This window comes from Rhizobium sophoriradicis, from assembly GCF_025200795.1.
Classification (GTDB): domain Bacteria; phylum Pseudomonadota; class Alphaproteobacteria; order Rhizobiales; family Rhizobiaceae; genus Rhizobium; species Rhizobium sophoriradicis.
Genome location: NZ_CP104152.1, coordinates 453,738 through 509,220 on the forward strand (window position 1 = coordinate 453,738; position 55,483 = coordinate 509,220).

Sequence of the window (55,483 nt, forward strand, 5' to 3'; positions counted from 1 at the left end):
GGCTGGACGAAATTCGGCAACAGCCATGTCTACACGCTGCCGGTACGCGCCGGCCAGCACATCAAGATCAGCTTCGCCACCAAGAGCAAGTTCGCCTTCCTGGCGATTTTCGACCTGTCGAAGCCCGATGACGAGGCCTTCTTCGGCACCGACGAGGACGGCATGGATTTTCAGACGACGGTCAAGGAAAACACCACCTGGCTGCTGCGTCCCTATTATTCCAAGGTCTCGCCGCGCCGCGGCCTTGGCGCGCCCTTCAGCATCCTGATCGAGCCTTTGGCTGCCGCCCCGCCGCAGCCGAAACCGCCGGCCGAGCCCGAGCCGCCGTCGCTGTTTCCGAAGGCGCCGCCCAAGCCGCAATAGGGCAGGGCCCGGCTATGCTAGCCGGTCGATCAGCTCGCGCAACTCGCCGAGATGGCCGATCTTGCGGAAACGCGGCGCTTCCGTCGGTTCGTCCACATGTTCCAGCACCCAGGTGAGTTCATGCGGCACGAAGACGCCGTAGCTGCCGGCGGCGATCGCCGGCACGATATCCGACTTCAGTGAATTGCCGACCATCATCGCCCGCTCCGGTCCGTCGCCGACCTTGGCGAAGATGCGCCGATAGGTGACGGCTGTCTTGTCGGAAACGATCTCGACGGCATCGAAGAAGTCGCCGAGGCCGGATTGGGCAAGCTTGCGCTCCTGGTCGAAGAGATCGCCCTTGGTGATCATCACGAGCAGATATTTGCCGGCAAGCGCCTCCAGCGTGTCGCGCGCATGCGGCATGGTCTCGACCGGATGGGAAAGCAGGTCGCGGCCGGTATCGAGGATCTTGGCGATGACGCTCGAGGGAACCTTGCCCTCGGTGATTTCGATCGCCGTCTCGATCATCGAGAGCGTAAAGCCCTTGATGCCGAAGCCGTAATGGCGAAGGTTGCGCTTCTCGGCCTCCAGCAGCCGCTCCGAAATCTTCGGCCCTTCGGCGAAATCGGCAAGAAGCTCGGTAAATTGGGCTTCCGTCAGTCGGTAATATTGTTCGTTCTGCCAAAGCGTGTCGTCGGCATCGAAGCCGATCGTTGTCAGTCCTCGCGTCGTCACATGCGCACCTCTTGAACTATGGCAGGCAATTTATCGGCCGCCTGTGTCGAGACAAGGGCTGCAGCCAGAGAAGGGCGTTCGCTTCCGATGCGGCAGGCTGCCGCGTTGAAAAGCGCTGCCGTCGCACTACATCGAATTGGCCTCACCCTGCAGCCAGCCACGGCTGTGCCTGTCGCGCGCAGGCCAATAATCAAAAAATGAAGTTCTGAAGTTCGCAAGCCCCCTTGCGGCAGACACAAAGGATTTTTTCGACCATGCGTTACAATCAACTCGGAAATACCGGACTTTTTGTCTCGGAAATCTGCTTGGGCACGATGACCTTCGGCGAGGCCCAACAGGGCAGCATGTGGGGCGCCATCGCCGATGTCGACCAGAAGGCCGCCGACCGGATTGTCGAGCGCTCGCTGGCGTCAGGGGTCAATTTCATCGACACGGCTGACGTCTATTCATCCGGCGAATCCGAAAGGCTGCTCGGCCAGGCGCTGAAGAACCTCGACGTACCGCGCAAGGATGTCGTCATCGCCACCAAGGTCTACGGCGTCATGGGCGACAAGCCGAACGACCGAGGCGCCTCGCGCGGCCATATCATGGATTCCGTCGAGGCGAGCCTCAAGCGGCTGCAGACGGATCACATCGATCTCTATCAGATCCATGCGACCGATACGGTGACGCCGATCGAGGAGACGCTGCGTGCGCTCGACGATCTCGTTTCCCGCGGCCTCGTGCGCTATATCGGGGTCTCCAACTGGCAGGCCTGGCGCATTTCCAAGGCGCTCGGCCTCTCCGAACGCCGCGGCTTTGCCCGCTTCGAGACCGTGCAGGCCTATTATTCCATCGCCGGCCGCGATCTCGAGCGTGACATCGTGCCGATGATGCAGGAGGAAAAACTTGGCCTGATGGTCTGGTCGCCGCTGGCTGGCGGTCTCTTGTCCGGCAAATATGGCCCCGGCGCGCCAGGCAACGGCGAAGGCCGTCGCGCTAGCTTCGATTTCCCGCCGGTTGACAGGGACAGGGCCTGGGCCTGCGTCGCCGTCATGCGCGAGATCGCCGAAAAGCACGGCGCCGGCGTCGCCACCGTCGCGCTCGCCTATATTCTCGCCAAGCCTTTCGTCACCTCAGTCATCATCGGCGCCAAGCGTGTCGATCAGCTCGACCAGAATCTCGCCGCCGTCAAGCTGAAGCTCGACGACGACGATATGAAAAGGCTCGACGAGGTGAGCGCTCTTGCCCCCGAATATCCGGGCTGGATGCTGTCGCGACAAGGCGCCGGCCGCCGCCCGGCCGATTTCGAGCCGAAGGACTGAGATCGCCGGTGCAGCGCCACTGCTGTCCGGGCCCGGAAACCTGCCCCTCAGCCTAACCCTTGCCGGGGTCGAGCCACTGGTCTCGACCCCGGTTGGTGGCGGCAGCCGGTTGAGGGGCTGCTGGTCGAGCACCGGTCATATCTAGATCACCAGGCCGCAATGACCTTGTGCTCGATCCGGTAATCCCGGCTCTCCTCGCCGAGCGGCGCGACCGGCCATGTCCAGGTGGCTTTCGCCGGCGGCGGCGGAACGCCGTGCAGCAGGTCGGCCTGCTCATGCGTCTTGCCGTTGCGGTCGATGATGGCATAGCCGATGTCGGTCACCAGGCAATGGCGGCAGGCTAGACCCGAAAGGCCTGCCAGATGCGCCGAGATCAGCCTTTCCACTGTATCGGCAGGCATTCCGGCCGCCTCGGCTTCGTAGCGCCGTTTCACGCCGCGGCCGATCTGCGACAGGAGATTGGCCGAAACCACGAAATCGAGATAGGGCACCGTGCGCAGGAAGCCGAGCGGTTCCGGCTCAACGCCTGCGGCGAGCGCGTCATAGCCGGAAAGATCGCGTTCGATCAGCCGGATATTGCGATGGGCCTTGGCCGATAGCCGCACCGAGGCGAGATGGACGAGATCGACCAGAACGACCGTGTCGAACGCTCGCGCCAGTTCCTCGATCGGCACGTCGCGCAGCAGGCCGGAGCCGAGCACGACGGCGGTCCGCTTCTGCCTGAGATCGGCCGCCGCCGAACGGATCGCATTGCGGCTCATCTCTTCATGTTCGGCCCAGTCGCGAGCGCAACGCCCGGCCCGCGACCAGAGATTGACGGAATAACGGACGAACTTTCGATGCCGCTTGCCGGTCAGCGGCCATGTCGCGGCATAGAGAAGCGCTTCAGCGATCATGATGCATATCCCCGCGTTTCGGATGGCTACCCTCGTTCCATCGATTCTGGCAGCGACATCAAGACCCCTGCGCCCTTGCCGCTCCCCGCCCAATCCGCTAGGACACCGCCACTGTCACAGTCAGCGGAATTCCCGGAAATGAACGACAAGCAGAAGAAACCGCAAAAGCTCAAGGCCCGCCTGCCGCGCGGCTTCGTCGACCGGACGGCCGGCGATATCCGCGCCGTCAACGAGATGACGGCAAAGATCCGGGAAGTCTATGAGCATTACGGTTTCGACCCCGTGGAAACGCCGCTGTTCGAATATACCGATGCGCTCGGCAAGTTCCTGCCCGACAGCGACCGGCCGAACGAGGGCGTCTTCTCGCTGCAGGACGACGACGAGCAGTGGATGTCGCTGCGTTACGACCTGACGGCGCCGCTCGCCCGCCATGTCGCCGAGAATTTCAACGAGATCCAGCTGCCCTATCGCACCTATCGCGCCGGTTACGTCTTCCGCAACGAGAAGCCGGGCCCGGGCCGCTTCCGCCAATTCATGCAGTTCGATGCCGATACCGTCGGCGCGCCGGGCGTCCAGGCCGACGCGGAAATGTGCATGATGATGGCCGATACGCTTGAAGCCCTCGGCATCAAGCGCGGCGACTACGTCATCCGCGTCAACAACCGCAAGGTCCTGGACGGTGTGCTCGAGGCGATCGGCCTCGGCGGCGACGACAAGGCCGGCCAGCGGCTGAACGTCCTGCGCGCCATCGACAAGCTCGACAAGTTCGGCCCGGAAGGTGTGGCACTGCTGCTCGGCCCCGGTCGCAAGGATGAATCCGGCGACTTCACCAAGGGCGCCGGCCTCGACCAGGCGCAGATCGACAAGGTGCTGTTCTTCGTCGGCATCAAGGACTATGCCGAAAGTGCTGCGCGCCTCGGCGAGCTGGTTGCCGGAACCTCGAAGGGCGGCGAAGGTGTCGAGGAGCTGAATTTCATCGGCGCGCTGGTCAAGAGCGCCGGCTACCAGTCCGACCGTATCAAAATCGATCCCTCCGTCGTTCGCGGTCTCGAATACTACACTGGCCCGGTCTATGAGGCCGAACTGAGCTTCGACGTCACCAACGAAAAGGGCGAAAAGGTCGTCTTCGGTTCGGTCGGCGGCGGCGGTCGTTATGATGGCCTCGTCTCCCGCTTCATGGGCCAGCCGGTTCCGGCGACGGGCTTTTCGATCGGCGTCTCCAGGCTGATGACGGCGCTGAAGAACCTCGGCAAGCTCGGCGCCAGCGAAGTGATCGAGCCGGTGCTGGTGACCGTCATGGACGGCGATGTCGAGGCGATGGGGCGTTATCAGAGGATGACGCAGCAGCTGCGCGCCGCCGGCATCCGCGCCGAGATGTTCCAGGGCAACTGGAAGAAATTCGGCAACCAGCTGAAATATGCCGATCGCCGCGGCTGCCCCGTCGCCATCATCCAGGGCGGCGACGAACGCGCAACCGGCGTCGTGCAGATCAAGGATCTGATCGAGGGCAAGCGGCTGTCCGGCGAGATCGAGGACAATGCCAGCTGGCGCGAAGCCCGCGTGGCGCAGGAAACGGTGTCAGAGGCCGACCTTGTCGCCAAGGTGAAGGAGATCCTTGCCGCGCAGGCGGAGGATCGGAAGAGGGCGGGCGATGCGCAATAAACCCCTCCCCAACCCCTCCCCACAGGGGGGAGGGGCTTTACTTGGCGCCGGTGTGCCCAACTCAACATTTGCTTCATCGGAGGTCCTCTCGATTTCGTTCGACGACCGCCGCGAGTTAGTCCCTCCCCCTTGTGGGGAGGGGTTGGGGAGGGGACTTTTCCCAGGAGCGACACCATGCCCCTGATCAACCTCCCCGAATTCGCGAGCGACCTGCTTTCCGAATTTGACGCCCGCAAGGCCGAGCGCATCGATACGCCGGTCATTCAGCCGGCCGAGCCGTTCCTCGACATTGCCGGCGAGGATCTGCGTCGCCGCATCTTCATGACCGAGAGCGAAACCGGCGCCAGTCTCTGCCTGCGTCCCGAATTCACCATCCCCGTCTGTCTGCGCCACATCGAAACGGCGACCGGCACGCCGAAGCGTTACGCCTATCTCGGCGAGGTCTTCCGCCAGCGCCGCGACGGCGCCAATGAATTTTATCAGGCCGGCATCGAGGATCTCGGCGATATCAACATACCAAGCGCCGATGCCCGCGCCATCGGCGATGCCACCGGCATTCTTGCCCGCCTGCTGCCGGGCCGGCGCCTGTCGGTGACATTAGGCGACCAGGCGGTTTTTGAGGCGGTCGTTCAGGCGCTCGGCCTGCCGCTCGGCTGGCAGAAGCGGCTGATCCATGCCTTCGGCAACATGACACAGCTGGAGGCGCTGCTGGCCGGCCTCGTCAGCCCGCAATTCGTTACCGGGCTGGACGACGATATCGCAAGGCTTATCGCATCAGGCGACGAACAGGCACTGATCGCCCATCTCGAGCAGGAAATGCAGGCGACGGGCTATTCGACCAATGCCAGCCGCTCGCCGCTGGAGATCGCCCGGCGGCTCAAGGAAAAGCTTATCCTGTCCGAAACGCGTCTCGACGATGCGGCCTTCCATGTGCTGGAAGAGTTCCTGTCGCTGCAGGTGCCGCTCGTCAATGCGTCGGCGGCGCTGGCCGGTTTTGCCGATGCCGCCGGCTTGAAGCTCGGCAATGCGCTCTCCCGTTTCAATGGTCGCGTCGGCGCCCTTGGCGATGCCGGCGTCGATCTGTCCTGCCTCGACTATCGCGCCGCTTTCGGGCGGCCGCTCGATTACTACACCGGTCTCGTCTTTGAGGTGACGGTAGAGGGATCGACGTCGGTTCTGGCAGGCGGCGGCCGCTTCGATAAACTCCTGACCTTCCTCGGCGCGACGGACCGCATTCCGGCCGTCGGCTTCTCCTTCTGGCTCGACCGCATCGAAACCGAAAGGGCAGCCGCATGACCATCACCATCGCGCTTCCCTCCAAGGGCCGGATGAAGGACGATGCCTCGGCGATCTTCGAGCGGGCCGGCATGACGATTACGGCTGTCGGCAACGACCGCTCCTATCGCGGCCGTGTCGAAGGCTGGGACAATGTCGAAGTGGCCTTCCTTTCGGCCTCCGAAATCTCCCGCGAACTCGGCAACGGCACCGTCGATTTCGGTGTCACCGGCGAGGATCTGATGCGGGAGGGTTTTGCCGAGATCGACAAGCGCGTCGAATTCTGCGCCCGCCTCGGCTTCGGTCACGCCGATGTCGTCGTTGCGGTGCCGGAGATCTGGCTGGATGTCGAGACCATGGCCGATCTCGGCGATGTCGCGGCCGATTTCCGCGCCCGCCATGGCCGGCGCCTGGCGATTGCCACTAAATACTGGCGGCTGACCCAGCAGTTCTTCTCGAGCCAGCACGGCATCCAGCTTTACCGCATCGTCGAAAGCCTCGGCGCCACCGAAGGGGCGCCTGCCTCCGGCTCGGCCGATATCATCGTCGATATCACCTCCACCGGCTCGACGCTGCGCGCCAACCACCTGAAGGTGCTCCAGGACGGCGTCATACTGCATTCGCAGGCCTGCCTGGTGCGCGCCCGCAAGGATAGCCATGCAGATGACCCGGTCGTGCAGGCGATCGTCGACGCGGTGCGCGCCGCGCTCTGATCTCCGCCGTCAATGCATAAGAGAACCCGCCGTCAATTCAATGACGGCGGGTTTTGCATGCTTGGGAGGATTCGTTCTATCAGGCAGGCGCATAGGCGCCGCGGCGGGCGTCAATCGAATAGGCACCGGCACCGACGGTGGCGAGCAATATATACGCGCCGGCAAGCGTGATGTTCTTCATGACCATGATCTGGTTGAGAATATTCACGAGTTCCGCGCCACTTGCGTAGGGCAGATGGAAGGCAACGGCCGTGAAGACACAGAAGCCCGCGAGCAGCCAGCCGGCAATGCGGACCTGGAAGCCTGTGAGAACCGCAAGGCCGGCGAGCAGTTCGAAAAGGCCTGCGACATAGGCCAGGAGAGTTGCTGCCGGCAGGCCGGCACCGGCGATCATGCCAGCAGTACCGGCAGGATCGCTTAGCTTCATGAAGCCGGAAAGGACGAACATGAAAGACAGAAGAATGCGGGCAATCAGGATAAAGGCGTTCGACATGGATGTTGCTCCGTTGAATGGCTTCTCAAGATCTTGGTGCCCCCGGGCACGCTGTGGATCTCTGATATCCCTATCTCGCCTATTTCCTTCGTTATGCAAAGATAGACGGAAGGGGACACTTCGTTCAATAATATGAAACGACGACCTCGCTTGCTTTTCGAGAGCCTCGTCTCCTATGGTCGGCGCCCAACATGGAGACTCCGATGGCAGATCTTTCCGCATTTCCGATCACGACCCGCTGGCCGGCGAAAAATCCCGACATCATCCAGCTCTATTCGCTGCAGACGCCGAACGGCGTGAAAGTGTCCGTCGCCCTCGAAGAGCTCGGTCTCGCCTATGAGCCGCATTATGTTTCCTTCGACGCCAACGAACAGAAGTCACCGGAATTCGAATCTCTCAATCCGAACGGCCGCATTCCGGCGATCATCGATCCGAAGGGGCCTGGGGGAAAGCCGATCGGCCTTTTCGAATCCGGCGCCATCCTGCTTTATCTCGCGGAAAAGACCGGCAAGCTCATCCCTGAGGATGGCGCCGGTCGCTACGAATGCATTCAGTGGGTGTTTTTCCAGATGGCCGGCATCGGCCCGATGTTCGGTCAGTTCGGCCATTTCTACAAATCCGCCGCCGATAAGGTCGCCAACAATTCCTATCCGGTGGAGCGCTATCGCGATGAATCCAAACGGCTGCTCGGCGTGCTCGAAGGCCGGTTGAAGGGCCGTCAGTGGATCATGGGCGATCAGTATACGATCGCCGATATCACCACCTTCACCTGGGTCCGCGGCGCCGACATCTTCTATGGCGGCCGCGAGGTCCTCGACTATGCGAGTTTCCCCGCCGTTTCGGATTGGCTGGAACGCTGCATCGCCCGTCCAGCAAGCGCCCGGGGCCTCAATATCCCGGTCAAGCCGGAGTAGTTGACGGCAAGAGATCGCCGCCTGCCCCTCATCCGCCTGCCGGCACCTTCTCCCCGCACGCGGGGCGAAGGGGATATGCCGCTACCTCTCCGTACCTACTTACCTCGCGCAGGGCGCGTCCCCTCTCCCCGTTTTTACGGGGAGAGGGTTAGGGTGAGGGGCAGCCATTCCCGCCGGATACTATTGCCGGTTAGTGATCTGCCTTGCGCCTTCGAGCTTGAAACGCGGAAAGACGAAGACGCCAGCCAGGCTGCCGCTGTATTTCTCCTCGAGCCCGTTTGACTCGCCCATGCAGAATAGCGGCTGGCGCAAGCCGTTCGGCATGATGATCGTCGTCGAAAAGCAGAAGGAGGAGCAGTGTGTTGCCGCCTGTTCGAACAGTTCCAGCACGTGACTGCGATCTCCGGAATCGTAGCATCGTATCAGGTTCAGCAATCCGCATTCCTCTGCGGAGAGGCCGTGCAGCATGGCGCTCCACTTGCCGAGACGAAGCACGCCGCTCGACAGATCGCAGGTCCAGCTTTCGGATACGGAATACTGCGCCAGCATCTCGTGCTGTTGATCGTTGTCGTTCATCGAGCCGGGTAGCAACGGCACGGCTGCATTGGCTTTGGCAATCTTAAACACGCGCGTTCCCTCGTTCGCATGCGGCTTCTCCGCCGCACGCTCGGCAAACACAAGAAACAGGTTTATGCAGCAGCGGGCATAATGCCCGCGCCCATACCGGCGATCATTGCCGCGGCCATCCGGACCTCCGAACCGGAGCCCTTCGAACCGACTGTTGTGGCATCGCCGTCCGCGCTCGTCTGACAGCGAAAATGATCGCCGGGCGCACTTCAATTGCAGCGCGGATTTATAGGAGCTTTTGCACAAACGGCAACGGCTTTTTAAGGGGTGTTCGGATCGAGATCCTGTCGGCCTATAGGCACTTTTGGACAGAACAGAGCCCAAATTTCAGCGCTTTTCCCACGTTTCACCCCACTTGGCGGGAGATATATCGCCGTAAGGCGGCGACCGCGCGCATCTTGCGTGGAGAGAAAAACAAGCAGCGGCGCAAGCCTCGGGAAAGCTTGGCCGTCCGGCAAATGCGCTGCACGACACAAAATAGCGCGCAACGGATCGAATCGCTCGAAGGAAGTTCGTGGCAAAAGAAAAAGGGCGACCCGAGGGCCGCCCTTCCTGTTCCGGATGCCGGAATGAGTGCAGGCTTTCGCCTATCACATCATGTCCATACCGCCAGTTCAGCGCGCTCGATGCGCTGAACCATCTTAGATGATGGGCGGATTCATGGACGATGCTGTGAAAGGCCGTTGGCCTATCACATCATGTCCATACCGCCCATGCCGCCCATGCCGCCCGGCATAGCCGGAGCGTCCTTCTTCGGCAGCTCGGCGATCATGGCTTCGGTAGTGATCAGCAGCGATGCAACGGAAGCGGCATCCTGCAGGGCGGTGCGAACGACCTTGACCGGGTCGATGATGCCCATGCCGATCATGTCGCCATATTCGCCGGTCTGGGCGTTGTAACCCCAGTTGTCCTGATCCTTGTCGAGGATCTTGCCGACAACGATCGAGGCTTCGTCGCCTGCGTTCTCAGCGATCTGGCGGGCCGGAGCCTGCAGCGCGCGGCGAACGATGTTGACGCCGGCTTCCTGGTCGTCGTTGATGCCCTTGGAGGTGATCTTGACGGAGGAGCGCAGCAGGGCAACGCCGCCGCCCGGTACGATGCCTTCCTGAACGGCAGCGCGCGTCGCGTTGAGGGCGTCGTCGATGCGGTCCTTCTTTTCCTTGACTTCGACTTCGGTCGAACCGCCGACGCGGATGACGGCAACGCCGCCGGCGAGCTTGGCAAGGCGTTCCTGCAGCTTCTCGCGATCGTAGTCGGAGGTGGTCTCTTCGATCTGCGCCTTGATCTGGGCAACACGGCCTTCGATGTCGGACTTGGCACCCGAACCATCGACGATCGTGGTGTTTTCCTTGGAGATCGAAACCTTCTTGGCGCGGCCGAGCATGTCGAGCGTGACGGATTCGAGCTTGATGCCGAGATCTTCGGAGATGACAGTGCCGCCCGTCAGGATGGCGATGTCTTCGAGCATGGCCTTGCGGCGGTCGCCGAAGCCAGGGGCCTTGACGGCAGCGATCTTCAGGCCGCCGCGCAGCTTGTTGACGACGAGCGTTGCAAGGGCTTCGCCTTCGACATCTTCAGCAATGATGAGGAGCGGCTTGCCGGTCTGGACGACGGCTTCGAGAACCGGGAGCATCGACTGCAGGTTCGAGAGCTTCTTCTCGTGGAGGAGAATGAAGACGTCTTCGAGGTCGGCAACCATCTTTTCCGGGTTGGTGACGAAGTAGGGGCTGAGGTAGCCGCGGTCGAACTGCATGCCTTCGACGACTTCGAGTTCGGTTTCGGCGGTCTTGGCTTCTTCAACCGTGATGACGCCTTCGTTGCCGACCTTCTGCATGGCTTCGGCAATGTCGAGGCCAACCTGGCGCTCGCCGTTTGCCGAGATCGTGCCGACCTGGGCGACTTCTTCCGACGTGTTGATCTTCTTGGCCTTGGCCTGGAGATCCTTGACGACTTCGGCGACGGCGAGATCGATGCCGCGCTTCAGGTCCATCGGGTTCATGCCGGCGGCAACGGCCTTGGCGCCTTCGCGAACGATCGCCTGGGCAAGAACGGTTGCAGTCGTGGTGCCGTCGCCGGCGATGTCGTTGGTCTTCGAAGCAACTTCGCGGACCATCTGGGCGCCCATGTTTTCGAACTTGTCTTCGAGTTCGATTTCCTTGGCGACGGAAACGCCGTCCTTGGTGATGCGCGGCGCGCCGAAGGACTTGTCGATGATGACGTTACGACCCTTCGGGCCGAGCGTGACCTTGACTGCATCGGCGAGAATGTCGACGCCGCGCAGCATCTTTTCGCGCGCGGTGCGGCCAAACTTGATTTCTTTAGCTGCCATGTTTGTGACTCCTGAATTCGATTTGTTCGGGCAAAAGCCCGTCAGTCATTTCGGGAAAGCGGATCGGCCAATCAGCCGATGATGCCCATGATGTCGGCTTCCTTCATGATCAGAAGGTCTTCGCCGTTGATCTTGACTTCGGTGCCGGACCACTTGCCGAACAGCACGCGGTCGCCAGCCTTGACGTCGAGTGCGACGACCTTGCCGGACTCGTCACGAGCGCCGGAACCGACGGCGACGATTTCGCCTTCCTGCGGCTTTTCCTTGGCGGTGTCAGGAATGATGATCCCGCCCTTGGTCTTCTCTTCGGACTCGACGCGACGAACGACGACGCGGTCGTGAAGCGGACGGAAATTGGTGCTTGCCATTGTCTAATCCCTCGATCGAATGACATTCGCGGGCCGGAGTGGCCCACATGGATAGGTGTTAGCACTCCCTTGCGGTGAGTGCTAGCGACGTGCATTTAGGGATGGCTCCGAAAGGAGTCAATGATAGCAATCACGAATTTTTGTGCCGGAATTGTGAAGAGGCCGGAGAAATGCCGGAGATTTCGGCCGAACTCTCTGTCGCGGCCGAGCCTTGCCGATCACGCGCCGGATTGTCGCGACTGAGCTTTGTGGTGGCTGATGGCGAAGAAAATGCCTTGCCATCGTCCTGCGCCTTTGCAATGTCACCGGTGACTGCAGCAACTCGGGATATTGGAATGGCCAAGCGGATAGAAACCTTCTCTGAGATCACGGATCGCTATGATGTGGTGCTCTGTGATGTCTGGGGCGTCGTTCACAACGGCGTCGATCCGTTCCCCAAGGCTGCCGCGGCCCTTCAGGCCGCCCGCGAGAGAGGCCTCGCCGTCGTCCTCATCACCAATTCGCCGCGCCTTTCCTGGCAGGTCGTCGAGCAGTTGCTTCATATCGGCGTGCCTGACATCGCCTTCGACAGGATCGTCACCTCGGGCGACGTCACGCGCGGGCTGATTTCCGAGGGACCGAAGACGGTCTTTCTGCTCGGCCCCGAGCGTGACAAAGCGCTTCTCGAAGGCATCGGCGTCGAGCGGGTGCCGGCAGGCGAAGCGCGATCGCTCGTCTGCACCGGCTTTTTCGACGATGAGACCGAGAAGCCGGAAGATTACACCGACATGCTTCTGGATTTTCAGGCGCGCGAAGTGCCGATGATCTGCGCCAATCCCGACCTCGTCGTCGAGCGCGGCCACCGCATCATTCCCTGCGCCGGCGCCATGGCCGCCTATTACGAGCAGCTCGGCGGCAAAACCCGCATCGCCGGTAAGCCGCACCGGCCGATCTACGAGGCGACGCTGGCCGCTGCCCGCGAACTTCGCGGCGATGTCCCCACTGAGCGCGTGCTGGCGATCGGCGACGGCATGCCGACCGATGTCCGCGGCGCCTTGAATTTTGGCCTCGACCTTCTCTACATCAGCGGCGGGATCCACGCCAAGGAATACACCTTGAACGGCGAAACCGACGAGGCAATCCTCAACGCCTACCTCGAACGGGAAAACGCCGCGCCGAAGTGGTGGATGCCGCGCCTTGCATGAAGAGAAGCCAGCCGATGACCGTCTTCCACCGCAATGAAACCCGCGATCCCTTGCCCGCCCATCTCAAGGGCGGGGTGATCGCCATCGGCAATTTCGACGGTGTGCATCGCGGTCATCAGTCGGTGCTGAACCGCGCGCTTGAGATCGCCAGGGCGCGCGGCGTCCCCGCTCTAGTGCTGACCTTCGAGCCGCATCCGCGCACCGTCTTCCGGCCGCAGACGCCGGTGTTCCGCCTCACACCCGCGCCGCTCAAGGCCCGCATCCTGGAAACGCTGGGGTTCAACGCCGTCATCGAATATCCCTTCGACTACGAATTCTCGCAGCGCTCGGCCGATGATTTCATCCATTCGATCCTGAAGGATTGGCTCGGCGCCTCCGAAGTCGTCACCGGCTTCGATTTCCACTTCGGCCGCGGCCGCGAAGGCGGTCCGGCCTTCCTGATGAATGCCGGCCAGACCTACGGCTTCGGCGTCACTCTGATCGATGCCTTCCGCGACGAAAACGCCGATGTCGTCTCGTCGAGCCATATCCGCGCGTTGCTGAAGGATGGCAATGTCAGCGAAGTCGCCGGCATGCTCGGTTACCGCTATACCGTCGAGGCGGAGGTGATCGACGGCGAAAAACTCGGCCGGCAGCTTGGCTTTCCCACCGCCAACATGCGCCTGCCGCCGGAGGCCGAGCTTGCCGCCGGCATCTACGCCGTCCGCTTCCGCCGCCAGGACGGAACGCTCCACGACGCGGTCGCAAGCTACGGCCGCCGCCCGACGGTGACGGAAAATGGCGCGCCGCTGCTCGAAACCTTTCTTTTCGATTTCAGCGGCGATCTCTACGGCCAGCTCTGCGCCGTCTCCTTCTTCGGCTATATTAGACCGGAGCTGAAATTCGACGGCCTCGATCCGCTCGTCGCTCAGATCAGGCGCGACGAAGAGGAGGCGAGGGCGCTGCTGGCGGGTGTCAAGCCGCTCGGAGACCTCGACCGGAAGCTTTGCTTTTCCTGAGCCACGGTAAAATGTGCTTGTCTTCGATTATTTCCGGCTCAATGGAAATTGATCCGGATCGTTTGTCCACGGATCGAAAACTGCCGCGCCGGAGAAGCGCGTATCCTTTACGTTCCGCGTCACCAGATAGAGATTGTGCTCGATGGCGGTGGCGGCCAGCATCGTGTCGATGACCGGCGGCGTATGTCCGGTTCGCAGTTTTGTGCGCCCTGAAATAGCACCCCAATGCCTGACGCCCGCGTCGCTCAGCGAGAGAGTACGCTGTGAGAACCGCTCCTGCAGAGCGTCGCGCGCCGCTATATAGCGATAGCGGTTCCGGTCGTCTTCAGGCAGGTTTTCGATGCATTTGTCATATTCTGCGAGGGTGAGCACGCTGATGAACATCTGGTTCTCGTCCTGCGCGGCAGCCCAGGACTTCACGGAGGGCGCGCCGTTCGGATTGATCAGCGCCGCAATGACGTTGGTGTCGAGCAGCCATCCGATCACAGTTCGACGTCCCGCCCGTAATCGGGCTCCCGCTCCAGATCGAGCTCTTTCAGAGCGAGGCTCTCCATGAAGTCGACCAGGGGCTTTTTAGGCTCGGCCTTCGTCAACCGTTCGAGTTCTTCGACGCTGATGATGACGACGCTGTCTTTGCCGCGCACTGTGACGCGCTGTGGCCCTTCGCTGCGGGCACGGCGCACGACTTCGCTGAAGCGTGCTTTGGCGTCCTCGAGCTTCCAGCTTTGCTTAATGACTTTTCTCATGTGCCAACGCCCGCAATCGAATCTGGTCAGATAGTCAGATTATATCGCAGGCTGCCGGCGGTTTCCAGCCGGTCTGTTCTTCTGGAGACTAATAGGTTGGCAGTTGCAGTTAGTGATGCCGATTGCTTGGCTGCGAATTCTTCTCTTCCTTTTCCCGGCAAAAACGCCTATGAACCGGCCCGATGAGAAAATTTCGGCTGGCGATCACGATACGAATTATCGGCCCGGCCTTCCGCGCGCGCTAAGCGGCCGGGAGGTCCGGGTTTTCGGCGCTTGGATACAAGCGCTTCCGTCACCAGCTTTTTCACGCCGTTGCGCCCCCTTCCTGGGCCGCCAGAAACGATTGTCCCGATATGACCGACACAGCCGAAAAAATCGATTACTCGAAGACCCTCTATTTGCCCGAAACCGATTTCCCGATGCGCGCCGGCCTGCCGCAGAAGGAGCCGGAGCTCGTCAAGCGCTGGCAGGAGATGGATCTCTACAAGAAACTGCGGGCGTCTGCCGCCGGCCGCGAAAAATTCGTCCTGCATGACGGCCCGCCCTATGCCAACGGCAACATCCATATCGGCCACGCGCTGAACAAGATCCTCAAGGACGTCATCAACCGTTCGTTCCAGATGCGAGGCTTTGACGCCAACTACGTGCCCGGCTGGGATTGCCACGGCCTGCCGATCGAATGGAAGATCGAGGAGGAGAACTATCGCGCCAAGGGCAAGGCCAAGCCGGATCTCAAGGAGCCGGCGGCGATGATCGAGTTCCGCCGCGAGTGCCGCGCCTATGCCGAAAAATGGATCAAGGTCCAGGGCGACGAGTTCCAGCGTCTTGGCATCGTCGGCGATTTCGACAACCCGTATCTGACGATGAATTTTGACGCGGAAAGCCGCATCGCCGGCGAGCTGTTGAAGATCGCCGCAAGCGGCCAGCTCTATCGCGGCTCCAAGCCGATCATGTGGTCGGTGGTGGAACGCACCGCGCTTGCCGAAGCCGAAGTCGAGTACCACGACTATGAGAGTGACACGATCTGGGTGAAGTTCCCGGTCGGGAAAGGTTCCGATGGCGTGAAGGATGCCTCCGTCGTCATCTGGACCACCACGCCCTGGACGATCCCCGGCAACCGGGCGATCGCCTATTCCTCGCGAGTTGCCTACGGCCTCTATGAAGTCACGGCTGCCGAGAATGATTTTGGCCCGCGCCCGGGCGAGAAGCTGATCTTCGCTGACAAGCTGGCTGAGGAATCCTTCGCCAAGGCGAAGCTTCAGTACAAGCGTCTTGGTGACGTTACGGCTGGCGACCTTGCCGGGATCACTTGCGCCCATCCGCTCAACGGTCTCGGCGGCGGCTATGAATTTGCCGTTCCGCTGCTCGAGGGCGACCATGTCACCGACGATGCCGGTACCGGCTTCGTGCATACGGCGCCCAGCCACGGCCGCGAAGACTTCGACGTCTGGATGGCGCATGCCCGCGAGATCGAGGCGCGCGGCATCGAGACCAAGATCCCGTTCCCGGTCGACGACGGCGGCTTCTACACATCGGATGCGCCGGGCCTCGAAGGCGGACGTGTCATCGACGACAACGGCAAGAAGGGCGATGCCAACGACCGCGTCATCAAGGCGCTGATCGAGCGTAGCGCGCTCTTTGCCCGTGGCCGCCTGAAGCACCAGTATCCGCATTCCTGGCGCTCCAAGAAGCCGGTCATCTTCCGCAACACGCCGCAGTGGTTCGTCTATATGGACAAGACGCTGCCGGATGGAACGACGCTGCGCAGCCGTGCGCTCACCGCGATCGACGATACCCGTTTCGTGCCGGCTGCCGGCCAGAACCGCCTGCGCGCCATGATCGAGCAGCGGCCGGACTGGGTGCTTTCCCGTCAGCGCGCCTGGGGCGTGCCGATCTGCGTCTTCGTCGACGAGCATGGCGCCGTGCTGCAGGATGAGGCCGTCAACGCCCGCATCCTTGAGTCTTTCGACGCCGAGGGCGCCGACGCTTGGTTTGCCGAAGGCGCCAAGGAACGCTTCCTCGGCAACGAGCATGACCCGGCCAAGTGGTCGCAGGTCATGGATATCCTCGATGTCTGGTTCGATTCGGGATCGACGCACACCTTCACGCTGGAAGACCGCCCCGACCTGAAATGGCCGGCCGATCTCTATCTCGAGGGCTCCGACCAGCATCGCGGCTGGTTCCATTCCTCGCTCCTGGAATCGGCTGCCACCCGCGGCCGCGCGCCTTACGACGCCGTCCTTACCCATGGTTTCACCATGGACGAGAAGGGCGAGAAGATGTCGAAGTCGAAGGGCAACGTCACCGCTCCGCAGGAGGTGATGAAGGACGCCGGCGCCGACATCCTGCGCCTCTGGGTGATGACCTCGGACTATGCCGACGACCTGCGCGTCGGCAAGACGATCATTCAGACCAATGTCGACGCCTATCGCAAGCTGCGCAACACCATCCGCTGGATGCTCGGCACGCTGGCGCACGACAAGGGCGAGGAGATCGCGCTTGCCGATCTGCCGGAGCTGGAGCAGCTGATGCTGCATCGGCTGGCCGAGCTCGATCAGCTGGTGCGCGAAAACTACGACGCGTTCGATTTCAAGAAGATCGCCCGCGCGTTGATCGATTTCGCCAATGTCGAGCTTTCGGCCTTCTATTTCGATGTCCGCAAGGATGCGCTTTATTGCGACGCGCCGTCGAGCCTGCGCCGGCGCGCCAGCCTGCACGTCATCCGCCAGATCTTCGATTGCATGGTGACCTGGCTCGCCCCGATGCTGCCCTTCACCACTGAGGAGGCCTGGCTGTCGCGCAATCCGTCCGCCGTTTCCGTGCATCTGGAGCAGTTCGCTCCTGTTGCAAAGGAATGGCGCAACGATGCCCTGGCCGAGAAGTGGAAGAAGATCCGCGCCGTGCGTTCGGTGGTGACCGGCGCGCTGGAAATCGAGCGCAAGGACAAGCGCATCGGCTCCTCGCTGGAAGCGGCTCCCGTCGTCCACATCGCCGATGCCGAGCTTCGCAAGGCGATCGAGGGTCAGGACTTCAGTGAAGTCTGCATCACCTCGGGCATCACAATCAAGGCGGACGCCGGTCCGGCGGAAGCCTTCCGCCTTGCCGAAGTGCCTGATGTCGCGGTCGTGCCGAAGCTCGCCGAGGGTGTCAAATGCGCGCGTTCCTGGCGCATCACCACCGATGTCGGCTCCGATCCTGATTATCCCGACGTCTCGGCGCGTGACGCTGCGGCATTGCGCGAACTCGGCATCCGCGCCTGAAGATATTTGCCGGGTGAATTGCCTTTGTGGCGTTCATCCGGTAAAAGCTGCCTGAAAATGGCCGGATTTTTGCGTCAGGGGGACGGTTGTCCGGTTGGGCAACGATTGCACCGGTGGCTGGAAGGGTTTTCATGTTCGCAACGCATTGGTTCCGTATGGGCGCCTGCCTGTCTGTTGTGGTGGCGGGATGCTCCCTGGTTTCCAGCTGCGCCAGCAGCCCGACCTACGGCACCGACAAGACCGCCATGGAGCAGTTGACTGACGATCTCGGCCAGTCCGTGTCTTTGACCGGGCCGGATCCGAAGAACAAAGGCGTCAAGTACACGCCGCGCCCGACGCTGGTGCTGCCGGCTGAGGGGCAGAGGGAGACCCTCGTTCAACCGCAGCAGACGGTTGCGAACAAGGACAATCCGCAATGGCTTGAATCGCCGGAGGAAACCCGCGCCCGCCTCGTTTCCGAGGCGGACGCGAACTCCGACAATCCGAACTACCGGTCACCGCTCGCCAGCTCGGCCATCGAAGGCGGCCGGCGCACGACGGAAGCCCAGACCCAGGCCTATCGCGAGGCCCGCGCCCTGCAGAAGGGCTCCTACGTCGATCAGCGCCGCTATATTTCCGATCCGCCGCCCGGCTACCGCACCGTCGACGACCCGGCAAAGCTCGACGATGTCGGCGAGCCCGAGCTCAAGAAGCAGAAAAAGCGCAAGAAGGACGCGGCGATCGCCAACAGCGGCAAGCAGTGGTGGAACTTCCTGCAATAGCGGCCTGTCCCAGGGTTTAGCGCCGTCCCAGGTCTTCGGCGAGAGCAGCCCCTCATCCGGCTGCCGCCACCTTCTCCCCGCGCGCGGGGCGAAGGGACCATGCCGCAACCTCTCCGTTCCCCACCCCCTCGCCGGGCACGTCCCCTCGCCCCGCAAGCGGGGGTCCGCAGGACGGGTCGAGACCAGTGGCTCGACCCCGGTAAGGGTTAGGGTGAGGGGCAGCCATTCGCACCAACCGGACGGTCGCGGCACGCGGCCGAAGATGACCGCGTCGCGCCCTGGAGAGCTACGGCGCCTCTCTCTTTTGCGAAAAGAACTTCCGCAATATCTCGGCCGACTGGACCTCGTTGAGGCCGGAATAGACCTCCGGGGCGTGGTGGCAGGTCGGCTGCGCATAGAATCGCACGCCATTGTCGACGGCGCCGCCCTTCGGGTCCTCGGCGCCGTAATAGAGCCTGCGGACACGCGCAAACGAGATGGCTGCCGCGCACATGGTGCAAGGCTCCAGCGTCACATAGAGATCGGCGCCGGCAAGCCGTTCCTGCCCGAGCGCTTCGCAAGCGAGCCGGATTGCGGCGATTTCGGCATGGGCGGTGACGTCATTGAGTTCGCGCGTTCGGTTTCCCGAGCGTGAAACCGCAATATCGTCGATGACGACGACGGCGCCGATCGGTACCTCGCCGCGTTCACCGGCGGCGCGCGCCTCTTCGAGCGCCATCTCCATGAAACGATTTGTCTTCACGATCGCAAGAATTTCCACTTAACCGCAGATGCGTGACCTGATAGACAGGCCCAAAAGGCAGGCAAACAACAAATGACATCCAAAGACAAGCCAAAACGCCCGGGCGCAAAGCCCTTTTCACGCGACGCCAGGACCAAGGCCGGTCCGAAAGCGGGTGGCGCGAAGCCGGCAAAGGCTGCAGCCGCGCGCCCGACTGCGCCCGAAACCGAGAGCGAGGCCAAGGCCGAACGCATTTCCAAAGTGATGGCGCGCGCCGGCGTCGCCTCTCGCCGCGACATCGAACGCATGATCATGGAAGGCCGGGTGACGCTGAACGGCAGGGTTCTCGAAACTCCCGTCGTCAACGTCACGCTTGCCGACCGCATCGAGGTCGACGGTGTGCCGATCCGCGGCATCGAGCGCACCAGGCTGTGGCTCTATCATAAGCCGGCCGGGCTGGTGACCACCAATGCCGATCCGGAAGGCCGCGCGACCGTCTTCGACAACCTGCCGGAAGAACTGCCGCGCGTCATGTCGATCGGCCGTCTCGATATCAACACCGAAGGCCTGCTGCTGCTGACCAATGATGGTGGTCTTGCCCGCGCGCTCGAGCTGCCGGCGACCGGCTGGTTGCGCCGCTACCGCGTCCGCGCCCATGGCGAGATCGATCAGGAGGCGCTCGACAAGCTGAAGGACGGTATTGCCGTCGACGGCGTGCTCTATGGCTCGATCGAGGCGACGCTCGACCGCACGCAAGGCTCGAATGTCTGGATCACCATGGGCCTGCGCGAAGGCAAGAACCGCGAAATCAAGAACGTGATGGGCGCGCTCGGCCTCGACGTCAACCGCCTGATCCGCATTTCCTATGGTCCGTTCCAGCTCGGCGACTTGCCGGAAGGCCATGTCATCGAAGTACGTGGCCGCACGCTGCGCGATCAGCTCGGCCCGCGCCTGATCGAGGAAGCCAAGGCGAATTTCGATGCACCGATCTACAATGCGCCGGCCGTTGCCGCCGAGGAAGAGGCGCAAGCCCCAGTACCGGAAAAACGCGAGCGGCCGCGCCGCGATGAGGACAAGCGCGAACGAGCGCTGAGCCGCCTCGACACCAAGCGCGACGATCGCCGCGGCGGCGGACGCAGAGATGACGACCGCCGCGATGGCGGCCGCTTCGACGACGACAAGCCGAAGCGTCCCCAGCCGCTCGGCCAGCGCCGCAGCGCCAATGTCTGGATGGCGCCTGGCGCCCGGCCGCTCGGCGAAAAGGCGGCCGCGAAAGCCGCTAAGAACGCGCAGACCGCGCGCCGGCGCGGCGAAGAGCGGCCGGCAAAGGGCACCGGTTCCCACCATATCGAGGATCGTCCGCGCACACAGATCAATCGCGTGCGCGAAGAGGACGGCGAATGGATCCGCTCGAGCGAGCAGCCTCACCGCAAGGATGAGGGCGAAGGCTCCGGCCGCAAGCGCTCTTTCGGGGATCGCCCGGCGCGCGAGGATCGCGGCTTTGGCGACCGCCCGGCGCGCGGTGAACGCCGCCCGCGCGACGCGGGTGACGAACGTCCGCGTGCCAGAAGCTCTGCCGGCGAAAGCCGGCCGGAACGTCCGCGTGGCGACCGGCCTTTCGGCGATCGTCCGTCGCGTGGTGACCGGCCCTTCGGCGACAAGCCGCGCGGTGACCGCAAGCCGCGTGCGGATGGCGACGAGCGTCCTCGTGCCGCCAGAGCCTCCACCGGCGAAGCCCGTTCGGAGCGTCCGCGCGGCGACCGGCCTTTCGGCGATCGTCCTTCGCGTGGCGACCGCCCCTTCGGCGACAAGCCGCGTGGCGACCGCAGACCGCGCGAGGACGGTGATGAGCGCCCGCGGGCAGCCAGAAGTTTTGCCGGTGAGGGCCGCTCAGAGCGTCCGCGCGGCGAAAGATCGTTCGGCGATAAGCCTTCGGGGGACAAGCCCCGTGGCAAGAGCTTTGGCGCCAAGCCGGGTGGATCTAAGAGTTTCTCCGGCAAGCCGAAGGGCAAGCCAGGCAGTGACAGGCCGGGCGGCGACAGGCCTGCGGGCGGCCCGTCCAGAGGTGGTGCAAAAGGAAAGGGCATGACGCGCGGTGCGGATCGTCGGCGGTGAGTTTCGCGGACGGCCTCTCGCCGTGCCAAAGTCCAACGATATCCGGCCGACTGCCGACCGGACACGCGAGAGCCTGTTCAATATATTGAGCCATGCCTATCCGGAATGCGTCGACGGCACCCGGATCCTCGACCTTTTCGCCGGCACCGGCGCCGTCGGCCTCGAAGCCGTGTCGCGCGGCTGTCGCCATGCGCTCTTCGTCGAAAACAGCGTCGAGGGCAGGGCGCTGCTTTGGGAAAACATCGATGCGCTCGGCCTGCACGGCCGCACGCGCATCCTGCGCCGCGATGCCACCGATCTCGGCAGCGTCGGCAATCTCGAAGCCTTCGACGTGCTGTTTGCCGATCCGCCCTATGGCAAGGGTCTCGGGGAGAAGGCGATGGCGGCGGCGGCGCAAGGCGGCTGGCTCAGGCCAGGCGCGATCGCGGTGCTCGAAGAACGCGCCGATATTGTCGTTTCCGTGCATCCTTCCTATGTCTTCCTCGAAAACCGCATCTTTGGCGATACGAGGGTGCATTTCTTCCGGTATCAGCCGCAATAAGCGGGGGCGGGGCGTGCAGCAGGCAGAGATCATCAGCCCGAAACTGCCGGCGATCAGCGATCTTCCGACGGTCGCTGTCGCTTTCGGCGGCGGCGGCGCGCGGGGACTTGCCCATATCCATATCATCGAGACGCTCGACGAACTCGGCATTCGCCCGGTGGCGATATCGGGCTCGTCGATGGGCGCGATCATGGGGGCCGGCATGGCCGCCGGCATGTCGGGAGCCGAAATCCGCGAACATGCGCTGACGACCGTCGGCAACAAGACGGCCGTCGTCGCCCGCATCTGGGGGCTGAGGCCGGCGACGGTGCGTGATGCGGTGGCCAAGGGCATCCGCATCGGCCAGTTCAATCTGGAGCGGATCTTGAAAGCCTTTCTGCCGGCCGAGTTGCCGGCCCGCTTTGAGGATCTGCTGGTGCCGATGAAAGTCATCACCACGGATTATTACGGACAGAACGAAGTCATCATCGAAGAGGGCGAGCTGTTTCCGGCACTCGCCGCCTCGTCCGCCATACCCGCCGTCTTCATGCCAGTGCGCCTGCGCGGCCGGGTGATGATCGACGGCGGCATCAGCAATCCGGTGCCCTATGAACCGCTGATGGATCTTGCCGACATCGTCGTCGGCATCGATGTCGTCGGCGCGCCGGAAGGCGACGGCACCCATATTCCGAACCGCATGGAAAGCATCTTCGGCTCGGGCCAGCTGATGATGCAGACGGCGATAACGCTGAAGCTGAAGCTCCGCGCGCCGCACATCTTCCTGCGCCCAGCCGTCGGCCGCACCGGCGTTATGGATTTCTTGAAGGCGCGCGACGTGCTCGCCATGTCCGTCGGCGTCAAGGACGACCTGAAATTCGCCCTCGACCGGGAAATCGAAGCGCGGCTGAAGCGCTAGAACACAGTATTATTGGGCATGGCCCTCATGGCCGCCGCCGGCGCCGTTCGATGCCTCGTTCATCATCATGACCGTGCCTTCGAAGCTTGAGAACAGCGCCAGCGCGGAGGGATCGAGGCCGGCTTCGGCATCTTTCAGTTTCGCAGCCAGCTCAGTGGCATCATTTGCCGAGAGCCCGATCTTCTCCAGCGTCCCCGCATCCTTCAGGCTGTCGCCGCTGCTGAGATAGATGCTCCAGCCATGATGCGTCTTTTTCAAGAGGGCGCGTCCACCGCGCCCGTCCTGTCGCCAGCCGGCGATCGCCCAATCGGCCTCGACGACGACCGGGGCGATGTCCAATGGCTTATCAGGCGTTTCGAACAGCAGCTTCAGCCTTGCCGGGATCGCCTGCAGTGGATCGTCATCCGCTGATGCCATGGATGCGAAGAGCATGCAGGCAAGAAGTGCAATGATCGTCTTCATCGAATGGTCTCCCTCAAGCGAGAGCGCGTTTCAACACGGGTACGAAGCGCACGACGATCTGGTCGAAGGCGATCATGGCAACAATGGCGAGCCCGCTCATCGGGAAGGCGACTGCGAAGATGGTGGTAATCACCCACAGGCCGTAATAGACCGAGCGCTTCGGCGGCATGGGCGGCACGCCGAGTCGGCCGGCCGGGCGCCGTTTCCACCACATGATGACACCAGTCACGCAGCTGAGCACGATTGCCAGGCAGGTTGCGAGCATCAGCGACTGGTTGAAACGCCCCCATTCCTGTCCCTGGTGGACATTGATGCCCCATTCGATCATCTTTCCGAGGAACGGATATTGGTTGAAGCCGATATCGATCAGCGGTTTGCCGGAATACTGGTCGATATGGATGGTGCGTTCGTCGGCGAGATCGTCGGGAAAGAGCGAGGCGGTATAGACACCGGTCTCGTCGGAGGGGATCGCCATGTCGAAGCCCGGCGCCATGCCCAGGCGCCTGGCGATCTCCACGGCTTTGTCGAGACCGATTGGCTTGGCCGATTGCGCTCTGGCAATATCGGAAAGCGGAACCGGCGCCTTCTCGATGATCCAGCCGCTTTTCGGCAGGATGTCCTCGGTGACCTTCAGCGATTTCGGCACGTCATCCCAGAGCTGGACGGGATAGCCGAGGCCGTGTTCGGTCAGCCAGGCATTGGCGTTCGCGCCCCAGTAGCCCGACCACGGCATGCCTGTGATCGCCAGGAAGAAGATCAGCACACCGGCGAAGGCGCCCGTCACCGCATGCAGGTCGCGCCAGAAAACCCGGCGGCCCGGCGTTCCCCGCACACTGACGACACCACCCGTCTGGCGGCGCGGCCACCAGAGATAGATGCCGGTGACGACGAGCACCATGGCAAAGCCGCCGGTGATCTCAATCAGCCGGTTCGTTGTACCGCCGAAAAAGGCCAGGCTGTAGATGCGCTTGACGACATAATTGAACTCGTCGGTCGATCCGACCACATCGAGCACCTTGCCGTCATAGGGGTTGACGAAGACCAGCGTGGCGCCGGCATCGCTCGCGACGGTGACGATGGCCGATCGCTCGGGTCCGGCCGGGTCCTTGTAGGAGGTCGCCGTCGAGCCCGGCACGGCGGCGGCGGCGATCTCAGCAACCTGCTCCGCCGGCAGCGCCTGGCCGGCCGGCTGGACGATGTAGCGGTAGCCGAAGACGCTGTTGTTGATCTCCTCCTTAAAGAGATAGAGCGATCCGGTCACAGCCAGATTGAGCATGAAGGGGATGACGAGAAGCCCGGCAAAGAAATGCCAGCGCCAGATAGCGCGGTAGAGCGAAACGCCGCTGGCGGCGTCCTCCGCCGGTCCAGCGGCAGTAATGGTCGACATGAGGATGGATCCTATCCGCGGCTGACTGCGGGACGCAACTCGGCCGGCGTTGAAAGGCGTCACGGCGCCTGCCGCAACACGAGGTTCAGGCGAGGATAGGATCGGAAGGGGGAGCGCGCGGACCGCTATTGGGCGGGAAAAGCCGGCGAGGGAAGCTTTCGGCTCGGATCGGCAGTTCGACCGCGACCGCAAAGGGTATCGGAGCACCGGCGACATCGGCCGGCGCCGGCAGCAGGATCGAGGCGCCGATCCGGCAGGCCTCGCAACCATGCGTATGGCTCTTGTCGTGCCGGCCTTGATCGGACTTGTCGCTGACGGTGACGCAAAGCGTCGGCAGCGTTCCATCGGGAAGCACATATTGGGCGATTTCAGCCGGACCGGCCTCGCCGGCGGCTACGATGGGAGCCTGATGAGCGAGCCCGACAAACACCAGCGCGACGGCGCACAGGATGCGCAGTGCCCAGTGTTCCATCTGTCTCGCCCGTCTGATCAAGTCTGCCTCTTGGATTGCTCCGATCGCCCGGTTGATAGACGCCGGCGAGCGGATATTCAATGCGTCAATTTAACAAACCGGCCAGCGGCGATCAGGCCTCCGCCGTCGCATCCGCGGTGCCCGCCAGCGGATCATCCTCGAAGGGATCGGCGGCGCGTTTCGGCTTGACCAGCGGTTCGGGGCGAACCGGGTGGGAAAACAGCATGTCGCGCCCGGCTTGCAGCCCCTCCGAAACCTGCAGGGCGAGCCGCGCCTCGTCGCGTTTGCGGATATCCTCGCCGATCTCATAGGCGTCGACCTCGGGAACGCCGAGCGCTTCCAGCGTCCGCCGTCCGAAGAGCAGGCCGGATTCCAGCGTTTCGCGCAGCTCGTAATCGACGCCCTTGTTGCGCAGTTCGATCGAATGGATGCGGTCGTAGGAACGCACATAGAGCCTGGTGTGCGGATAATCCGCCTGCACCAGCTCAACCACCTTGTCGGTGACCTCCTTCTTCTGCGTGCAGACGAGCACGATCTTTGCCCGGTCGATGCCGGCGGAGCGCAGCACGTCCTTGCGGGTGCCGTCGCCGAAATAGATGCGGAAGCCGAAGGAGGAGGCCTGGCGGATGCGGTCCGCCGAAAACTCGATGACGGTGACGCTGCGCCCGCCGGCCAGCAGGATCTGCGCGGCAATCTGGCCGAAACGCGAGAAGCCGACCATCAGCACGTCGGCGCCGGCGCCCTCGAAGTCCTCGTCCAGCTCCTCATGTTCGTCGCCGTTGAGCAGCCGCTTCGACAGCGCCGCCCCGATCGGCGTCAGCGCCATGGAGAGCGTGACGATCGCCACCAGCAGCGATGCCGTGCTCGTCGACATCAGCCCGGCCGCGCCCGCCGTTGTGAACAACACGAAGCCGAATTCGCCGCCCTGCGGCAGCAGGAAGGCAATGCGGATTGCGTCATCGTGCGGCGAGCCGGAGATACGGCAGAGCCCATAGATGATGGTCGCCTTGACGGCCATGACGATCGGCACGGCGACGATGACGAAGAGTGCGTTGTCGAAGAGAACGTCGAGCTCCAGCGACAGGCCGACGGCGATGAAGAAGATGGCGAGCAGTACGCCGCGGAACGGCTCGATATCGGCCTCCAGCTCGTGCCGGTAGGAGGATTCGGCCAGCATCACGCCGGAGAGAAAGGCGCCCATTGCCATCGATAGTCCGGCAAGCTGCATCAGGCTCGCCGATCCCATGACGACGAAGAGGGCGGCGGCGATCATTGCCTCGCGGGCGCCGGTGCGGGCGATGACCTGGAAGAGCGGCGTCAGCAGGTAGCGTCCGGCAACCACCATTGCCGCCACGGCGCCGACGGCGACGGCAAAATCGGTGAGCGGCGCATTGCTGCCCTTGCCGCCGCCGTCGAGCACGGAGATCAGCGCCAAGAGCGGCACGATCGCCAGGTCCTGGAATAAGAGCATCGAGAAGGAGCGCTGCCCGTATCTCGTATTGACGTCGCCGTCGCCCTCGAGGATCTGCATGGCGAAGGCCGTCGATGACAGCGCCAGGCCGAAGCCGGCGACAATGCTGCCGCGCCAGTCGACAACGCCGGAGGTCCAGGCGAGCGCGGTCAGCGCCAGTCCCGTCACCACCACCTGGCCCGTGCCGAGGCCGAAAATGTCGCGCCGCATCTGCCAGAGGCGGCTGGGCTTCAACTCCAGCCCGATAATGAACAGCAGGAAGACGACACCGAGCTCGGCGACACCGAGGATCTGTTCGCCGTCGGTAATGCCGTGGAAAACAGGACCGATGACGATACCGGCGGCGAGATAGCCGAGGACGGTGCCTAGCCCGAGCTTCTTGAAGATCGGCGCGGCGACCACCGCGCCGCCGAGCAGCAGGATCGTTTCGGAAAAGAGGGCGTTGGGCGCTGACATGCTGACAATTCTTTCGGGTGGCGGGGGCACGCAGGCAGTCCCGATAAAGAATCGGCGGCGGCGGCCTTGATGCTTGGGAGAGTGCACAATAAATGGAAGCCGAAGGAAAGGCCAAATCATGTCCTCTGAAATCGATTCCTCGACACTTCTTTCCCGCGCAAGTCAATTGATCGATCTGGCAAGGAAGGCAGGGGCCGACGCCGCCGACGCCGTCGTTGTTCGCTCGCGTTCGCAATCGGTCAGCGTCCGTCTTGGCAAGGTTGAGGGAACGGAATCCTCCGAAAGCGACGATTTTTCGCTGCGGGTCTTCATCGGCAAGCGTGTCGCCAGCGTTTCGGCCAATCCCGGCTTCGATCTGCAGGCGCTTGCCGAACGTGCCGTCGCCATGGCCAAAGTCTCGCCGGAAGACCCCTTCGCCTGCCTCGCCGATGAGGCGAGCCTTGCGAAATCCTATCCCGACCTGCAATTGTTCGACGCCACCGAGGTCTCCTCCGAGATGCTGCGCGAGGCCGCTCTTGCCGCCGAGACGGCGGCCCTTGCGGTCAAGGGTGTGACCAATTCCTCCGGCGCCGGCGCATCCGGCGGCATGGGCGGCCTTGTTCTGGCCACCTCGCACGGTTTTGCGGGCAGCTACATGGGCTCCCGTTTCGGCCATTCCGTCAGCGTCATCGCTGGCGAAGGCACCGGCATGGAACGCGACTATGATTTCGACAGCCGCCTCTATTACGCCGAGCTCGACGATCCCGCCGAAATCGGCCGTCGTGCCGGTGAACGGGTGGTGAAGCGTATCAATCCGCGCCAGGTTCCGACCGGCAAGAACGTCACCGTCATCTTCGACCCGCGTGTCGCCCGCGGTTTCGTCGGCCATATTGCCGGCGCGATCAATGGCGCCGCCGTCGCCCGCAAGACCAGCTTCCTGCGCGACAGGATGGGTCAGCAGGTGCTGAAGTCGGGCTTGTCGATCACCGACGATCCGCTGATCGTGCGCGGCCCCGCCTCGCGGCCCTTCGACGGCGAGGGCGTGTCCGGCGAGCGGCTGGTGATGATCGAGGACGGTGTCCTGAAGCACTGGTTTCTTTCGACCTCGACAGGCCGCGAGCTCGGACTTCAAACCAATGGCCGCGGCGTGCGCGGCGGCACCGCCGTTTCGCCGTCCTCCACCAACCTTGCGCTGGAACCCGGCGACATCTCGCCGGAGGAACTGATCCGCAGCGTCGGCAACGGCTTTTACGTCACCGAACTGATCGGCCACGGCGTCAACATGCTCACCGGCGAATATAGCCGCGGCGCCACCGGCTTCTGGATCGAAAACGGCGAGCTCGCTTTCCCGGTATCGGAGGTGACGATCGCCTCGAACCTCAAGGACATGTTCATGCGCCTGACGCCGGCCAACGACATCGACCGCAAGTTCGGCGTCGCCGCGCCCACCTTCGCCATCGAAGGCATGACTCTCGCAGGTCAGTGAGAAACGAGCAGAAGGAAGTGATTGACGCGATGAGCGATAGCGAAGAGCTCCGCTGGCAGGGCGATCTCGCCCTGATCGCCGATGCTGCCAAGGAGGCCGGTGCGGTCGCCTTCGGTTTCTTCAACCAGTCTCCCGAGGTCTGGTGGAAGAACGATGACCGCTCTCCCGTCAGCGCCGCCGATTTCGCCGCCAACAAGACGCTGGAATCGATCCTGCGCAAGGCCCGGCCGGATTATGGCTGGCTGTCTGAGGAAACCGAGGACGATGCCGACCGCCTCGCCCGCGAGACGGTGTTCATCATCGATCCGATCGACGGCACACGCGCCTTCCTCGGCGGCCAGAAGGTCTGGTGCGTCAGCGTCGCGGTCGTCCATCGCGGCCGGCCGGTCGCCGGCGTGCTCTACGCCCCGGCGCTCGAAGAGCTTTATGAAGCCGTCGAGGGCGGTGTGGCGCTGAAGAACGGCGTGCCCTTCACCGTTTCGGCCGCCGGGCCGGAGGAGATGAGCCGGCTGGCGATCGGCGAAGATCTGTTGAAGACCTTTCCGCCGGCCTTCCGCGAGCGGGTCAGGCGCGAGAAATACATTCCCTCGCTTGCCTATCGCATTGCCATGGTGGCGGACGGACGGCTCGACGGCACGTTCGTCAAGGGCAATTCACACGATTGGGACCTTGCCGCCGCCGATCTGATGCTGGCCTGCGCCGGCGGCCGCCTCGTCGACCTCGACGGCGAACCGATCGTCTACAATCGCGCTGAAGTCACCCACAAGGTGCTGTGTGCGGCACCGGCGCCTCGCATCGATGAGTTCCTCGCGGCCTTTGCGGGGCGACGAGACAGTTGACGTTTCCGTCAAAATCCCGCAGATGGGGTGGCGGAGGAGAATAGGCAGAAAGAGAACAAGAATGACTGACTCCGGTGACAAGAAGCAGCTTTTGCATCTCGTTTTTGGCGGCGAACTGGAAAGCCTCGACGAGGTCCAGTTCCGTGATCTGAAGGATCTCGATATCGTCGGCATCTTTCCCGATTATGCCACGGCGCTGACGGCCTGGAAGGCGAAGGCGCAGCAGACGGTCGACAATGCGCATATGCGCTATTTCATCGTCCACATGCATCGTTTGCTCGATCCGCAGGAAAAGGCCGGAGGCCACTGACCTCGGCCGCCGATTCCGCGCCAAGTGCCGGCGGCCGCCATGGTCCCGGGCTTGCAGCATCGGGCGCCGTCGACCCGGATCGTTTGACGCATTCTGAACAAATTGATCGGTCATTTCGGCCGCAACGATAATTGGGGAATGGGTTTGATGTCGATCGTCTTGGATCGGAGGCTGGCGCAATGAGCTCCCGGATGGCGCGGCTCGGTCTGAGCACATACCGTCTGGCGGGAACTGTGGCCTCTCCAGTCGTCGGTCTTTATCTCACCTACCGTACCGCCAAGGGCAAGGAAGACCGCGCGCGCCGCCTGGAGCGTTTCGGCTATCCGAGCGCCAACCGGCCGCAAGGGCCGCTCGTCTGGTTCCACGCCGCAAGTGTGGGCGAAACCAACGCCGTCATCCCATTGATCCGCGAGATCCGCCGCCGCGACATCCACGTCATTCTGACGACCGGCACCATCACCTCCGCGAAACTTGCTGCCGAGCGCCTCGGCCATGAGGCGATCCATCAATATGTGCCGCTCGATCTGAAGCCATCGGTCAGCCGCTTCCTCGATTACTGGCAGCCGGATTGCGCCATCATCGCCGAATCCGAAATCTGGCCGGCAACGGTGCTGGAGCTTGGCCGCCGCCGCATCCCGCAGATCCTGGTCAACGCCCGCATGTCGGACCGCTCCTTTGCCCGCTGGCGCCGCCGCCCATCGATTGCCGAAGCCCTGTTCGAAAATCTCGCCCTCGTCATCGCCCAGTCGGATGTCGATGCCGAACGTTTCCGCGATCTCGGCGTCGTCCCGGTCATCACCTCGGGCAATCTGAAGGTCGATACCGACGCCCCACCCTATGACAGCGCTGTCCTTGCCCGCTACAAGAAGCAGATCGGCGATCGCAAGACCTGGGCGGCTATTTCGACCTTCGACGGCGAGGAGAACGCGGCCGGCATCGTTCATCGCGCCCTGAAGGAGCGCGACCGGCAGCTGACGATCATCGTGCCGCGCCATCCCGAACGCAGCGACGAGATCGAGGCGGCTCTGGTCAAGCAGGGTCTCAAGGTCGCCCGCCGCACCCGCGACGACGTCCTGTCCACTGATATCGATGTTTTCCTCGGCGACACGATCGGCGAAATGGGTCTTTATCTTCGTTTGACGGAGATTGCCTTCGTCGGCCGTTCGCTGTTTGCCGAAGGTGGCCAAAACCCGCTGGAGCCGGCCATGCTCGGCTGCGCCATCCTCTCCGGCGGCAATGTGCAGAATTTTCGCGAGGCCTATCAGAGACTTGCCCGCAGCGGCAGCGCCCGCATGGTGCGCGATACCGAAATGCTGGCCAAGGGCGTGCATTACCTTTTGATCAACGACGAAGCCCGCCGCTCGATGATCGAAGCCGGCATTGCCACCGTGCACGAGATGCGCGGCGCGCTGACGGCGACGGTGAAGGGGCTGGAACCCTATATCAATCCGCTGACGGTCAAGGCGCGCCTGTTGCCCAAAGCCGTCGCCCAGCTCTGAGGAGGCGCGATGTCGGGCCCGGCGCGTATTAAAGGCATCCTCTTCGACAAGGACGGCACGCTGCTCGATTATGACGAGAGCTGGTTGCCGGTCAATCGCGAGCTTGCCCGCATCGCCGCCGAGGGCGATCCGTTTCTCGCAGACCGGTTGCTCTTGGCCTGCGGCATGGATCCTCAGACCGGCCATATCGTTCCCGACAGCCTGCTCGCCGCCGGCAATACCCGTCAGATCGCTGAGGGGCTCGTCGCTGCCGGCTCGATGGTCGAAGTCGGCGAACTGACGGTCCGTCTCGACGATCTCTTTTCCGGCGCCGCCGAATTTTCAGTGCCGGTGACCGATCTTGCCGGCTTCTTCGCCAGGCTGCACCAGCGCGGCTTCAAGCTCGGCGTCGCCTCCAGCGACAATGAACGCTCCATCCGCCAGACCGCCGAACGTTTCGGTTTTGCCCCTTATGTCGATTACATCGCCGGTTATGACAGCGGCTTCGGCGTCAAGCCGGAACCCGGCATGGTGCTCGGCTTCTGCGCCGCGACCGGTCTTTTGCCGGAAGAGGTCGCGATCGTCGGCGACAACAATCATGATCTGCACATGGGCCTGAATGCCGGCACCGGGCTCAGGATCGCGGTGCTGACCGGCACCGGCTCGCGGGCTTCGCTTGCCGCCGCTGCCGATCATGTGCTCGACGATATCACCGCCATCGAGACATTGCTGCCGGACCTGCAGCCGGCCTAAACCGCATCGCGATCTTTGCAAGGACTTGCATTTTCACCGGTTTTGGCTTCTCAATCCGGCCGGTCGAAAAGCAAGGGGCCGGTTCTGAGACCGGGCAGGGGAGCGGGACGGCAAGATGATATCCGAAGCGCCGCCGTTCTGGTGGAGGAAAGCCGATTGGCGGGCCTGGATGCTGGCGCCGCTTTCCTTTCTCTACGGCCGTGTCGCCGGCCACCGAATGGCCCATGCGCGCCGCGCCTCCGTTTCCGTTCCCGTCATCTGCGTCGGCAATTTCACCGTCGGCGGCGCCGGCAAGACGCCGACGGCGCTGACGATCGCCCGCGCCGCCAAGGCGAAGGGGCTGAAACCCGGCTTCCTCAGCCGAGGTTACGGCGGCTCGCTCGACGTGACGACGGTGGTCGATCCCCATCATCACCGGGCCGTCGCCGTCGGCGACGAGCCGCTGCTGCTTGCCCAAGAGGCGCTGACGGTGATTTCCCGGCGCCGCGTCGACGGCGCGAGACGTCTGGTAGCGGAAGGCGCCGACCTCATCATCATGGATGACGGGTTCCAGAGCGCCCGGCTGGCGATCGATTATGCTCTGCTCGTCATCGACGCGACGCGCGGCCTCGGCAACGGCCATATCGTGCCGGCCGGCCCGGTGCGCGCGCCGATCGGCCAGCAACTGCGGTCGGCGACGGCTCTGCTGAAGGTCGGCGGCGGCCATGCGGCCGACAGGATCGTTCGCATGGCGGCTCGCGCGGCAAAGCCCTATTTTACCGCATCGCTCAAGGTGCGCGGCGACGATAGGCTCGCCGGCATCAGGGTGCTGGCATTCGCCGGCATCGCCGATCCCGCCAAATTCTTCCGCACCGTCGAATCGCGCGGCGCTGAAATCGCCGTCGCCAAGACCTTCGGCGACCACGAGCACCTGACCGAGGACGAGATCGGCGATATCCTGACGACCGCCGAGCACCAGGATCTTCTGATCGTCACCACCTCGAAGGATTTCGTCCGCCTCTCCGGCCACCACGGCAAGGCGGAAGAGCTGGCGCAAAAGTGCCGGGTGATCGAGGTCGACATGATCTTCGATGATCATCTCGCTCCAAGCCTCATCATCGACCGGGCGATCGTCGCCTGCCGCGAACGCCGCCTGCGGGAGATGAAGGCCGCAAACGCGTAAAGCGCGTCGCGTCAAATATGATTCATGCGACGCGCTTAAGCCCTTTATTTTGATGCATGTCGTTATCCCGGAACCGCTGCACACGTCCGGGCGACATGCATTAAACCGGGATTGGGCGGATAGCGGCCTGTCCGTCCCCTGCGTGCGGAAGCGGCAGGCCGCCGTCGAAGGGCGCTAGTTCAGCGGCAAAAACAGTTCCGCGACCGCCTCATGCTCCGCCACTTCAGGGAAGAAGCGCAGCCGCTGGCAATAGATCGGGAAGTCGCGCGCTTCTTCGCCGCTGGCCGGCAGCCATTCGCGATAGAGGTAGAGCGCGGCGGGTTCCAGATTGTCGGTGTTGCCGACGACGCGCAGCACCTCGCATCGTCCGCCGGGAATCTCGCCGGCTTTGATCTCACCGCTGCCCGCCTCGATTGGTTTGTCGATCCCGACACAAAGGTCCACGCTATAGTCGGCGGGCGACGCGGGACGCCGCTCGGAGCGCCAGATATTGAAGGTCGGATTTGTCTTGGGGTGCAGACCTGCCCCCTGGCGCCAGGCGATGAAGCGCTGGATGGTGGCGCCGAGCGTTGCGGGATCGCCCCGATGCTCCATGATCGCCACCGGCGTGGGAGGCACATCGCGAATCGTCACGTCGTCAATGGTAAAGTCTTCTGCATGAGCTTGCTCCTGGCGTTGTCGAGAGGCCCAAAGGCCACAAGCCACGGCTCCCAGTCGGGAGACTTCCGGAAAGACGAAGGCGATTGCCCGAACCGTTGCCGAAAAGCGCGGGCAAAGGCATCAGGACCGTCGTAACCGGCTTCCATCGCTATATCGGTGACGCTTTGGGCATCCCTGTAGGCTAGCTGGTATGAAGCGCGCTTCATCCTGGCGAGCTGGATATAGCGATGCACGGATAGACCGAAGGTCGCCGTGAACTGCCGATGGAAATGATATTTCGAGTAGGCTGCGACATTGCTCAGCGCATAGAGGTCCAGATCATCGTCCAGATGCCGGTCTATGTGATCCAGCACCCGCTGCATGCGGGCATGGTAGTTTTGAAGCGCCGCCTTCATCGTCCCGTCCTCCGTGGCGGCACCAGCTAAACGTTGGTGGACATGACGCGCTCGACCGATCTTGCGGTTTTGTCACGGGTCGCAGATTAGCCAAAGCCGTTTAGGGTCACTAAAGGAGGAACGGCGAGAATTGCTCTAACGTCGCTGGTTCGGCAGCACGCCGGCGCGTTTGTCAGCTTCGATCGCCGAGATCACGTCGGAATAGGGCTCCTGGCGGGCGACGCTCCAATAGCGCAGCTCGTCGAGCGGAATATGTTTTCCCGTCATCGCACAGACGACGTAGGAGCCGGGCGAGACAATCTGGAAATCGCCGTCGAGATAGCGGATCTTCGCCTCGCGGTTTCCGTGCCCTTCGAACAAATTCATGCGCTCCGTTCCCTGCAGTCTGTCATGTGTCTGCCATACTCCCGCGACGGCGGCTTTGCCAGCTTTTTTAGCTTCTGCCGAAAAGCCGCTCGATATCGCTGAGTTTCAATTCGATATAGGTCGGCCGACCGTGATTGCACTGGCCGGAACCCGGCGTCACTTCCATTTCTCTCAGCAGCGCGTTCATTTCCTCCGACCGCAGCCGCCGTCCGGAGCGCACCGATCCATGGCAGGCCATGGTCGCCGCCACATATTCGAGCTTGGCCGATAGGCCCGACGCCGTGTCCCACTCGGCGATCTCGTCGGCAAGCTGGCGGACGAGGCCATGGGCGTCGACCTCGCCGAGCATCGCCGGCGTCTCGCGCACGGCAATCGCCCCGGGGCCGAAACGCTCGATCGCCAGGCCGAGTTCGGAAAGCTCGCCCGCATGCTGCATCAGCCGGTCGCAATCCTCCTCCGGAATGTCGATGATCTCAGGGATGAGCAGCACCTGCGAGGCCAGCCGCTTCGAATGCAGCGCCTTGCGCATCGCCTCGAAGACCAGCCGCTCATGCGCTGCATGCTGATCGACGATGACCAGCCCGTCCTCGGTCTGGGCGACGATATAGTTGGCGTGGATTTGCGCCCGTGCCGCGCCGAGCGGATAGCGCCCGGTTGTTTCGGGAGAGGCCGGTTCGGGTGCACCCGGCTGGGGCGAAGGCGGCGGCTCGGCTCGCGCCGTCGGCGCCGACAATCCGCCGAAAGAGGCCTGCGTCCGCTCGGCGAAACCGCCTGCCGGCTGGTAGGGCCGGAAGGGCGAGGTCTCGGCCGACCATGGCGCCTGCGGCCGCTGCGCATTGGGCTGGAAGCCGGGGCGAAAGGCCCGCAGCATGTCGCTCGCCCCTGTTGTCGCCGCCCGGCTGCCATCGCGCGCCAGGGCCTCGCGGATGGCGCCGACGATCAGGCCGCGCACCAGGCCCGGGTCGCGGAAGCGCACGTCGGATTTTGCCGGATGCACGTTGACGTCGACGAGAGCCGGATCAAGGGTGATCGACAGCACCGCCACCGGATAGCGTCCTGATGGAATCGTCTCGGCATAGGCGCCGCGGATCGCCGAGAGGATCAGCTTGTCCTGCACCGGCCGGCCGTTGACGAAGGCATATTGATGAGCGGAGTTGCCGCGGTTGAAGGTCGGCACGCCGGCAAAGCCGGTGAGCGCGATGTCCTCGCGCATGGCGTCGAGGGGAATGGCGTTGTCTCGGAAGTCCTTGCCGAGCACCTGCGCCATGCGCGCCAGATGGTCGTCGCCGGTCGCCGCAAATTCCAGCGTCGTGCGGTCCGAACCAGACAGGACGAAGCGCACGGCAGGAAAAGCAATCGCCATGCGCTTGACGATCTCGGTAATGGCGCCCGCCTCCGCCTTTTCGCTCTTCAGGAATTTGAGCCTGGCGGGCGTGGCGAAAAACAGGTCGCGCACTTCGACGATCGTGCCGGGATTGGCGGCGGCCGGCCTGATATGAACGATCTTGCCGCCGGCAACGGCGATCTCGTGGCCGCCGGCGCTGTCACGCCTGCGGCTGGCGATGCTGAGCCTGGCGACGGAACCGATCGACGGCAGCGCCTCGCCGCGGAAACCGAGCGTGCGGATATCCTCGAGTGTCTCTGAGATCTTCGAGGTGCAGTGGCGCCGGACCGCCAGTTCCAGATCGGCCGCCTCCATGCCGGAGCCGTTGTCGCTGACCCGCAGCAGCGCCTTGCCGCCGCCCGATGTGGCGATCTCGATGCGCGTCGCCCCGGCGTCGAGCGCATTTTCGATCAGTTCCTTGGCAGCGCTCGCCGGCCGTTCGATGACCTCGCCGGCGGCGATCTGGTTGATGAGCGTTTCGGAAAGCTGTCTGATGGCCATGGGCTATTTTCGAGGATTCGCGGGCAGGAGGGAAGGGGATTCCGTTGGCTTTACAGAAGCGTGATCGGCGGCTCCCCCATTTCGACGGCCGGTAATGTTAAGCCGGTTTTAACAGAAAAATGGCATTTTTATTCATATACCTCCGGAAGCTGCGAAAATCGATCAGATGTGGGACGCAACAGAATGAGTGCCGGCTTCGATAAGGCGGACACGGCATCGGGAATCGACGGGACTCCCGCCGAGGCCGATCTGCAGACGGCGCTTTTCGATGTCGTGTGCGACAGCCTTTCGGCAGCGTTCATCATCTACGACAAGAACGATCATCTGATCTTCGCAAGCCGCCAGATCCTCGAATTCTTCCCATTGCCGGCCGAGATGCTGAAGCCGGGCACGCGGCTGCGCGATTTCCTGGGTGCGGTCTACGATACCGGCGTTCGTCAGCAATATGACGTGAGGCAGGGCGGCTCGCTCAGCCGCGAGGACTGGCTGTCGCAGAGGATCGCCTCGCATTGGCGCGAACGCTTCGAATCCGTCGAGCGCCACGGCGCCGACAGCTGGGTCCGTTTCGTCAAGCGCAGGCTGCCCGGTGGTTACGGCGTCACCATCGTTTCCGACATCTCCGAGGACAAGAAACGCGAGGAGCAGTGGCGCTCGGACCTGGAGAGGGTGCAGCTCACGGAAGACATTCTCGACAATCTGCCGTTCCCGCTGTTCGTCAAGGATCGCAACCTTACCTATGTCGCGGTGAACCTCGCCTTCTGCGAGAAATACCAGACCACCGCCGACGAGGTGCTCGGCCGCAAGAGCGGCGATCTCTTTTCGCCGGAGATCGCAAAACGCTTCGAAGAAAGCGACCGTCACGTGCTGGAGACCGGCGAAATGTCGATCTCCCGCCAGCGGCAGATCTCCCGTGACGGCATCGAGCGCGACATCGTCAGCCGCAAGCACCGCATCGGCAAGCCCGGCCGCTATTTCCTGGTGTCGACGACGCAGGACCTGCCGCGCGACGGCGCCGATCTCGAGGAGTTCGACCGGGCCTCGGCGATCACCACCTCCGCCAACCAGAGCTATCGCCGCGCCTATGTGCCGCTGCAGAGCGCGGTGGAGCGCCGCGAGCCGGCGGCGATGGAAGCGATCGTTCCGGAGAATTTCTCCGGCCGCAAGATCCTCGTCGTCACCGCCGACCTCGCCGCCGAGACCGCCGCGCTGCGCACGCTGTCGAAATACGGTTTCGAATCCTGCACGGTGCGCGGAGAGGATGAAGAGGAGCAGTTCCTGGAAATTGCCACCTCTTCCGGCATCTCGCTCGACCTGCTGATCATCGACAACCAGATGGGTATGCGCTGCCTCGAGCTTGCCGAGCAATATGGTATTCCCTCGCTCGTCATGGACGGCTTCCAGATCGCCAACGAACTCACCTTCCAGATCGCCCGCCATTTCAACCGCAACAGCCGCAACAACGGCGCCGGCGCAGATGTGGACTGGGAAATCAGCATTTCCGACGATACGGTCGGCCTGCAGGTTCTCGTTGCCGAAGACAATGATATCAACCAGATCGTATTTTCGCAGATCCTTGAAGGCCTCGGTCACCGCCATATGATTGCTGCGACCGGCGACGAGGTCGTGCGCCTCTGGGCCGAACACAGGCCGCAGGTGGTGCTGATGGACATATCCCTGCCGGGCTTCAACGGCTTCGAGGCCGCGCGGCTCATCCGGCAGATGGAAGAAGCCGGCGCTGCCGCAGCCCGCACCCCGATCATCGGCGTGCTCACCCAGGCCTTCGAACGCGATCGGGCCGAATGCGCTAAATCGGGCATGGATGACGTCATCATGAAACCGGTCAGTCCTGACATGCTCGAGACGATATTTCAGAAATACCTGGTGGAAGAGGGCGCGCGAGTTCGAACGCGCGCCTGATGTTTTAAAGATATGGCCGTCGTTTCGCGACGGGGTCCGCTCTCGCCGATAGCGTCAACCCCTGAGAATTCGGGGCGGTCAGGCTGCGAAGGCGGCTGATTTACTAGCGAATTGTTAAGAAATGCCGGTCATTCTTTGCTCGGCTGCGGAGGAAAGCTCGGGTTTGCATGATGAAATCGGCGGAAATGGCTTCCCTGACCGTGAGTCACGGTGAGCTCCAGGCGATGGCTTATACCGATCCGCTGACCGGGTTGGGTAACCGCAACCGCATGCGCGAGAAGGTTCTGCAGATTTCCGCCGAGCGCGCCAGCGATCCGGCTCCCTTCACCATCGGCATTGCCAATCTCGACAGCTTCAAACCGATCAACGATCTTTTCGGCTCCTCGGCCGGTGATGAAATCCTTTGCCAGGTCGCCCATCGCCTGAAGGCCTGCATTCCGGACGGCGCGCTGGTCACCCGTCACGACGGCGACGAATTCGCCTTCGTGCTGCCATTGATTTTCGAGCGGGCGAGTGCGGAGAAGTTCGGCCAGATGATCCGCGAGGTGCTGTCGGCGCCCTATGATCTCGGCGACCGCAACGTCCGTCTCTCCGCCTCCTTCGGCTTTTCCATCTATCCTTTTGCCGGAGAGGACTGCGAGGAACTGCTGAAGAGCGCCGAAACGGCGCTCTATCGCTCCAAGCGCCGCGGCCGCGGCCAGATCACCGTCTATTCGCGTGAGATCGCCCAGGAGATGAAGCGCGCCACACAGCTGGAGCAGGCGCTCAGAAACGCCATCATCTCCGATGCGATCGACGTGCATTTCCAGCCGATCGTTTCGCTCGCCAACAATCAGGTGGTCGGCTTCGAGGCGCTTGCCCGCTGGAACGATCCCGATCTCGGCTTCGTTTCGCCCGGCGTCTTCGTGCCGCTCGCCGAAGAGCGCGGTTTCATTGATGCCCTGTCGGAAACGCTGCTGCGCAAGGCGGCGGAAGCAGCACTTTCCTGGCCGCGCGAACTCTTCCTGTCGTTCAATCTTTCTTCGGCGCAGCTGATGGATCCCGGCACGAGCGGCAGCATCCTGTCGATCCTCGGCCGCGTCGGCTTCGATCCGCATCGCCTGGAATTGGAAATCACCGAGACGGCGGTGATGGGTTCGGCCGATACCGCTCACCGCATCATCGCCGATCTGCGCGCCGCCGGCGTGCGCATCTCGCTCGACGATTTCGGCACCGGCCAGTCGAGCCTCGGGCGCCTGCGCGACTTCATCTTCGACAAGATCAAGATCGACCGTGCCTTTGTCTCACGCATCAATTCCGACCGCGCCTCCGAACACATCATCAAGGCGATCCTTGCCATGTGCGATGGCCTGGAACTGGAAGTCGTGGCCGAGGGCATAGAGGATTACGCCGAGGCGGTGAAACTGCGCACGCTCGGCTGCGGCATGGGCCAGGGCTATCATTTCGGCCGCCCGGCCGATGGCATCGCCACGCTGCGCTTCCTGCACGAGAACTACTATGACGCGGCGATCGCCGAGCGCGTCAGCGCATAAGCAATTCCAGCAAAAGTGCGCCTCGGTTTTGCGTCCGGGATCGCGTGCAAACAAAGCAATTCCAGCAAAAGTGCGCCGCGGTTTTGCGTCCGAAATTGCGTGCAAAACAAACCAATTCCAGCAAAAGTGTGCCGCAAGGGGAACTCAGATCAGCAGACAAAGCAATGGCGCCCCTAGGAGCGCCATCACCTACGCTATACTACCACGCGCGGTTTACTTAGGCGTGGTCGAGCCGGTTGCCGTCGTATCGGTACCAGGTGCGACCGGAGCCTTCTCTGCAGACTGCATTGCCAGCGTCTTGAACTCAGGCGCAGCCTTCAGCGATTCAGCGGTTTCGCTGGTCGTCAGCTTGACGCTGCCGTCCTGGGTGTTCTGAGCTATGGTGATCGTTTCTATCGGAACGGCGACATCCTTTTCGCCGATGCCGAGGAAGCCACCGACGCCTACGATTGCGGCGACAATGCCGCCGTCCTTTTTCATGATCAGGTCGTTGACGCTGCCGATGCTTTCATTGTTGGCATTATAGACCGACTGGCCGATATAGGTATTGGCGCTGATCTGGTCCGGAGCCTGCTCCGTCAGATAGGTGCCCTGAGCCATATCCGTGCTCGGGGTTGCGGCGGGAGCCTGTGCAGCATCGCCTGCGGGTTTGGTCACGTCAGGTGTCACCGGCTTCGGTGCAGCCGGATCAGCCGGCGCTGCTTCGGTCGGAGCGGCGGGATCTGCAGGCTGCGGCGCGGTCTGCGAGAATGCCGCCGGTGCGAAAGCCGTGGCAAACAGCGCGCCAGCGGCAACGGTCGTCAAAAGTTTGCTTGTCATTTCGAACCTACTTTCATTTCTCTAGAGTGATCGCTGACCCGGCAATGCATCATCCTTGCCGCGCCGGTTCGTAGGGAAAATGAGCGGTGCGCGTATTGGTTCCGGTTGAAAACACGGAAAATTTCACCATTCTCACGGAACTTTTATCGGCGACTGGGGGCGAAACGAAAAGGCGCCCCGCTTGGGGGCGCCTCGGGATCGCGGCCATGGAAACCGGCGTTCAGAGCACGTATAGAGGATCAAACACGCCCTTGACCGTGATGCCGAGTTCCAGCAGCGCGCCGGCGGAAGGCTGAGCCGAGCGGGCATCCTCGTCGAGCCCCTCCCAGGCGGTCGTCACCGCCAACCGGTTGGCATCGACGCCGATGAAGGCCGGGCAGGAGGGCTGGACGGCGGGAACCTTGTAGCGCGAGATGCGCAATCCATCGGGATTGTAGCGGTCGACGACGCCCGCACCCCAGCGGGCATTCCAGATATAGCCGTCGGAATCGACCACCGAGCCGTCGATGTCGCCGGGCTCGTTCATGCTGTCGACGAGCACGATCGGCTCGCCCGCCGGCAGGCCGGTATGCGGATCGACCATGACGCGCATCAGCCGGTTGATCCGGGAATCCGTATAATAGCCGATCGTGCCGTCGGGCGAGAAGCAGATCGAATTCGGAATGCTGATGCCGTTGAAGATCTTCGTCACCTTGCCGCTTGCGACGTGATAGATGGCGCCGGCCTGGTTTTCCGCCCGCTTGCTCATTGTGCCGATCCAGAGCGCGCCGGAGGGATGGGTGCGGCCGTCATTGGAGCGGTTTTCCGGCCGGTCATTTTCGAGCGCTGCGTAGAAGGTGAGGTTGCCGCTTGCCACATCGCGTACGAAAAGCCCTTCCTCCGTCGCGATCAACTGCCGTCCGGCATCGATGCGGGCCAGCACGCTTGCCATCGCAGGCAGCGGATGCACCTTTTTCTCCCCCGTCGCCAGTCTGAGTTCGTGCAGCTCCTTGCCGAGGATGTTGAACCACCAGACCGTATTGCTGTCTGGATCATAGGTCGGCCCTTCGCCGAGGACGGAATTGGTGTTGCAAAGGGTCTTGCCTTCGAACTCGTAAATGTCGGTCATCCGCTCACGCTCCCATGGCTGCATCATAGGCGTAAATGGTTGCTTTCGCACGCTCGGCAACCTCTGCCGCGCTCATTCCCGGCTTGTAGAGGCTAGTGCCGAGGCCGAAGGCGAAGATGCCGGCTTTGGTGTAATCGGCGAAATTCTTGTCCGATACGCCGCCGACGGCAGCAATCGTCAGTTCCGGCGGCAGGATCGCCCGGATCGCCGTGATTCCGGAAGGACCGAGCACGCTCGCCGGAAAGAATTTGAGCCCGGTGGCGCCGGCCCGCGCCGCAGCCAGCGCCTCGGTCGGCGTGAAGACGCCCGGCATCGTCACCATGCCATGGTCGCGCGCCCGGATGATGACCTCGGGTTCGACATTCGGCGTCACCAGCAGCTTGCCGCCGGCCGCGTTCAGGCTGTCGACCGCCTCGACCGTCAGCACCGTGCCGGCGCCGATCAGCACCTCCGCTGGCGCCATCTTGGCGGCGATCTCGATCGATTTGAACGGCTCCGGCGAATTGAGCGGGATTTCGATCGCCGTCAGGCCGTTGTCGATCAAGGCGCCGACGACGCTTTCGGTCTCGTCGGGCCGGATGCCGCGCAGGATGGCGATCAGCGGGCGCTTCATGTCGGGGAAGGGGATACGGTTCATCGTGTCAGCTTTCTCAATTCGGCCAGATGGCTTCGGCGGCGGCCGATAGCCCGCGGCGCACAGCCTCGTCCGCATCGATAGCGGTGAAGGCAAGGGAGAGGGTTTTGAAGGCCTGTTCGTAAAGCGCCTGCAGGCGTCCGGAGGCGACGAGGGTGATGCCTGAGTTGGCGGCATCCTGCAGCGCACCGGCGATTTCGAGGCCGATCAGCGTGCCGGAGAGCCGGGCTTGCGCGGCAGCAGCGGAGATCCCGTGCAGGAGCTGGCCGGAGCGCGCGGTAAAGAGCAGGTTGGAGGCAAGGGCCGGCCGGGCGAAAGCGGCCGAGACCGCCGCTTCGAAGGCCGCCGCATCGGCCGGCTGCTCCTGCGCCCCCGCAACGGCATGCGACAGGATCGTGTGTTTGCTGATCGCGTCGAAGAGTTCGCCGGTCATGAAGGTGGAAAAGCCGGTGACGGTAGCATCCGTCACATGCACCCACTTCGAATGCGTGCCGGGCATGCAGACCGCCTGGGCGCCGACGCTCGTGCCGCCGAGCGCGCCGAGAAGCTGGGTTTCTTCGCCGCGCATGACATCCGGCGTCGCCGCCTGCCGCTGGGCGAGGCCCGGCAGGATGCGGATGTCGCGGCTTTCGCCGGCCACGCGGACGGCGGCAGTCAAGATCGAGGCGAGCGGTGCAGGCACGTCGATATAGCCGGCCTCGACCCAGCCCTGCCTTGCGCCGGCCATGCCGCAGACCACCACCGGCAGGTTTTCCGGCGCTTCGATGGCGGCAAGATGGCTTGATAGCACGGTGGAAAAGCCGGTCTTTGCCGCGCTGGTCATGCCTTCGCCGCTGCGGCGTTCGGCAAGCACGCTGCCGTCCCGGGCCATCAGCCACAGCCGGAAGCTGCTGGTGCCCCAGTCCACCGCGACATAAGACGGATTTGTCATTACAGAATGCCTCCATCGACAATCAGGGACTGGGCGGTCATTCCGGCCGCGCAGTCGGATGCAAGAAACAGGCAGGGACCGACGATCGCATCGGCTTTGAGCGCGACTTTCAGGCATTGCTGCTCGACCGAGCGAGCGATGCTCTCTTCGGTCAGCCACAACTGCATCTGCCGTTCGGTGACGACCATACCCGGCAGGATGCAGTTGACCCGGATATTCTCCGGGCCGAGCCGGCCTGCCATGCTCTTCGTCAGGCCTACGACCGCAGCCTTCGCCGCCGCATAGGCGGGAAAACCGCCCATGTTGAGCTTGAAGGCGATCGACGACATATTGACGATCGCCCCGCCGCCGGCCGCCCGCATCGATGGCGCCGCCGCCTGCGAGGTAAAGAACACATGCCGCAGATTGACCGCCTGGTTGTTGTCCCAATAGGCCTCGGTGACCGCATCGAATTCATGGCGATCGTCCCAGGCGGCATTGTTGACGAGCACGCGGATCGGCCCGGACGCGGCAACGACGCTGTCGACCGTGCGCCGGATCGCGTCGATGTCGCGCAGATCGGCATGGTAGAAGGTGACAGGATGCGCGGTGTGACCCGACAGCTGCTCGGCAAGCGCGTGGCCGGCGGCCTCGGCGATGTCGATGAAGGAAACCTTGGCGCCCTGGCGCGCGAAACCTTCGACGATTGCAGCGCCGATGCCCGAGCCGCCGCCGGTCACGAGCACGGTTCGGTCTCTGAACTCCGGAAATTGGGCTGCTGTCGCGGCCATCGTCTTCTCCCGACGAGGTGAACTGTTCCATTATTTGGAACTGAATTTGACTATATGGAATTATCGGTTTATGCTGGCCCTTCTGTCAAGGGCGGATGAGACGATGAATGCTTACGGCGGCGGCATAGCGCAGGCACGCGAGACCGGCACACTCGGCAAGCTGATGGTGCTGCTCGATCTCGTCACCCATGCCGATGCGCCGTTGCGGTTCACCGACATCCTGTCGCTCGCCGGCCAGCCGCGCGGCACCCTGCATCGCCAGCTCAGCCACCTGGTGGAGGAGGGGCTGCTCGAACTCGACGGTGACGGCCGCTATGCGCCGGGCCTGCGCCTGCTCGATTTCGCCGCCCGCAGCTGGGCGCGCAACGAATTCCGCCTGATTGCCGAACCGCACCTTGCCGATCTGCAGCAGGCGACCGGGGAGACCGTGCATCTCGGCGTTCTCAGAGGGCAGTCGATCATCTACCTCGACAAGGTCGAAGGCCGTCAGCCGGTGCGCATGTATTCGCAGATCGGCAATGCTTCGCCCTGTTACTGCACCGGCGTCGGCAAGGTGGCGCTATCGCTGCTTCCGGCCGAAAGCCTGGTCGATCTCCTTGCCGGCGTGAATTTCACCCGCTTTACCGCCGCCACCCATGCTTCGCCGGCAAGTCTGCTCGCCGAAATCCATGAGATCGCCGATCAGGGCTATGCTTTCGACCGTGAGGAGCATGAGGCCGGCATCCGTTGCGTCGCCGCACCCATCTGGTCGGAAGATCGGACCTTTCTCGGCGGCGTTTCGATCACCGGCCCGGCCTATCGCCTGTCGATGGAACTTCTCGCCCAATGGGCCGTTCCGGTTCGGCAGGCAGCCGGGAGGATCATGGAAGGCATGCGCATCCGCCTCGGCCCGCGTCGCTAGATGCGGCGATGATCAGCGGTCGGTGATTGCGGGTATAAGACAAAAGACTGAAACGGAAAAAATTGAGATTTGCCGGCGAATCACGACAACTGGAAATAGTCCGCGAAGTCGACAACAATTGTCGGCCGAACACTTGATGTCGCGGTCGACAGCACTTGATACAGAAGCAATCGTCATTCCCTGATGCAAGCAACCGGGCCGCGGCGCCGAAGATGAAGAAATGTGATGGAACCTTTGTCGCAAACATCCGCGGAAGAAGACGATTACATCAAGGAAATTGCCGGCCTGAAGACCCAGTTCGACATTTTCCGGTTTTTGAAACGCGTGACCGAAGCCTATCGCTGCCGCGCCTTCATGGTGCTCAATCTGCCGCCGATCACCTCCCTCGATCTTCAGGGCAGCACCGTCCTCACCAGCTGGCCGGCCGAGCTTCTGGCGCTTTATGACCAGGAGGGCTTGATGGTGGACAGCCCGGTTCTGCGGCGGCTGAGAACATCGGCGCGGCCCTTCTTCTACGACATGTCGCGACAGAGCTGGCCACGCGACGACGGCAAGTCCGCTCTGGTCGTTGGGCTATTCGAACGTTTCAGGATGATGCGTTGCGCCTATTTCCCGACGCATGAGGCCTCCGGCCTGCGCGGAGCCGTCTCCTTTGCCGGCGATCGCGAACCCTTCAGCCCGGCCGAGATGCGCGAGCTTTGTTATATCGCCATCCATGTCTTCGACAGGCTTGCCGAGATTCGCAATCTCGATACCCGCGTGACCGATGCGCTGACCGACCGCGAGATCGATTGCCTGAACTGGACGGCGGCCGGCAAGACCAGCGCCGAGATCGCCGAAATCCTGTCGCTGTCCGAGCATACGGTCAATCATTACCTCAACCGCGCCACCAAGAAGCTCGACACCGTCAACCGCACCCAGGCCGTCGCCAAGGCGCTGCGGATCGGCCTGATCAAATAAGTTGCAAAGCTGGCGAACGGCTCCTGCCTGCCGCTTAGCGCGTAGGCAGATCGGAGCGCCGTTTCGCCGCTTTTCCTAGCTTTTCCATCTGGCACGCTTTCTGCATCTCTTCTGCTAGAGGTCCAGAGGGGACTTTGCTGACCAGCGCCAGGAAATGGCGCGGCCGACACACCACCGCCAGACGCCGATGCCGCTTCTCTCCCGGCCTTCGGCGTCGGCGGCGGTTGTTGCCTTTCGGCACCGCTTCTTGCGCAGCTGCTCACGATTTCGTCTTGCTGGTCACTTTTTTCTGGCATTTTTTTCGGCTTGCGCTAGTTCGCCCCGCATTGCGCCGGTTCTCGGGGAGAGAGACCGTTGCGGCCATCAGGGCGAAAGCCCGGCGGACTTGATGGCCGCAACGGATTTCGAATCCCGGCCGGCGTTTTTCAAAGCCGGCAAATCGATTTTCCTCCCGATGATTTTGTTTGGCGAAGACGTGCGCCTCCACTATCTCTACCGCATGATTTAGCCTTGGCCGGAATCGACCAAGGCTAAATCATGCGGCAAGGTGCCATGGCGTCCTTTCTCGTCCTGAAAGACACGCCGTGGTCTGCAAGAAGAAGCAGTGAGGGTGGAATGACCGACGTCACCAAGGAACAGGTTCTCGAAACGCTGAAGACCGTGCGCGGACCGGACCTCGAGCACGATATCGTTGCGCTCGGCATGGTCTCCGATGTGTTCATTTCCGACGGCAAGGTCTATTTCTCCATCACCGTCCCGGCCGAGCGCGCCAAGGAGCTGGAGCCGATGCGGCTCGCCGCCGAGCGCGTCATCAAGGAAATGCCCGGCGTCAAGGGTGCGCTCGTCACGCTGACGGCGGACAGGAAGGCGACGGCCGCAGCACCTGCTGCCCGCCCGGCGCCGAACCCGCCGCACGGCCATGGCGGTCATGATCATGGGACCCACGATCATCAGCATCACGCCCATGCGCCCCAGCCACAGCCGCCGCGGGCCGGCAAGATCGGCGTGCCCGGCATCGGCGCCATCATCGCCGTCGCCTCCGGCAAGGGCGGGGTCGGCAAATCAACCACCGCCGTCAACCTGGCGCTCGGCCTGCTCGCCAACGGCCTTCGCGTCGGCATTCTCGATGCCGATATCTACGGCCCTTCGATGCCGCGGCTCCTGAAGATATCCGGCCGCCCGACGCAGATCGACGGCCGCATCATCAATCCGATGGAGAATTACGGCCTCAAGGTCATGTCGATGGGCTTCCTCGTCGACGAGGAGACGGCGATGATCTGGCGCGGGCCCATGGTTCAGTCGGCGCTGTTGCAGATGCTGCGCGAAGTCGCCTGGGGCGAGCTCGACGTCCTCGTCGTCGACATGCCGCCCGGCACCGGCGATGCGCAGTTGACCATGGCCCAGCAGGTGCCGCTTGCCGGCGCCGTCATCGTTTCCACGCCGCAGGATCTCGCTTTGATCGATGCCCGCAAGGGCCTCAACATGTTCCGCAAGGTCGAGGTGCCGGTGCTCGGCATCGTCGAGAACATGAGCTATTTCATCGCGCCCGATACCGGCACCCGTTACGACATCTTCGGTCACGGCGGCGCCCGCAAGGAGGCCGAGCGCATCGGCGTGCCCTTCCTCGGCGAAGTGCCTCTGACGATGAATATCCGTGAAACCTCCGACGCCGGCACCCCGCTCGTCGCCTCCGACCCGAACGGCGTCGTCGCCGGCATCTATCGCGGCATCGCCGCCAAGGTCTGGGAGCAGCTCGCCGGCCAGTCCCGGCGACCGGCTCCGGCGATCGTCTTCGAATAGCGTTGGCCTCTCCGAACCGCACAGCGGCGCTGGCGTAAGGATATACCGGAAGGCCAAGCGCCGAATCACCGCCTGCGATCACCCCGATTGTGGGGGAAACGTGGTGAAAAGCCGCGCTTCACGGAAGATGTCTTGATTATTTCACGGCTTTGCTGCATATGCCGCGGCGCCATGATGGCGTTGTTGCAGATGCTCAATGTCGGCCGCCCTTCGTTTCGAAGGTTCTGGCCCGCCTGCAAGATCGAAGGATTGGTAACTGCGATGCGGTGGAGCACAATGCGCATGGTGGCCTTGAAGGCCGGATGCAGCCGGAGTTTTATGAACTTTCTTGATCCGCTTCCGTTTGGACCTGGGACGAGCGACCGTCGCGCCGCCGCGATGGCGGCGGCATGGAAAGGCTTCCGATGAAAATGGCGATGGCCACCAAGCGTCGTGAGCATCGGAGACACTGCCGGTGATCACCGCTTACTGCTCCAATTGCAAATCGGTCGAGATCCGCGATCTCTCGCAGCCGGCATCCTTTCCCGAGGATGTCGTCTGGATCGACATGGTCGAGCCGAGCCGCGAGGAGGAGCTTTATGTCGAAAAGGTTCTCGGCATCGAAGTTCCGACCCGCGAGGATCTCAAGGATATCGAACCTTCGGCTCGCCTCTACATCGAAAACGACGCCGTCTTCATGACCGCTTCGCTCGTCTGGAAGGCGGAAACCGACGCGCCGACGCTGACCGATGTCGCCTTCATTCTGGCCGGAAACCGTCTGGTCACCATCCGTTACGCCCATCCAAAATCCTTCGCGCTGTTCATCGCCGCCCTTCACCGGCTGCCGGAAAACTGGCGCAGTGGTGCTGCCCTTCTCGCCAAGCTCTTGGAGACGATCGTCGACCGCACCGCCGAAATCCTCGAAACCTCCGTCTCGCGCATCGACATTTTGTCGACGCATGTCTTCGGCCGGGCGAAAAAGGTGCGCAAGCCTTCGAACTACCTCGAGCAAAAATTGCGCGATATCGCCGGTCATCACCGCATGATCAGCAAGCTGCGCGATAGTCTCGGCTCGCTTTCCCGGCTTCTGACGTTCTTTCACACGATCCCGGCGATCCAGCAGGACCACGAGGCGAAGGAGCTCTGCCGCACCATCTCGCGCGATATCCAGTCGCTGTCGGAGCATGCCGCCTTTGTCGCCGCCAACATCACCTTCCTGCTCGACGCCTCGCTCGGCCTGATCAACATCGAACAGAACTCGATCATCAAGATCTTCTCGATCGCCTCGGTCGTGTTCCTGCCGCCCACATTGGTCGCATCCGTCTATGGCATGAACTTTCAGGTCATGCCGGAGCTGGCTTGGACGGCGGGTTACCCCTTCTCACTGGCTTTGATGGTGATATCAGCCGTGATCCCCTTTTTCTTCTTTCGCTGGAAAGGCTGGCTCTGAGAAGCCTGTTGAAATTTCATGTCCGAAGAGAGCCATCCGCACGAACGCCAGATGACGCCGCGCAAGCTTTTTTATCTCGCGCTCGGTTCGGTCGGCGTCGTCTACGGCGATATCGGCACCAGCCCGCTCTATGCTTTTCGCGAGGCGCTGAAGCCTGTCGCCCATGACGGTGTCACCCGCTTCGAGGTGATCAGCCTGATCTCGCTGATGATCTGGGCGCTGACGATCATCGTCACCATCAAATATGTGCTCTTCCTGCTACGCGCCGATAACGAAGGGGAGGGCGGCACGCTGTCGCTGCTTGCCCTTCTGATGAAGACCGCCAACGGCCATACCGCCATACTGATGCTGCTCGGCCTGATGGGGGCTGCCCTCTTTCTCGGCGATGCGATGATCACGCCGGCGCTGTCGGTGCTGTCGGCGGTCGAGGGCCTGAAGCTCGTCACACCAAGGCTGTCGGAATATATCGTGCCGATTTCGGTGGTGATCCTGGCGCTGCTCTTCGTCGTGCAATCGCGCGGCACCGGCGCGGTGGCGAAATTCTTCGGCCCGATCACCGCCGTCTGGTTCCTGGTCATGGCGGCCGCCGGCATTTCCCATATCTCCGATGATTACGGCATCCTTGCCGCCTTCAATCCCTATTATGCCGTCGCCTTCCTGCTGCATGAGGGCTTTTACGGAATCGTCGTGCTCGGCGCCGTCTTCCTGACGGTAACGGGTGCGGAGGCGCTGTATGCCGATCTCGGCCATTTCGGCCGCCGCCCGATCCAGTGGGCCTGGTTCCTGCTGGTGTTCCCGGCACTGACGCTGAACTATCTCGGGCAAGGCGCTCTCGTTCTCGGCAATCCGATGACGATGTCCGATCCCTTCTATCTGATGTATCCCAAGTGGGCGCTGCTGCCGGTCGTCATCCTGGCGACCGCCGCGACGATCATCGCCAGTCAGGCGGTTATCACCGGCGCGTTCTCGATGGTGCGCCAGGGCATCAACCTCGGCTTCCTGCCGCGCATGGAAATCCTCTTCACCTCGGAAACCAATACCGGGCAGATCTTCGTGCCGTCGGTCAATGCCGTGCTGTTCTTCGGTGTCATCTTCCTGGTATTAGGCTTCAAGACCTCGGACGCGCTGGCGACCGCCTACGGCATTTCCGTCACCGGCGCCATGGTCGTCACCTCGATCATGGCCTTCGAATTCGTCCGCGCCCGCTGGAACTGGTCGTTTGCCCTCGCGGTGGCCGCGCTTGCGCCGCTGGTCGTGCTCGAATTGATCTTCCTTGGCGCCAACCTTCTGAAGATCCACGATGGCGGCTATATCCCGATCCTGATCGCCACCGCCTTTACCATCGTCATGTGGACATGGCGCCGCGGCACCGCGATCCTCTTGGAAAAGACCCGCCATACCGATATTCCGCTCGCCTCATTCGTCAGTTCCATCGAGCGCAAGAGCGAGCATTCGCCGGCCCAGGTTCCGGGCACTGCGATCTTCCTGACCAGCGATCCGGAATCGGCCCCGGCCGCCCTCTTGCACAATCTCAAGCACAATCACGTGCTGCACGACCGCAACGTCATCCTGACGATCCGCACCGTCAACAAGCCGCGCGTGCCGAGCCACGACCGTTACAAGGTCGAGCCGATCTCCGAGCGGTTCTCCCGCGTCGAGCTGCTGTTCGGCTTCATGGAATCGCAGAATGTCTCGCAGGCCCTGGCGACGCTGCGCAAGACCGGGTTGAAGTTCGACATCATGTCGACCTCCTTCTATCTCGGCCGCCGCAAGCTGGTGCCGGACGCCAAGTCCGGCATGCCCTATTGGCAGGACCGGCTCTACATCGCGCTTGCCAACGCCGCCACCAACCCTTCGGACTACTTCCGCCTGCCGGCAAACCGCGTGGTCGAACTGGGATCGCACGTTATTATTTGACGGGTGCGGGCGACAGCCCTGACGCGGGTCTCCCCGCTGTCTTGCACTTCCGTCACCTCGTCCTCCGTCATGCTCGGCCTTGAGCCGAGCATCCACACGGCACCCACCATAAGCCGCGGCATGGATCCTCGGCTCAAGGCCGAGGATGACGGAGCTTGGGGATGCGTCCCGTCAAACCAGCCAAATCGGAATATCCAAAACCGCCGATGGTCACATTCCGGCACGACCCGTTAACCGGACGTCAAGGTTAATGCGAGATTTTCGATGGAATGTTCCCGCGTTCCATGCCCGGAGTTCGTGTTGCGTCGAAAGAGTCCCTCCCGTAGCAAGCTGCTTCCCGAGAACTGGGTGTCACCTGTCATCTTCGGTCTTGCCGGCTGGCTGATCTTCCCGAGCGTCGCCTCCCACGCCGACCTCGCCACCATGCTCGCCGGTCTCGATCGTGACGGCGAGAGCTGGCGTATGGTTCTGACCAATTCTCCGGCCGGCTCCATTCATCAGGCTGAACTCGCCTTTGCCGATCCTGATGTGACGGGTTCGATCGCGTCGGGCGCCGGCATGGTGCTGCCGGATGGCCGCAAGGTCGCTTTCTCTGCCCCGGACAAGGGCGCTGCCAAGGACAAGGGCGCGGCCAAGGGCCACGAGGACACGCCGGACGAGGATCGCGTCAATCGCGGCATGAAGAAGGGCCGCATCGTCGCCGTCGAAAAGATGCAGCCGCCGAAGGATTTTTCCGCCGGCTCCATTCTCGAGCGCACCAGGATGCTGTTCACCCCGAGCTTCGACCTCAAGGACCGATCGGCCTTCGTCAAGCCGAAGATCCAGGGCAAGGAAATCGAGATCGCCACTTCTTTCTATAAGAAGCAGGCGGTGGTGACCGACAACGGCGTGCCGGCGGTGCTGGCAAACCTCGTCACCAGCAACAAGGCCGACGTGCTGGCGACGGCCTATGCGCCGGCAACACCCGACTATGCCAGCCAGTCGCCCTTCGATTCGATCCTGACCGATCAGGACAGCGGCCGCTTCGTCCCCGAGATCGGCCCGCGTGATCACGCCTGGGCCGCTAGCGTGCTGCCGCCGAGCGTCTTTTCCGCCCGCGAGCAGCAATGTCTTGCCTCCGGCATCTATTTCGAGGCGCGCGGAGAATCGGTGAAGGGGCAGGCGGCCGTTGCTCAGGTCATTCTCAATCGCGTCCGCAATCCTGCCTATCCGAAGACCATCTGCGGCGTCGTCTATCAGAACGAGGATTGGCGCAACCGCTGCCAGTTTTCCTTCGCCTGCGACGCCATCAAGGACAGGGTGAACTCGGAATATCACTGGCGGATGGCCCGCGATGTGGCGATGGCGGTGACAGCAGGCAAAATCTGGCTGCCGCAGGTGGGCTCGGCGACTCATTACCACGCCGTCTACGTCCGGCCGAAATGGGCAAAGACCATGGAAAAGGTCGGCCGCATCGGTCTCCACGTCTTCTACCGCACCTATGGCGGCGGCTGGAGCTGAGATAAATCGTCCGGGTCCGGCCGATTTCCGGCCCCGAAAAGCGGATTCTTTCCGTCGAATTTGTGCGATCGACCCGCGATCGCTTTATCTCATTGATTCCATGTGACTATTTTCTCGCTGGACAGAAGCTGTCTACGCCTTGACTATACTAATCCCTAAAACTATGTTGCGCGCGACTTCAGAACGGGCCGGAAGGGTCTCAACCTTCGCGTCCGGGGTCCGAATGACCGGGGTAGCGGGAGTGCGGGCGACGGGCAGGCGAGGATAGATCCATGGCGGACGACCGCGAAGAAAGTCTTGAGAAGCGCCGTGCGCAACTGGAAGCGAAACTCGCGACCAAGCGCGTCGAGGCGAAAATGGACGAGGCGAACGAAGCCCGCGCCGAGGTAAGCCGCAAAGGTTATGCCCAGGCGATGAAGCTTTCCAGCGAGTTCATTGCCGCCATCATCGTCGGTGCCGTTCTTGGCTATGTCTTCGACCGTTTTGTTGGCACGGCGCCTTGGGGAATGATTGTTCTTCTGCTTCTCGGATTCTGTGCCGGCGTTCTGAACGTGCTGCGTTCTGCGGGGGTGGTGGCCCATCCCCTGGACGACAAGGACGACAAGAAATAAGGACCGGTCCCGGTCCAGTGCAATGACCCCGCGTCCTGCGGGCCAAAGAGAGAGAACAAGCGGTGTCTAACGATCCGACTCATCAGTTCCTGATCCAGAAGATTGTCCCGATCGAAATCGGCGGAATTGATTTTTCGTTCACCAACGCATCGCTGTTCATGGCCGCTTCGGCTGCCGTTGCCGCAGGCTTTCTCTATTTCGCGACCTCGAACCGCGCCATCGTGCCGGGCCGTTCGCAGTCGGTCGCGGAAATGTCCTATGAATTCATCGCCAATATGCTGAAAGAAGGCGCAGGCAAGCAGGGAATGAAGTTCTTCCCGCTGGTCTTCTCGCTCTTCATGTTCGTCCTGACGGCGAACCTGCTCGGCATGTTCCCCTATTTCTTCACGGTGACGAGCCAGATCATCGTCACCTTCGCGCTGGCGCTCCTCGTCATCGGCACGGTCCTGGTCTACGGTTTCTATAAGCACGGCTTTCACTTCCTGAACGTCTTCGTGCCCTCGGGCGTGCCCGGCCTTCTGCTGCCGCTGGTCGTCCTGATCGAAATCATTTCCTTCCTGTCCCGTCCGATTTCGCTCTCCGTTCGTCTATTTGCAAACATGCTCGCCGGTCACATCACGCTGAAGGTGTTCGCAGGCTTCGTTGCCTCGCTTGGAGCCCTCGGTGCAGTCGGTATCGGCGGAGCCGTTCTTCCCCTCATCATGACCGTCGCCCTGACCGGTCTCGAGTTCCTCGTTGCCTTCCTCCAGGCTTACGTCTTTGCGGTGCTGACTTGCATGTACCTCAACGACGCGATCCATCCGGGCGGGCACTAAGGATAACGACATCGACGTCAAAGGGCGTCAGTCATTCGCCGCAACAACCATTTCAAAGGAGTTCAACATGGAAGCGGAAGCAGCAAAGTTCATCGGTGCAGGTCTGGCTTGCTTTGGTATGGCCGGTACGGCTCTCGGCCTCGGCAACATCTTCGGCAACTACCTCTCCGGCGCTCTGCGCAATCCGTCTGCCGCTGACAGCCAGTTCGGCCGTCTGGTATTCGGCTTCGCCGTTACGGAAGCTCTGGGCATCTTCTCGCTGCTCGTCGCTCTCCTCCTCCTCTTCGCCGTCTGATTTCGGCGGATAGATGGATCACGGCCTGCGACCGCAAGCCGTGATCCTTTGCATTTGCAGTCCACCTGGAGGTGAGCATGTTTTTTGTGACCCCGGCTTACGCTGAAGAAGCACCGGCGGCAGCGACCGGCACGGATGCGCATGGCGCTCCGGCCGCAGGCGAGGTCCATACCGAGACCGGCGTAGCCGAAGGCGAACACGCCCGTGGCCCGTTCCCGCCCTTCGATTCGACGACCTTCTCGTCCCAGCTGTTGTGGCTGGTGATTACGTTCGGCGTCTTCTACCTCCTTATGCAAAAGGTCATCGCGCCGCGCATCGGGGCCATCCTCGATCAGCGCCACACGCGCATCTCCCAGGACCTGGAAGAAGCAGGCCGGCTGAAGGCGGAAGCCGATGCCGCCGTCCAGACCTATGAAGGCGAATTGGCCGCAGCACGCGCCAAGTCGAATGCGATCGGCTCCGCCGCGCGCGACGCCGCCAAGGCCAAGGCCGAAGAGGAACGCCGCACTGTCGAGGCGAGCCTGTCGGAAAAGATCAAGGCTGCCGAAGTCCGCATCGCCGACATCAAGGCGAAGGCTTTCGCCGATGTTGGCACCATTGCCGAGGAAACGGCGGCTGCCGTCGTCGAACAGCTGATTGGCGGCAATGCTGCCCAAGCTGATGTCGCCGCTGCCGTCGCGGCCGCCAAGAAGGAGGCTTGATCGATGGAATTTCACCTTGACGCGACTTTCTTCGCCTTTGTCGGCCTCGTCCTTTTCCTGGCACTGGTTGTCTACCTGAAGGTTCCCGGAATGATGGCGCGCTCGCTCGACGACCGCGCCGACCAGATCCGCAACGAGCTGGCCGAAGCCAAGCGTCTGCGCGAGGAGGCCCAGCACCTGCTCGCCGAATACCAGCGCAAGCGCAAGGAAGCGGAAGCCGAGGCGGCGCACATCGTTGCTGCCGCTGAGCGCGAAGCTGAGATGCTGACTGCCGAAGCGAAGAAGAAGACGGAAGAATTCGTCGCCAATCGCACGGCGCTCTCCGAGCAGAAGATACTGCAGGCCGAGGCCGAAGCGATGAAGGCGGTCCGTTCCGCCGCCGTCGATCTGGCGATCGCGG

The 55,483-nt window shown here is 62.8% G+C and carries 54 protein-coding genes and 1 pseudogene (2 of these 55 only partly in view); 33 read left to right on the forward strand and 22 right to left on the reverse strand.

Annotated elements, in window-relative coordinates; translation table 11 throughout:
* Positions 1 to 363 carry the 3' portion of a hypothetical protein gene (locus tag N2597_RS02165; protein WP_096762662.1) on the forward strand. It extends 144 nt beyond the left edge of the window, so 363 of the gene's 507 nt are visible here — the last part of the coding sequence; its start codon lies off the left edge, out of view; the stop codon is at positions 361 to 363.
* Between the two features lie 12 nt (positions 364 to 375).
* Here the strand turns inward: N2597_RS02165 and N2597_RS02170 are convergent, their stop codons facing one another.
* Positions 376 to 1,080 (reverse strand): HAD family hydrolase, encoded by a 705-nt coding sequence (locus N2597_RS02170; RefSeq protein ID WP_096762661.1) that lies wholly within the window; start codon positions 1,078 to 1,080, stop codon positions 376 to 378.
* Between the two features lie 254 nt (positions 1,081 to 1,334).
* Here N2597_RS02170 and N2597_RS02175 point away from each other — a divergent pair, with 254 nt between their 5' ends.
* Positions 1,335 to 2,384: an aldo/keto reductase gene (locus tag N2597_RS02175; RefSeq protein WP_039618080.1), complete on the forward strand. Its 1,050-nt coding sequence runs from the start codon at positions 1,335 to 1,337 to the stop codon at positions 2,382 to 2,384.
* Between the two features lie 146 nt (positions 2,385 to 2,530).
* Here the strand turns inward: N2597_RS02175 and N2597_RS02180 are convergent, their stop codons facing one another.
* Positions 2,531 to 3,280, reverse strand: coding sequence for a hypothetical protein (locus N2597_RS02180; RefSeq protein ID WP_096762660.1), 750 nt, complete (start codon positions 3,278 to 3,280; stop codon positions 2,531 to 2,533).
* 138 nt (positions 3,281 to 3,418) lie between these two features.
* Between N2597_RS02180 and hisS the strand changes: the two genes are divergently transcribed.
* From hisS to hisG, 3 genes are all read left to right on the forward strand, one after another.
* The gene (gene hisS / locus N2597_RS02185; RefSeq protein ID WP_183597395.1) at positions 3,419 to 4,942 is read left to right on the forward strand and encodes a histidine--tRNA ligase; all 1,524 of its coding nucleotides are present in this window, start codon (positions 3,419 to 3,421) and stop codon (positions 4,940 to 4,942) included.
* 174 nt (positions 4,943 to 5,116) lie between these two features.
* A complete protein-coding gene (locus tag N2597_RS02190) occupies positions 5,117 to 6,238 on the forward strand; it encodes an ATP phosphoribosyltransferase regulatory subunit (RefSeq protein ID WP_096768715.1) in 1,122 nt (373 codons plus the stop codon).
* Positions 6,235 to 6,930 carry an ATP phosphoribosyltransferase gene (gene hisG / locus N2597_RS02195; RefSeq protein WP_183597393.1) on the forward strand — a complete coding sequence of 232 codons (696 nt, stop codon included), beginning with the start codon at positions 6,235 to 6,237 and terminating at the stop codon, positions 6,928 to 6,930. Before N2597_RS02190 ends, hisG begins: the two co-directional genes overlap by 4 nt.
* A 79-nt stretch (positions 6,931 to 7,009) precedes the next feature.
* On the opposite strand, the gene N2597_RS02200 is transcribed toward hisG, so the two are convergent.
* Entirely contained in the window at positions 7,010 to 7,423 is a 414-nt protein-coding gene (locus tag N2597_RS02200; RefSeq protein WP_183597391.1) for a DoxX family protein, read from the reverse strand.
* A 203-nt stretch (positions 7,424 to 7,626) separates the two neighbouring features.
* Here N2597_RS02200 and N2597_RS02205 point away from each other — a divergent pair, with 203 nt between their 5' ends.
* Positions 7,627 to 8,337 (forward strand): glutathione binding-like protein, encoded by a 711-nt coding sequence (locus tag N2597_RS02205; protein WP_183597389.1) that lies wholly within the window; start codon positions 7,627 to 7,629, stop codon positions 8,335 to 8,337.
* Positions 8,338 to 8,517: 180 nt separating this feature from the next.
* Here the strand turns inward: N2597_RS02205 and N2597_RS02210 are convergent, their stop codons facing one another.
* The 3 genes from N2597_RS02210 to groES form a co-directional block, all read right to left on the reverse strand.
* On the reverse strand, positions 8,518 to 8,964 hold the full coding sequence (locus tag N2597_RS02210; protein WP_183597387.1) for a hypothetical protein: 447 nt from the start codon (positions 8,962 to 8,964) through the stop codon (positions 8,518 to 8,520).
* A 691-nt stretch (positions 8,965 to 9,655) separates the two neighbouring features.
* On the reverse strand, positions 9,656 to 11,293 hold the full coding sequence (gene groL / locus N2597_RS02215; protein ID WP_038687103.1) for a chaperonin GroEL: 1,638 nt from the start codon (positions 11,291 to 11,293) through the stop codon (positions 9,656 to 9,658).
* A 71-nt stretch (positions 11,294 to 11,364) separates the two neighbouring features.
* Entirely contained in the window at positions 11,365 to 11,661 is a 297-nt protein-coding gene (gene groES / locus N2597_RS02220) for a co-chaperone GroES (RefSeq protein WP_004675403.1), read from the reverse strand.
* A gap of 335 nt (positions 11,662 to 11,996) precedes the next feature.
* Here groES and N2597_RS02225 point away from each other — a divergent pair, with 335 nt between their 5' ends.
* Positions 11,997 to 12,845, forward strand: a complete 849-nt coding sequence (locus tag N2597_RS02225; RefSeq protein WP_096762654.1) for a TIGR01459 family HAD-type hydrolase — start codon at positions 11,997 to 11,999, stop codon at positions 12,843 to 12,845.
* A gap of 14 nt (positions 12,846 to 12,859) precedes the next feature.
* On the forward strand, positions 12,860 to 13,843 hold the full coding sequence (locus N2597_RS02230; protein ID WP_096762693.1) for a bifunctional riboflavin kinase/FAD synthetase: 984 nt from the start codon (positions 12,860 to 12,862) through the stop codon (positions 13,841 to 13,843).
* Between the two features lie 27 nt (positions 13,844 to 13,870).
* Here N2597_RS02230 and N2597_RS02235 read toward each other — a convergent pair whose 3' ends face one another.
* Complete coding sequence (locus tag N2597_RS02235; protein ID WP_183597385.1) at positions 13,871 to 14,329, reverse strand: type II toxin-antitoxin system VapC family toxin; 459 nt, start codon at positions 14,327 to 14,329, stop codon at positions 13,871 to 13,873.
* Positions 14,326 to 14,589 carry a type II toxin-antitoxin system Phd/YefM family antitoxin gene (locus N2597_RS02240; protein WP_009996202.1) on the reverse strand — a complete coding sequence of 88 codons (264 nt, stop codon included), beginning with the start codon at positions 14,587 to 14,589 and terminating at the stop codon, positions 14,326 to 14,328. Before N2597_RS02240 ends, N2597_RS02235 begins: the two co-directional genes overlap by 4 nt.
* A gap of 353 nt (positions 14,590 to 14,942) precedes the next feature.
* On the opposite strand from N2597_RS02240, the gene ileS reads away from it, so the two are divergent.
* A complete protein-coding gene (gene ileS / locus N2597_RS02245; protein ID WP_183597383.1) occupies positions 14,943 to 17,849 on the forward strand; it encodes an isoleucine--tRNA ligase in 2,907 nt (968 codons plus the stop codon).
* A gap of 131 nt (positions 17,850 to 17,980) precedes the next feature.
* Entirely contained in the window at positions 17,981 to 18,610 is a 630-nt protein-coding gene (locus N2597_RS02250) for a hypothetical protein (protein WP_038687111.1), read from the forward strand.
* 286 nt (positions 18,611 to 18,896) lie between these two features.
* Here N2597_RS02250 and N2597_RS02255 read toward each other — a convergent pair whose 3' ends face one another.
* Positions 18,897 to 19,334, reverse strand: a complete 438-nt coding sequence (locus tag N2597_RS02255; RefSeq protein ID WP_077991088.1) for a nucleoside deaminase — start codon at positions 19,332 to 19,334, stop codon at positions 18,897 to 18,899.
* Positions 19,335 to 19,424: 90 nt separating this feature from the next.
* Between N2597_RS02255 and N2597_RS02260 the strand changes: the two genes are divergently transcribed.
* From N2597_RS02260 to N2597_RS02270, 3 genes are read left to right on the forward strand one after another with little or no spacing between them, the layout of a single operon-like run.
* Entirely contained in the window at positions 19,425 to 21,446 is a 2,022-nt protein-coding gene (locus tag N2597_RS02260) for a pseudouridine synthase (RefSeq protein ID WP_183597381.1), read from the forward strand.
* On the forward strand, positions 21,427 to 21,987 hold the full coding sequence (gene rsmD, locus N2597_RS02265) for a 16S rRNA (guanine(966)-N(2))-methyltransferase RsmD (protein WP_039618105.1): 561 nt from the start codon (positions 21,427 to 21,429) through the stop codon (positions 21,985 to 21,987). Before N2597_RS02260 ends, rsmD begins: the two co-directional genes overlap by 20 nt.
* Before the next feature lie 13 nt (positions 21,988 to 22,000).
* A complete protein-coding gene (locus tag N2597_RS02270) occupies positions 22,001 to 22,882 on the forward strand; it encodes a patatin-like phospholipase family protein (protein WP_038687120.1) in 882 nt (293 codons plus the stop codon).
* 9 nt (positions 22,883 to 22,891) lie between these two features.
* On the opposite strand, the gene N2597_RS02275 is transcribed toward N2597_RS02270, so the two are convergent.
* The 4 genes from N2597_RS02275 to N2597_RS02290 all read right to left on the reverse strand — a co-directional run bounded on the left by N2597_RS02275 (position 22,892) and on the right by N2597_RS02290 (position 27,130).
* Positions 22,892 to 23,344 (reverse strand): copper uptake system-associated protein, encoded by a 453-nt coding sequence (locus N2597_RS02275; protein ID WP_096762649.1) that lies wholly within the window; start codon positions 23,342 to 23,344, stop codon positions 22,892 to 22,894.
* Between the two features lie 13 nt (positions 23,345 to 23,357).
* On the reverse strand, positions 23,358 to 24,731 hold the full coding sequence (locus N2597_RS02280; RefSeq protein WP_183597379.1) for a PepSY-associated TM helix domain-containing protein: 1,374 nt from the start codon (positions 24,729 to 24,731) through the stop codon (positions 23,358 to 23,360).
* A gap of 85 nt (positions 24,732 to 24,816) precedes the next feature.
* Complete coding sequence (locus tag N2597_RS02285; protein ID WP_096762647.1) at positions 24,817 to 25,224, reverse strand: hypothetical protein; 408 nt, start codon at positions 25,222 to 25,224, stop codon at positions 24,817 to 24,819.
* A 91-nt stretch (positions 25,225 to 25,315) separates the two neighbouring features.
* Positions 25,316 to 27,130, reverse strand: a complete 1,815-nt coding sequence (locus N2597_RS02290) for a monovalent cation:proton antiporter-2 (CPA2) family protein (RefSeq protein WP_096762646.1) — start codon at positions 27,128 to 27,130, stop codon at positions 25,316 to 25,318.
* Between the two features lie 118 nt (positions 27,131 to 27,248).
* On the opposite strand from N2597_RS02290, the gene N2597_RS02295 reads away from it, so the two are divergent.
* The 6 genes from N2597_RS02295 to lpxK all read left to right on the forward strand — a co-directional run bounded on the left by N2597_RS02295 (position 27,249) and on the right by lpxK (position 33,137).
* Positions 27,249 to 28,595 (forward strand): TldD/PmbA family protein, encoded by a 1,347-nt coding sequence (locus N2597_RS02295; RefSeq protein ID WP_077991081.1) that lies wholly within the window; start codon positions 27,249 to 27,251, stop codon positions 28,593 to 28,595.
* Positions 28,596 to 28,624: 29 nt separating this feature from the next.
* Positions 28,625 to 29,434, forward strand: a complete 810-nt coding sequence (locus tag N2597_RS02300) for a 3'(2'),5'-bisphosphate nucleotidase CysQ (protein ID WP_183597378.1) — start codon at positions 28,625 to 28,627, stop codon at positions 29,432 to 29,434.
* Between the two features lie 61 nt (positions 29,435 to 29,495).
* The gene (locus tag N2597_RS02305) at positions 29,496 to 29,744 is read left to right on the forward strand and encodes a DUF4170 domain-containing protein (RefSeq protein ID WP_038687129.1); all 249 of its coding nucleotides are present in this window, start codon (positions 29,496 to 29,498) and stop codon (positions 29,742 to 29,744) included.
* A gap of 179 nt (positions 29,745 to 29,923) precedes the next feature.
* Positions 29,924 to 31,243, forward strand: coding sequence for a lipid IV(A) 3-deoxy-D-manno-octulosonic acid transferase (gene waaA / locus N2597_RS02310; RefSeq protein WP_096762643.1), 1,320 nt, complete (start codon positions 29,924 to 29,926; stop codon positions 31,241 to 31,243).
* 9 nt (positions 31,244 to 31,252) lie between these two features.
* Positions 31,253 to 31,975, forward strand: a complete 723-nt coding sequence (locus N2597_RS02315) for an HAD family hydrolase (protein ID WP_096762642.1) — start codon at positions 31,253 to 31,255, stop codon at positions 31,973 to 31,975.
* 115 nt (positions 31,976 to 32,090) lie between these two features.
* Entirely contained in the window at positions 32,091 to 33,137 is a 1,047-nt protein-coding gene (gene lpxK / locus N2597_RS02320; RefSeq protein WP_039618119.1) for a tetraacyldisaccharide 4'-kinase, read from the forward strand.
* 174 nt (positions 33,138 to 33,311) lie between these two features.
* Here the strand turns inward: lpxK and N2597_RS02325 are convergent.
* The 3 genes and pseudogenes from N2597_RS02325 to mutL all read right to left on the reverse strand — a co-directional run bounded on the left by N2597_RS02325 (position 33,312) and on the right by mutL (position 36,443).
* Positions 33,312 to 34,192, reverse strand: a pseudogene (locus N2597_RS02325) (AraC family transcriptional regulator).
* A gap of 135 nt (positions 34,193 to 34,327) precedes the next feature.
* A complete protein-coding gene (locus tag N2597_RS02330) occupies positions 34,328 to 34,558 on the reverse strand; it encodes a DUF2093 domain-containing protein (RefSeq protein WP_010059623.1) in 231 nt (76 codons plus the stop codon).
* Positions 34,559 to 34,625: 67 nt separating this feature from the next.
* Complete coding sequence (mutL, locus tag N2597_RS02335) at positions 34,626 to 36,443, reverse strand: DNA mismatch repair endonuclease MutL (protein ID WP_096762640.1); 1,818 nt, start codon at positions 36,441 to 36,443, stop codon at positions 34,626 to 34,628.
* A gap of 183 nt (positions 36,444 to 36,626) precedes the next feature.
* Here mutL and N2597_RS02340 point away from each other — a divergent pair, with 183 nt between their 5' ends.
* A complete protein-coding gene (locus tag N2597_RS02340; RefSeq protein WP_183597377.1) occupies positions 36,627 to 38,360 on the forward strand; it encodes a response regulator in 1,734 nt (577 codons plus the stop codon).
* 167 nt (positions 38,361 to 38,527) lie between these two features.
* Positions 38,528 to 39,892, forward strand: a complete 1,365-nt coding sequence (locus N2597_RS02345) for a putative bifunctional diguanylate cyclase/phosphodiesterase (RefSeq protein WP_038687141.1) — start codon at positions 38,528 to 38,530, stop codon at positions 39,890 to 39,892.
* A 213-nt stretch (positions 39,893 to 40,105) separates the two neighbouring features.
* On the opposite strand, the gene N2597_RS02350 is transcribed toward N2597_RS02345, so the two are convergent.
* The 5 genes from N2597_RS02350 to N2597_RS02370 form a co-directional block, all read right to left on the reverse strand.
* On the reverse strand, positions 40,106 to 40,711 hold the full coding sequence (locus tag N2597_RS02350; RefSeq protein ID WP_038687143.1) for a PRC-barrel domain-containing protein: 606 nt from the start codon (positions 40,709 to 40,711) through the stop codon (positions 40,106 to 40,108).
* A gap of 220 nt (positions 40,712 to 40,931) precedes the next feature.
* Positions 40,932 to 41,819 (reverse strand): SMP-30/gluconolactonase/LRE family protein, encoded by an 888-nt coding sequence (locus N2597_RS02355; protein WP_096762637.1) that lies wholly within the window; start codon positions 41,817 to 41,819, stop codon positions 40,932 to 40,934.
* A 4-nt stretch (positions 41,820 to 41,823) separates the two neighbouring features.
* Positions 41,824 to 42,456 (reverse strand): 2-dehydro-3-deoxy-6-phosphogalactonate aldolase, encoded by a 633-nt coding sequence (locus N2597_RS02360; protein ID WP_096762636.1) that lies wholly within the window; start codon positions 42,454 to 42,456, stop codon positions 41,824 to 41,826.
* 13 nt (positions 42,457 to 42,469) lie between these two features.
* A complete protein-coding gene (locus N2597_RS02365; protein WP_096762635.1) occupies positions 42,470 to 43,384 on the reverse strand; it encodes a 2-dehydro-3-deoxygalactonokinase in 915 nt (304 codons plus the stop codon).
* Positions 43,384 to 44,154 carry an SDR family NAD(P)-dependent oxidoreductase gene (locus N2597_RS02370; protein WP_106797413.1) on the reverse strand — a complete coding sequence of 257 codons (771 nt, stop codon included), beginning with the start codon at positions 44,152 to 44,154 and terminating at the stop codon, positions 43,384 to 43,386. The genes N2597_RS02365 and N2597_RS02370 overlap by 1 nt, the downstream gene beginning before the upstream one ends.
* A 103-nt stretch (positions 44,155 to 44,257) precedes the next feature.
* Between N2597_RS02370 and N2597_RS02375 the strand changes: the two genes are divergently transcribed.
* The 4 genes from N2597_RS02375 to N2597_RS02390 all read left to right on the forward strand — a co-directional run bounded on the left by N2597_RS02375 (position 44,258) and on the right by N2597_RS02390 (position 47,815).
* Positions 44,258 to 45,055, forward strand: coding sequence for an IclR family transcriptional regulator (locus N2597_RS02375; protein WP_106797460.1), 798 nt, complete (start codon positions 44,258 to 44,260; stop codon positions 45,053 to 45,055).
* A gap of 225 nt (positions 45,056 to 45,280) precedes the next feature.
* The gene (locus tag N2597_RS02380) at positions 45,281 to 46,015 is read left to right on the forward strand and encodes a LuxR family transcriptional regulator (protein ID WP_106797412.1); all 735 of its coding nucleotides are present in this window, start codon (positions 45,281 to 45,283) and stop codon (positions 46,013 to 46,015) included.
* Positions 46,016 to 46,202: 187 nt separating this feature from the next.
* On the forward strand, positions 46,203 to 46,523 hold the full coding sequence (locus tag N2597_RS02385; protein ID WP_183597375.1) for a hypothetical protein: 321 nt from the start codon (positions 46,203 to 46,205) through the stop codon (positions 46,521 to 46,523).
* 107 nt (positions 46,524 to 46,630) lie between these two features.
* Positions 46,631 to 47,815, forward strand: a complete 1,185-nt coding sequence (locus N2597_RS02390) for an Mrp/NBP35 family ATP-binding protein (RefSeq protein ID WP_183597373.1) — start codon at positions 46,631 to 46,633, stop codon at positions 47,813 to 47,815.
* Between the two features lie 65 nt (positions 47,816 to 47,880).
* On the opposite strand, the gene N2597_RS02395 is transcribed toward N2597_RS02390, so the two are convergent.
* A complete protein-coding gene (locus N2597_RS02395; protein WP_225881393.1) occupies positions 47,881 to 48,255 on the reverse strand; it encodes a hypothetical protein in 375 nt (124 codons plus the stop codon).
* A 14-nt stretch (positions 48,256 to 48,269) separates the two neighbouring features.
* Between N2597_RS02395 and N2597_RS02400 the strand changes: the two genes are divergently transcribed.
* The 8 genes from N2597_RS02400 to N2597_RS02435 all read left to right on the forward strand — a co-directional run.
* Positions 48,270 to 49,244, forward strand: coding sequence for a magnesium transporter CorA family protein (locus tag N2597_RS02400; protein ID WP_038687155.1), 975 nt, complete (start codon positions 48,270 to 48,272; stop codon positions 49,242 to 49,244).
* An 18-nt stretch (positions 49,245 to 49,262) separates the two neighbouring features.
* The gene (locus tag N2597_RS02405) at positions 49,263 to 51,161 is read left to right on the forward strand and encodes a potassium transporter Kup (protein ID WP_183597371.1); all 1,899 of its coding nucleotides are present in this window, start codon (positions 49,263 to 49,265) and stop codon (positions 51,159 to 51,161) included.
* Positions 51,162 to 51,425: 264 nt separating this feature from the next.
* Positions 51,426 to 52,661, forward strand: coding sequence for a cell wall hydrolase (locus N2597_RS02410; protein WP_106797409.1), 1,236 nt, complete (start codon positions 51,426 to 51,428; stop codon positions 52,659 to 52,661).
* A 272-nt stretch (positions 52,662 to 52,933) separates the two neighbouring features.
* Entirely contained in the window at positions 52,934 to 53,272 is a 339-nt protein-coding gene (locus N2597_RS02415) for an AtpZ/AtpI family protein (protein WP_038687161.1), read from the forward strand.
* Between the two features lie 62 nt (positions 53,273 to 53,334).
* A complete protein-coding gene (locus N2597_RS02420; RefSeq protein ID WP_038687163.1) occupies positions 53,335 to 54,087 on the forward strand; it encodes a F0F1 ATP synthase subunit A in 753 nt (250 codons plus the stop codon).
* A gap of 67 nt (positions 54,088 to 54,154) precedes the next feature.
* Entirely contained in the window at positions 54,155 to 54,382 is a 228-nt protein-coding gene (locus N2597_RS02425) for a F0F1 ATP synthase subunit C (protein WP_010026583.1), read from the forward strand.
* 77 nt (positions 54,383 to 54,459) lie between these two features.
* A complete protein-coding gene (locus N2597_RS02430; protein ID WP_038687167.1) occupies positions 54,460 to 55,083 on the forward strand; it encodes a F0F1 ATP synthase subunit B in 624 nt (207 codons plus the stop codon).
* A 3-nt stretch (positions 55,084 to 55,086) separates the two neighbouring features.
* Positions 55,087 to 55,483, forward strand: the 5' portion of a protein-coding gene (locus N2597_RS02435) for a F0F1 ATP synthase subunit B (RefSeq protein ID WP_038687169.1). 95 nt of this gene lie beyond the right edge of the window; 397 of the gene's 492 nt are visible here — the first part of the coding sequence; it begins with the start codon at positions 55,087 to 55,089; its stop codon lies beyond the right edge, outside the window.

Excerpts from the sequence above, each read along its gene's own strand:
- N2597_RS02410 (WP_106797409.1), top strand. The coding sequence starts at position 51,426 with ATGGAATGTTCCCGCGTTCCATGCCCGGAGTTCGTGTTGCGTCGAAAG.
- N2597_RS02300 (WP_183597378.1), top strand. The coding sequence starts at position 28,625 with ATGAGCGATAGCGAAGAGCTCCGCTGGCAGGGCGATCTCGCCCTGATC.
- N2597_RS02295 (WP_077991081.1), top strand. The coding sequence starts at position 27,249 with ATGTCCTCTGAAATCGATTCCTCGACACTTCTTTCCCGCGCAAGTCAA.
- groES (WP_004675403.1), bottom strand. The coding sequence starts at position 11,661 with ATGGCAAGCACCAATTTCCGTCCGCTTCACGACCGCGTCGTCGTTCGT.
- N2597_RS02350 (WP_038687143.1), bottom strand. The coding sequence starts at position 40,711 with ATGACAAGCAAACTTTTGACGACCGTTGCCGCTGGCGCGCTGTTTGCC.
- N2597_RS02360 (WP_096762636.1), bottom strand. The coding sequence starts at position 42,456 with ATGAACCGTATCCCCTTCCCCGACATGAAGCGCCCGCTGATCGCCATC.
- N2597_RS02230 (WP_096762693.1), top strand. The coding sequence starts at position 12,860 with ATGACCGTCTTCCACCGCAATGAAACCCGCGATCCCTTGCCCGCCCAT.
- N2597_RS02330 (WP_010059623.1), bottom strand. The coding sequence starts at position 34,558 with ATGAATTTGTTCGAAGGGCACGGAAACCGCGAGGCGAAGATCCGCTAT.
- N2597_RS02180 (WP_096762660.1), bottom strand. The coding sequence starts at position 3,280 with ATGATCGCTGAAGCGCTTCTCTATGCCGCGACATGGCCGCTGACCGGC.
- N2597_RS02340 (WP_183597377.1), top strand. The coding sequence starts at position 36,627 with ATGAGTGCCGGCTTCGATAAGGCGGACACGGCATCGGGAATCGACGGG.
- N2597_RS02275 (WP_096762649.1), bottom strand. The coding sequence starts at position 23,344 with ATGAAGACGATCATTGCACTTCTTGCCTGCATGCTCTTCGCATCCATG.
- groL (WP_038687103.1), bottom strand. The coding sequence starts at position 11,293 with ATGGCAGCTAAAGAAATCAAGTTTGGCCGCACCGCGCGCGAAAAGATG.
- N2597_RS02175 (WP_039618080.1), top strand. The coding sequence starts at position 1,335 with ATGCGTTACAATCAACTCGGAAATACCGGACTTTTTGTCTCGGAAATC.
- N2597_RS02345 (WP_038687141.1), top strand. The coding sequence starts at position 38,528 with ATGATGAAATCGGCGGAAATGGCTTCCCTGACCGTGAGTCACGGTGAG.
- N2597_RS02375 (WP_106797460.1), top strand. The coding sequence starts at position 44,258 with ATGAATGCTTACGGCGGCGGCATAGCGCAGGCACGCGAGACCGGCACA.
- waaA (WP_096762643.1), top strand. The coding sequence starts at position 29,924 with ATGAGCTCCCGGATGGCGCGGCTCGGTCTGAGCACATACCGTCTGGCG.
- N2597_RS02385 (WP_183597375.1), top strand. The coding sequence starts at position 46,203 with ATGCCGCTTCTCTCCCGGCCTTCGGCGTCGGCGGCGGTTGTTGCCTTT.
- N2597_RS02200 (WP_183597391.1), bottom strand. The coding sequence starts at position 7,423 with ATGTCGAACGCCTTTATCCTGATTGCCCGCATTCTTCTGTCTTTCATG.
- N2597_RS02305 (WP_038687129.1), top strand. The coding sequence starts at position 29,496 with ATGACTGACTCCGGTGACAAGAAGCAGCTTTTGCATCTCGTTTTTGGC.
- N2597_RS02365 (WP_096762635.1), bottom strand. The coding sequence starts at position 43,384 with ATGACAAATCCGTCTTATGTCGCGGTGGACTGGGGCACCAGCAGCTTC.
- N2597_RS02380 (WP_106797412.1), top strand. The coding sequence starts at position 45,281 with ATGGAACCTTTGTCGCAAACATCCGCGGAAGAAGACGATTACATCAAG.
- N2597_RS02425 (WP_010026583.1), top strand. The coding sequence starts at position 54,155 with ATGGAAGCGGAAGCAGCAAAGTTCATCGGTGCAGGTCTGGCTTGCTTT.
- hisS (WP_183597395.1), top strand. The coding sequence starts at position 3,419 with ATGAACGACAAGCAGAAGAAACCGCAAAAGCTCAAGGCCCGCCTGCCG.
- N2597_RS02395 (WP_225881393.1), bottom strand. The coding sequence starts at position 48,255 with ATGCTCACGACGCTTGGTGGCCATCGCCATTTTCATCGGAAGCCTTTC.
- N2597_RS02315 (WP_096762642.1), top strand. The coding sequence starts at position 31,253 with ATGTCGGGCCCGGCGCGTATTAAAGGCATCCTCTTCGACAAGGACGGC.
- N2597_RS02430 (WP_038687167.1), top strand. The coding sequence starts at position 54,460 with ATGTTTTTTGTGACCCCGGCTTACGCTGAAGAAGCACCGGCGGCAGCG.
- mutL (WP_096762640.1), bottom strand. The coding sequence starts at position 36,443 with ATGGCCATCAGACAGCTTTCCGAAACGCTCATCAACCAGATCGCCGCC.
- N2597_RS02205 (WP_183597389.1), top strand. The coding sequence starts at position 7,627 with ATGGCAGATCTTTCCGCATTTCCGATCACGACCCGCTGGCCGGCGAAA.
- lpxK (WP_039618119.1), top strand. The coding sequence starts at position 32,091 with ATGATATCCGAAGCGCCGCCGTTCTGGTGGAGGAAAGCCGATTGGCGG.
- N2597_RS02225 (WP_096762654.1), top strand. The coding sequence starts at position 11,997 with ATGGCCAAGCGGATAGAAACCTTCTCTGAGATCACGGATCGCTATGAT.
- N2597_RS02190 (WP_096768715.1), top strand. The coding sequence starts at position 5,117 with ATGCCCCTGATCAACCTCCCCGAATTCGCGAGCGACCTGCTTTCCGAA.
- N2597_RS02255 (WP_077991088.1), bottom strand. The coding sequence starts at position 19,334 with ATGGAGATGGCGCTCGAAGAGGCGCGCGCCGCCGGTGAACGCGGCGAG.
- N2597_RS02370 (WP_106797413.1), bottom strand. The coding sequence starts at position 44,154 with ATGGCCGCGACAGCAGCCCAATTTCCGGAGTTCAGAGACCGAACCGTG.
- hisG (WP_183597393.1), top strand. The coding sequence starts at position 6,235 with ATGACCATCACCATCGCGCTTCCCTCCAAGGGCCGGATGAAGGACGAT.
- N2597_RS02240 (WP_009996202.1), bottom strand. The coding sequence starts at position 14,589 with ATGAGAAAAGTCATTAAGCAAAGCTGGAAGCTCGAGGACGCCAAAGCA.
- N2597_RS02355 (WP_096762637.1), bottom strand. The coding sequence starts at position 41,819 with ATGACCGACATTTACGAGTTCGAAGGCAAGACCCTTTGCAACACCAAT.
- N2597_RS02415 (WP_038687161.1), top strand. The coding sequence starts at position 52,934 with ATGGCGGACGACCGCGAAGAAAGTCTTGAGAAGCGCCGTGCGCAACTG.
- N2597_RS02390 (WP_183597373.1), top strand. The coding sequence starts at position 46,631 with ATGACCGACGTCACCAAGGAACAGGTTCTCGAAACGCTGAAGACCGTG.
- N2597_RS02280 (WP_183597379.1), bottom strand. The coding sequence starts at position 24,731 with ATGTCGACCATTACTGCCGCTGGACCGGCGGAGGACGCCGCCAGCGGC.
- N2597_RS02290 (WP_096762646.1), bottom strand. The coding sequence starts at position 27,130 with ATGTCAGCGCCCAACGCCCTCTTTTCCGAAACGATCCTGCTGCTCGGC.
- N2597_RS02250 (WP_038687111.1), top strand. The coding sequence starts at position 17,981 with ATGTTCGCAACGCATTGGTTCCGTATGGGCGCCTGCCTGTCTGTTGTG.
- N2597_RS02405 (WP_183597371.1), top strand. The coding sequence starts at position 49,263 with ATGTCCGAAGAGAGCCATCCGCACGAACGCCAGATGACGCCGCGCAAG.
- N2597_RS02260 (WP_183597381.1), top strand. The coding sequence starts at position 19,425 with ATGACATCCAAAGACAAGCCAAAACGCCCGGGCGCAAAGCCCTTTTCA.
- ileS (WP_183597383.1), top strand. The coding sequence starts at position 14,943 with ATGACCGACACAGCCGAAAAAATCGATTACTCGAAGACCCTCTATTTG.